Origin of the sequence: Bacillus sp. UNC438CL73TsuS30, from assembly GCF_000482325.1 — a bacterium.
GTDB lineage: Bacteria > Bacillota > Bacilli > Bacillales > Cytobacillaceae > Neobacillus.
This window is the reverse complement of the sequence record NZ_KI535296.1, coordinates 138,854-196,524: the sequence shown is the minus strand read 5'-3', so window position 1 is coordinate 196,524 and position 57,671 is coordinate 138,854. Positions and strand designations below refer to the sequence as shown.

General features: G+C 41.1%; 49 protein-coding genes and 1 riboswitch (1 of these 50 cut by a window edge). Of the genes, 29 read left to right on the top strand and 20 right to left on the bottom strand.

Features of this window, described 5'->3' with window-relative positions:
- Positions 1-53 carry the start of a S8 family serine peptidase gene (locus M028_RS31650; RefSeq protein WP_051591205.1) on the bottom strand. The gene continues 2,353 nt to the left of window position 1, outside the view, so 53 of the gene's 2,406 nt are visible here — the first part of the coding sequence; it begins with the start codon at positions 51-53; its stop codon lies off the left edge, out of view.
- 187 nt (positions 54-240) lie between these two features.
- Here M028_RS31650 and M028_RS0122650 point away from each other — a divergent pair, with 187 nt between their 5' ends.
- Complete coding sequence (locus tag M028_RS0122650) at positions 241-2,265, top strand: right-handed parallel beta-helix repeat-containing protein (RefSeq protein ID WP_026575871.1); 2,025 nt, start codon at positions 241-243, stop codon at positions 2,263-2,265.
- Between the two features lie 429 nt (positions 2,266-2,694).
- Here the strand turns inward: M028_RS0122650 and M028_RS30865 are convergent, their stop codons facing one another.
- Positions 2,695-10,383 carry an Ig-like domain-containing protein gene (locus tag M028_RS30865; protein ID WP_231510880.1) on the bottom strand — a complete coding sequence of 2,563 codons (7,689 nt, stop codon included), beginning with the start codon at positions 10,381-10,383 and terminating at the stop codon, positions 2,695-2,697.
- A gap of 302 nt (positions 10,384-10,685) precedes the next feature.
- Between M028_RS30865 and M028_RS0122635 the strand changes: the two genes are divergently transcribed.
- The gene (locus M028_RS0122635; RefSeq protein WP_026575869.1) at positions 10,686-11,315 is read left to right on the top strand and encodes a hypothetical protein; all 630 of its coding nucleotides are present in this window, start codon (positions 10,686-10,688) and stop codon (positions 11,313-11,315) included.
- A gap of 32 nt (positions 11,316-11,347) precedes the next feature.
- On the opposite strand, the gene M028_RS0122630 is transcribed toward M028_RS0122635, so the two are convergent.
- Positions 11,348-12,229, bottom strand: a complete 882-nt coding sequence (locus tag M028_RS0122630) for a CPBP family glutamic-type intramembrane protease (protein ID WP_026575868.1) — start codon at positions 12,227-12,229, stop codon at positions 11,348-11,350.
- Between the two features lie 516 nt (positions 12,230-12,745).
- Here M028_RS0122630 and M028_RS0122625 point away from each other — a divergent pair.
- Both M028_RS0122625 and M028_RS0122615 read left to right on the top strand, forming a co-directional pair.
- Positions 12,746-13,339, top strand: coding sequence for a DUF5317 domain-containing protein (locus M028_RS0122625; protein ID WP_026575867.1), 594 nt, complete (start codon positions 12,746-12,748; stop codon positions 13,337-13,339).
- 171 nt (positions 13,340-13,510) lie between these two features.
- Entirely contained in the window at positions 13,511-15,352 is a 1,842-nt protein-coding gene (locus M028_RS0122615) for a bifunctional diguanylate cyclase/phosphohydrolase (RefSeq protein ID WP_026575866.1), read from the top strand.
- A 60-nt stretch (positions 15,353-15,412) separates the two neighbouring features.
- On the opposite strand, the gene M028_RS33435 is transcribed toward M028_RS0122615, so the two are convergent.
- Positions 15,413-15,559, bottom strand: a complete 147-nt coding sequence (locus M028_RS33435; protein WP_197031459.1) for a hypothetical protein — start codon at positions 15,557-15,559, stop codon at positions 15,413-15,415.
- A 311-nt stretch (positions 15,560-15,870) separates the two neighbouring features.
- Here M028_RS33435 and M028_RS0122605 point away from each other — a divergent pair, with 311 nt between their 5' ends.
- Both M028_RS0122605 and M028_RS0122600 read left to right on the top strand, forming a co-directional pair.
- Positions 15,871-16,947, top strand: a complete 1,077-nt coding sequence (locus tag M028_RS0122605; RefSeq protein ID WP_026575865.1) for a multicopper oxidase domain-containing protein — start codon at positions 15,871-15,873, stop codon at positions 16,945-16,947.
- A 196-nt stretch (positions 16,948-17,143) separates the two neighbouring features.
- Complete coding sequence (locus M028_RS0122600; RefSeq protein ID WP_026575864.1) at positions 17,144-17,314, top strand: hypothetical protein; 171 nt, start codon at positions 17,144-17,146, stop codon at positions 17,312-17,314.
- An 89-nt stretch (positions 17,315-17,403) separates the two neighbouring features.
- Here M028_RS0122600 and M028_RS33035 read toward each other — a convergent pair whose 3' ends face one another.
- From M028_RS33035 to wecB, 3 genes are all read right to left on the bottom strand, one after another.
- Positions 17,404-17,577, bottom strand: a complete 174-nt coding sequence (locus M028_RS33035; RefSeq protein WP_155925749.1) for a hypothetical protein — start codon at positions 17,575-17,577, stop codon at positions 17,404-17,406.
- A 101-nt stretch (positions 17,578-17,678) separates the two neighbouring features.
- Positions 17,679-17,770, bottom strand: a riboswitch (cyclic di-GMP riboswitch).
- A 57-nt stretch (positions 17,771-17,827) separates the two neighbouring features.
- Positions 17,828-18,217, bottom strand: coding sequence for an SMU1112c/YaeR family gloxylase I-like metalloprotein (gene gloA2, locus M028_RS0122585; protein WP_026575862.1), 390 nt, complete (start codon positions 18,215-18,217; stop codon positions 17,828-17,830).
- A 55-nt stretch (positions 18,218-18,272) separates the two neighbouring features.
- Positions 18,273-19,418 (bottom strand): non-hydrolyzing UDP-N-acetylglucosamine 2-epimerase, encoded by a 1,146-nt coding sequence (wecB, locus tag M028_RS0122580; protein ID WP_026575861.1) that lies wholly within the window; start codon positions 19,416-19,418, stop codon positions 18,273-18,275.
- Between the two features lie 308 nt (positions 19,419-19,726).
- Between wecB and M028_RS30860 the strand changes: the two genes are divergently transcribed.
- Entirely contained in the window at positions 19,727-20,563 is an 837-nt protein-coding gene (locus tag M028_RS30860) for a M15 family metallopeptidase (protein WP_081810866.1), read from the top strand.
- Between the two features lie 59 nt (positions 20,564-20,622).
- Here the strand turns inward: M028_RS30860 and M028_RS0122570 are convergent, their stop codons facing one another.
- Together M028_RS0122570 and M028_RS0122565 are read right to left on the bottom strand one after the other, a co-directional pair.
- Positions 20,623-21,801 carry a toxic anion resistance protein gene (locus M028_RS0122570; RefSeq protein WP_026575860.1) on the bottom strand — a complete coding sequence of 393 codons (1,179 nt, stop codon included), beginning with the start codon at positions 21,799-21,801 and terminating at the stop codon, positions 20,623-20,625.
- Positions 21,798-22,454 (bottom strand): 5-bromo-4-chloroindolyl phosphate hydrolysis family protein, encoded by a 657-nt coding sequence (locus M028_RS0122565; protein WP_026575859.1) that lies wholly within the window; start codon positions 22,452-22,454, stop codon positions 21,798-21,800. Before M028_RS0122565 ends, M028_RS0122570 begins: the two co-directional genes overlap by 4 nt.
- 418 nt (positions 22,455-22,872) lie before the next feature.
- Between M028_RS0122565 and M028_RS0122560 the strand changes: the two genes are divergently transcribed.
- Positions 22,873-23,631, top strand: coding sequence for an IclR family transcriptional regulator (locus M028_RS0122560; RefSeq protein WP_026575858.1), 759 nt, complete (start codon positions 22,873-22,875; stop codon positions 23,629-23,631).
- 49 nt (positions 23,632-23,680) lie between these two features.
- Here M028_RS0122560 and accC read toward each other — a convergent pair whose 3' ends face one another.
- The 4 genes from accC to pxpB are packed head-to-tail and all read right to left on the bottom strand — an operon-like array spanning position 23,681 to position 27,228.
- Positions 23,681-25,039 carry an acetyl-CoA carboxylase biotin carboxylase subunit gene (accC, locus tag M028_RS0122555; protein ID WP_026575857.1) on the bottom strand — a complete coding sequence of 453 codons (1,359 nt, stop codon included), beginning with the start codon at positions 25,037-25,039 and terminating at the stop codon, positions 23,681-23,683.
- Position 25,040: 1 nt separating this feature from the next.
- Positions 25,041-25,490 carry an acetyl-CoA carboxylase biotin carboxyl carrier protein gene (gene accB / locus M028_RS0122550; protein WP_051591204.1) on the bottom strand — a complete coding sequence of 150 codons (450 nt, stop codon included), beginning with the start codon at positions 25,488-25,490 and terminating at the stop codon, positions 25,041-25,043.
- A gap of 14 nt (positions 25,491-25,504) precedes the next feature.
- Entirely contained in the window at positions 25,505-26,497 is a 993-nt protein-coding gene (locus tag M028_RS0122545; RefSeq protein ID WP_026575855.1) for a biotin-dependent carboxyltransferase family protein, read from the bottom strand.
- On the bottom strand, positions 26,494-27,228 hold the full coding sequence (gene pxpB, locus M028_RS0122540; protein WP_035424544.1) for a 5-oxoprolinase subunit PxpB: 735 nt from the start codon (positions 27,226-27,228) through the stop codon (positions 26,494-26,496). The genes M028_RS0122545 and pxpB overlap by 4 nt, the downstream gene beginning before the upstream one ends.
- A gap of 294 nt (positions 27,229-27,522) precedes the next feature.
- On the opposite strand from pxpB, the gene M028_RS0122535 reads away from it, so the two are divergent.
- The 3 genes from M028_RS0122535 to M028_RS0122525 are packed head-to-tail and all read left to right on the top strand — an operon-like array spanning position 27,523 to position 30,359.
- Positions 27,523-28,284 carry a LamB/YcsF family protein gene (locus M028_RS0122535; RefSeq protein WP_026575853.1) on the top strand — a complete coding sequence of 254 codons (762 nt, stop codon included), beginning with the start codon at positions 27,523-27,525 and terminating at the stop codon, positions 28,282-28,284.
- 16 nt (positions 28,285-28,300) lie between these two features.
- Positions 28,301-29,545 carry an NRAMP family divalent metal transporter gene (locus tag M028_RS0122530; protein WP_026575852.1) on the top strand — a complete coding sequence of 415 codons (1,245 nt, stop codon included), beginning with the start codon at positions 28,301-28,303 and terminating at the stop codon, positions 29,543-29,545.
- Between the two features lie 22 nt (positions 29,546-29,567).
- The gene (locus M028_RS0122525; protein WP_026575851.1) at positions 29,568-30,359 is read left to right on the top strand and encodes a putative hydro-lyase; all 792 of its coding nucleotides are present in this window, start codon (positions 29,568-29,570) and stop codon (positions 30,357-30,359) included.
- Between the two features lie 122 nt (positions 30,360-30,481).
- Here M028_RS0122525 and M028_RS0122520 read toward each other — a convergent pair whose 3' ends face one another.
- Together M028_RS0122520 and M028_RS31645 are read right to left on the bottom strand one after the other, a co-directional pair.
- Entirely contained in the window at positions 30,482-31,210 is a 729-nt protein-coding gene (locus tag M028_RS0122520; protein WP_026575850.1) for an SGNH/GDSL hydrolase family protein, read from the bottom strand.
- Positions 31,211-31,407: 197 nt separating this feature from the next.
- A complete protein-coding gene (locus M028_RS31645) occupies positions 31,408-32,589 on the bottom strand; it encodes an SH3 domain-containing protein (RefSeq protein ID WP_051591203.1) in 1,182 nt (393 codons plus the stop codon).
- Positions 32,590-32,860: 271 nt separating this feature from the next.
- Between M028_RS31645 and M028_RS31640 the strand changes: the two genes are divergently transcribed.
- On the top strand, positions 32,861-33,745 hold the full coding sequence (locus M028_RS31640) for an N-acetylmuramoyl-L-alanine amidase family protein (protein ID WP_051591202.1): 885 nt from the start codon (positions 32,861-32,863) through the stop codon (positions 33,743-33,745).
- 190 nt (positions 33,746-33,935) lie between these two features.
- Positions 33,936-35,321 (top strand): S1C family serine protease, encoded by a 1,386-nt coding sequence (locus M028_RS0122505; RefSeq protein ID WP_026575849.1) that lies wholly within the window; start codon positions 33,936-33,938, stop codon positions 35,319-35,321.
- Between the two features lie 55 nt (positions 35,322-35,376).
- Here M028_RS0122505 and M028_RS33990 read toward each other — a convergent pair whose 3' ends face one another.
- The 3 genes from M028_RS33990 to M028_RS30840 are packed head-to-tail and all read right to left on the bottom strand — an operon-like array spanning position 35,377 to position 37,487.
- Complete coding sequence (locus M028_RS33990) at positions 35,377-35,613, bottom strand: hypothetical protein (protein ID WP_331280334.1); 237 nt, start codon at positions 35,611-35,613, stop codon at positions 35,377-35,379.
- Positions 35,595-36,896, bottom strand: coding sequence for a YifB family Mg chelatase-like AAA ATPase (locus M028_RS30845; protein ID WP_331280333.1), 1,302 nt, complete (start codon positions 36,894-36,896; stop codon positions 35,595-35,597). The genes M028_RS33990 and M028_RS30845 overlap by 19 nt, the downstream gene beginning before the upstream one ends.
- 15 nt (positions 36,897-36,911) lie before the next feature.
- On the bottom strand, positions 36,912-37,487 hold the full coding sequence (locus M028_RS30840; protein WP_051591201.1) for a transposase: 576 nt from the start codon (positions 37,485-37,487) through the stop codon (positions 36,912-36,914).
- Positions 37,488-37,739: 252 nt separating this feature from the next.
- Between M028_RS30840 and M028_RS0122490 the strand changes: the two genes are divergently transcribed.
- The 7 genes from M028_RS0122490 (at position 37,740) to M028_RS0122460 (ending at position 44,115) form a co-directional block, all read left to right on the top strand.
- Complete coding sequence (locus M028_RS0122490; protein ID WP_026575848.1) at positions 37,740-38,015, top strand: excalibur calcium-binding domain-containing protein; 276 nt, start codon at positions 37,740-37,742, stop codon at positions 38,013-38,015.
- Positions 38,016-38,226: 211 nt separating this feature from the next.
- Positions 38,227-38,496 carry a hypothetical protein gene (locus M028_RS0122485; protein WP_026575847.1) on the top strand — a complete coding sequence of 90 codons (270 nt, stop codon included), beginning with the start codon at positions 38,227-38,229 and terminating at the stop codon, positions 38,494-38,496.
- A gap of 355 nt (positions 38,497-38,851) precedes the next feature.
- Complete coding sequence (locus M028_RS0122480) at positions 38,852-39,706, top strand: MurR/RpiR family transcriptional regulator (RefSeq protein WP_331280332.1); 855 nt, start codon at positions 38,852-38,854, stop codon at positions 39,704-39,706.
- Between the two features lie 180 nt (positions 39,707-39,886).
- Complete coding sequence (locus M028_RS0122475) at positions 39,887-41,041, top strand: M20 peptidase aminoacylase family protein (protein WP_026575845.1); 1,155 nt, start codon at positions 39,887-39,889, stop codon at positions 41,039-41,041.
- Positions 41,025-41,858 carry a GNAT family N-acetyltransferase gene (locus tag M028_RS0122470; RefSeq protein WP_026575844.1) on the top strand — a complete coding sequence of 278 codons (834 nt, stop codon included), beginning with the start codon at positions 41,025-41,027 and terminating at the stop codon, positions 41,856-41,858. The genes M028_RS0122475 and M028_RS0122470 overlap by 17 nt, the downstream gene beginning before the upstream one ends.
- Positions 41,855-42,958, top strand: coding sequence for an o-succinylbenzoate synthase (gene menC / locus M028_RS0122465; RefSeq protein ID WP_026575843.1), 1,104 nt, complete (start codon positions 41,855-41,857; stop codon positions 42,956-42,958). Before M028_RS0122470 ends, menC begins: the two co-directional genes overlap by 4 nt.
- Before the next feature lie 77 nt (positions 42,959-43,035).
- Complete coding sequence (locus tag M028_RS0122460; protein WP_026575842.1) at positions 43,036-44,115, top strand: YkvI family membrane protein; 1,080 nt, start codon at positions 43,036-43,038, stop codon at positions 44,113-44,115.
- 60 nt (positions 44,116-44,175) lie between these two features.
- Here the strand turns inward: M028_RS0122460 and M028_RS33030 are convergent, their stop codons facing one another.
- Entirely contained in the window at positions 44,176-44,346 is a 171-nt protein-coding gene (locus tag M028_RS33030) for a hypothetical protein (RefSeq protein WP_155925745.1), read from the bottom strand.
- Positions 44,347-44,674: 328 nt separating this feature from the next.
- Between M028_RS33030 and M028_RS0122450 the strand changes: the two genes are divergently transcribed.
- From M028_RS0122450 to M028_RS31630, 5 genes are all read left to right on the top strand, one after another.
- Positions 44,675-45,157 carry a sigma-70 family RNA polymerase sigma factor gene (locus M028_RS0122450; protein ID WP_026575841.1) on the top strand — a complete coding sequence of 161 codons (483 nt, stop codon included), beginning with the start codon at positions 44,675-44,677 and terminating at the stop codon, positions 45,155-45,157.
- 187 nt (positions 45,158-45,344) lie between these two features.
- Entirely contained in the window at positions 45,345-48,398 is a 3,054-nt protein-coding gene (locus M028_RS31635; RefSeq protein ID WP_051591200.1) for a S8 family serine peptidase, read from the top strand.
- A gap of 228 nt (positions 48,399-48,626) precedes the next feature.
- Positions 48,627-49,223: a 3D domain-containing protein gene (locus M028_RS0122440; protein ID WP_026575840.1), complete on the top strand. Its 597-nt coding sequence runs from the start codon at positions 48,627-48,629 to the stop codon at positions 49,221-49,223.
- 264 nt (positions 49,224-49,487) lie between these two features.
- Positions 49,488-51,515, top strand: coding sequence for a molybdopterin-dependent oxidoreductase (locus M028_RS0122430; protein ID WP_026575839.1), 2,028 nt, complete (start codon positions 49,488-49,490; stop codon positions 51,513-51,515).
- A 197-nt stretch (positions 51,516-51,712) separates the two neighbouring features.
- On the top strand, positions 51,713-52,465 hold the full coding sequence (locus M028_RS31630) for an SH3 domain-containing protein (RefSeq protein WP_051591199.1): 753 nt from the start codon (positions 51,713-51,715) through the stop codon (positions 52,463-52,465).
- A gap of 26 nt (positions 52,466-52,491) precedes the next feature.
- Here M028_RS31630 and M028_RS0122420 read toward each other — a convergent pair whose 3' ends face one another.
- On the bottom strand, positions 52,492-53,025 hold the full coding sequence (locus tag M028_RS0122420) for a GbsR/MarR family transcriptional regulator (RefSeq protein ID WP_026575838.1): 534 nt from the start codon (positions 53,023-53,025) through the stop codon (positions 52,492-52,494).
- Positions 53,026-53,272: 247 nt separating this feature from the next.
- On the opposite strand from M028_RS0122420, the gene M028_RS0122415 reads away from it, so the two are divergent.
- From M028_RS0122415 to M028_RS33430, 4 genes are all read left to right on the top strand, one after another.
- Positions 53,273-54,520 (top strand): quaternary amine ABC transporter ATP-binding protein, encoded by a 1,248-nt coding sequence (locus M028_RS0122415; protein WP_026575837.1) that lies wholly within the window; start codon positions 53,273-53,275, stop codon positions 54,518-54,520.
- Between the two features lie 3 nt (positions 54,521-54,523).
- Positions 54,524-55,375 (top strand): ABC transporter permease, encoded by an 852-nt coding sequence (locus M028_RS0122410; protein ID WP_026575836.1) that lies wholly within the window; start codon positions 54,524-54,526, stop codon positions 55,373-55,375.
- Between the two features lies 1 nt (position 55,376).
- The gene (locus tag M028_RS0122405) at positions 55,377-56,261 is read left to right on the top strand and encodes a glycine betaine ABC transporter substrate-binding protein (RefSeq protein WP_026575835.1); all 885 of its coding nucleotides are present in this window, start codon (positions 55,377-55,379) and stop codon (positions 56,259-56,261) included.
- A 142-nt stretch (positions 56,262-56,403) separates the two neighbouring features.
- A partial coding sequence (locus M028_RS33430) for a hypothetical protein (RefSeq protein WP_197031458.1) occupies positions 56,404-57,671 on the top strand: 1,268 nt, incomplete at its 3' end.

The following is a 57,671-nucleotide window of genomic DNA, read 5'->3' as shown; positions in this document are numbered from 1 at the left end:
CCCATCCATGACATGCAAAGCAGCATCAAGGTCACTGACCATAAATATTTCAACTCGGTTCCCTCCACTAGTTTATATTTGAATATTATTCTATCATTTTTAAATGCCACTGAGGGAACGATACAAAAATAAAATATTGCCTGAAGGAAAAAATAGGAGGAGTACTTTTTCCTATATAAAAATTGGGTTATTATTACAGTATAACAATCAAATATTTTACATAACGAAAGGAAGTTTCTTGTGCGTAAACGAGTTTTTCAAATTTTTATTTTGCTGGCTGTTGTGACCTTCATTGTTCCGTGGAACGGTACAGCGGCAGCGGAGGATAATACGATTACCATTAATGCCTCTGATTTTGGTGCGAATGGTAAAGACCAAGCGGATGATACCAACTCTATTCAAAAAGCCTTAAATGAGGCAGTATACTATAATTTTACGACCATTCAGATTCCAGACGGGGTCTATCTTATTTCAAGACCTCTTAAAATCAATTCCAATACTCGGTTGATTTTATCATCGAAGGCAGTCATTAAAAGAAATGCTTCTTTTAGCCCAATGCTGATGAATAATACGAAAGGGGCACCTGGTTATACTGCTAATGAAAACATTACAGTTGAAGGCGGCACATGGGAAGGGAACAAGGACCAATATCCTACACGGTTTGATAATCTACTGTTTGGACACTCAAGCAAAATTATGGTTCAAAATACAAGAGTATTAAATAACTACGAAGGACACAATATCGAATTTGCCGGTGTTAAAGATGGAAAGGTACTCAATAGCTACCTGGCCGGCTATAGCGGAACCAAGAAAAAGGAAGCGATTCAGCTCGATATAACGCATGACAATCAAGTTTTCCCGCCGTTCGGGGACTATGATGATACGGCTTGTGAAAATATCTTAATTCAAGGTAATACCATTGAAAATCATTCAAGAGGAATCGGAAGTCATACATCAGTAAAAGATGTGTTCCCTCGAAATATCGTCATTCAAAATAATATCTTTAAGAATTTAAAAGAAGAAGGAATCAATGCATTCAATTATAAAAACCTTTCCATTCTGAACAATACTTTTGTGGATGTTGGTTTAGGCGTGGAATTTAATACCTCTTCCGTCAATCCGGCAGATCTTTTCAAAGCGAACAAGCCTCTAGCCGTGCCGGTTTCGGATGATAATTTTTCGATCAATATTACCGGAAATAGCATTACGAGAACCCATTCAACAAGTAGTACTAGAGGAAACGGGATTGTCTTTAACGGTACGTCTACTTACCCAATTAAAGCGGTTACCATTAAAAATAATACAATCAGTGACCCTGATACGAATGGGATTTATCTGGCGTATACGAGTAATGCAACCATTTCGGGTAATGTGATAAAAAACGTGAAGCAAAATGGGATCGCAGTACATAATCACTCCGATAATAATTCAGTGTCTGGAAATAACGTATCAGGGAGCCTTGGCCATGGTATTTCTGTTTACAGTTATTCGAATGCGTCAATAACCAATAATGCTCTGGGCAAAAATAAAGGAAATGGAATTTCCATTGCCTCCTATTCGACTAAGAATAGAGTGAGTGGAAATAAAATTTCAGAGAGCAGCAAGTATGGAATGGCGGTAAATGACCATTCTTCTGCCGAACTGACCGGAAATACGATCTCCCGTTCCAGGCAGAATGGTGTTTCGATTAGTAAAGCTTCTAAAGGGAATAAGCTTTCCGCTAATACGATTTCGGCAAGCGGCAAACACGGGATTTCGATTTTTGAAAGTTCTTCTGAGGCTGTCTCAAAAAATAAGATTTACAACAGCAAGGAAAACGGGATTGCAATTAGTTCCCACTCGAACAGCAATAGTGTCACAGGAAATACCATTAAGGATAGTGTGAAAAGTGGGATTTCTATTAGTTCCTATTCTTCTAGTAACAGTATTATCAGCAATAGTATTTCAAACAGCGGAAAATATGGTATAGGAATCAGCGTCGGGTCCGTGAAGAATACGGTGAAACAGAATAAATTAGATAAATCTAAGAAACATGGAATACAAATTTTTAGTCGTTCTTCCGCAACGGTTTCGGGCAATAAGATTTACCATTCTGGTGAAAATGGATTGTCAATTAGTGTTTATTCGACCAAAAGCAGTGTATCGGGAAACACGATCATTGACTGTGGAACATACGGGATTTCGCTGTATAACCACTCTACCTCAAATAAAATCAGCAAAAATACGTTGAAGAAATGCAAAAAAGGGAAAATATATAAGAAGTAGATAATTTGAGTGGGTTTCCCCGTTTTGATTTCGTGATGGATGAAATCTGAGCGGTTTTTTTGTGGGAGTACGTGTGTTTTTGTGGATATCGAGGCATTTGGACAGGGTGTTGAGTGCGTATTTGTGGATATCAACATATTTTGGGATGATATCAACATAGATTTGGATTTTATCAACACACTTTTGGAGGATATCGACACAGATTTAGATTTTATCAACATACTTTTGCCAGATATCAACACAAATTCCGATTATATCGACAATTGTACCGGAAATCCACCTTGAGTGTAGTGGATATCTACATTAGTTGGCGGGTTATCTACAAATTTTCAGAACATATCCACAAATTTAGGTTTTATCAACAAATCTAAAAAATCCCCCGCCAAGTTCCCGAATCAAATCAGGGCTAGGCAGGGGACTCTGTTTAAATTATTTCACTTTAATGGTTGTCGCCTTACTCACATTTTTTGCCGTATCCGTTGCAGTCACAGATAGGACAGTTTTTTTCTTTTGTGCTTTGATCTTCACTTTAAATTTACCGTACTTATCTGCCTTGCCCGTTCCTATAACCTTTTTACCTACTTTAATCGTTATAGATGCATATGCCTCGGTCTTACCTGTTACCACTGTCGAGGTACTTTTTACTGCATCAACAGTTGGTGCTTTTGGCGCTGTTTTATCAATAACGGTGATGGTTTTTGATTTACTTGTATTTCCAGCTGCATCTTTTGCAGATACCGAAACCTTTGTTCCGGCTTTCTGAACTGGAATGGTAATTTTATAGTTTCCTTTTGTATCTGCCTTAGCGGTATACTTTTTGGATCCTATAACAACCGTTACCGTCGAGCCAGCCTCGGCTTTTCCTGTTACTACTTTCGATTGATCCGTTACTGTATTAACCGTTGGGATGGATGGAGGTGTTTTATCTACTACTGTTATAGTCTTAGATACACTATTTCCAGCCACATCTTTAGCAGTAACGGTGATCTTTGTACCTGTTTTTTGCTGCGGGATGCTTACTTTATAAGTTCCTTTTGCATCCGCTTTTGCTGTATATTGCTTCGTTCCGACCGTCACAGTGACGGTTGCTATAGCCTCAGTGGTTCCGGTAACTTCCTTCGCCTGATCTGAAACAGAATTTACCGTTAGAACGTTTGGTGCAGTTTTGTCTACGACAGTGACATTGGTTGCAGGGCTAACATTTCCATTGCCATCTGCTACAGTAATTGTAATTTTCGTTCCTGCTTTTTGCTGTGGAATGGCTACCTTAAAGTTTCCATTCGTATCGGCTTTTCCTGTATATGTTGAGGAACCGATTGTAACTGTTACTTTTGCACTTGCTTCTGTTGTTCCAGTTACTTCTTTTACTAGGTCAGAAACCTGGTTTACTTTTGGTGCAGATGGCGCTGTTACGTCTTTTACTACTACCGTTGCTGCTTCACTTGCGTTGCCTGCTCCATCGGTTACAATAACGGTTATTTTCGTTCCTGCTGCTTGTACCGGAATGGTAATAGTAAAGTTGCCAGCCTTATCGGCTGTTCCTGTGTATTCATTGTCTCCGATTTTTACAGTTACTTTCGCTGCGACTTCTGCCGTTCCCATTACTTCCTTGGATTGGTCGGTTACTTCATTTACCTTCGGTGCAGCTGGTACAGTAACATCCTTAACCGTTACAGTTGTTTCATCACTTGCATTTCCAGCCGCATCGATTGCGATAACCGTTAATTTCGTTCCCGCTATTTGTACAGGAATCGTTACACTGAAGTTGCCATCCTTATCGGCTGTTCCAGTGTATTCTTTATCACCGATTTTTACCGTTATCTTGGATCCAGCTTCTGCCGTTCCTGTAACTTCTTTCGATTGGTTCGTTACGTCTTTCACTACAGGTGCTGCCGGCGGAGTAGCATCCTTAACCGTTACAGCATTTTCTTCACTTGCATTTCCAGCTTCATCGGTTGCAACAACAGTTATTTTCGTACCTACTGCTTGTACTGGAATCGTTACAATGAAGTTTCCATCCTTGTCTGCTGTTCCATTGTATTCTTTGTCACCTATTTTTACTGTTACCTTCGCTCCTACTTCTGCAGTACCCGTAACCTCTTTCGCGTGGTCGGTTACGTCTTTCACTATTGGCACGGCCGGTGGCGTTACATCCTTAACAGTTACCTCTGTTCCTTCGCCCACGTTTCCTGAACTATCTATAGAGATAACCGTCAATTTCGTCCCAGCTTTTTGGGCATTAATAGAAATGATGAAATGGCCATCACTGTCCGCGATTGCATTTCCTAATTCCTGATCACCAGATTTAACAACAACCTTTGCTTTTGATTCTGTATAACCGGTAACGGTTACGGATTGATCAGATACCTCATCTACAACTGGTGCAGCTGGAGGGGTTGAATCCAAATCCTTATTACTAACACTGAAATCGCCATTACCGAGAGCCGCTATTTCGTCAGGACCAAAACTTAGATATTCACCATGTTGATCATCAATTTCTGTCACATAAATACCATTTAAGCTCCAGGCTCCTGGTTTAAACAAAGATGAAATTGGGATCTTCACATCATAGGTCTCTGTTTTTTCATTATAAACAGCATCCTTATGGAACTCTGCCTCGCTCGAGCCAACATATCGAACGCTAACATCCCTAATTTTGGAGGAATCCTTAAATTTTAGACTTAGCGTTACATAGTCTCCTGGGACTGCGTCCTTTTTGTCAATAGAGATACTATTAATATAGGAGTCAAAATAATTTTGATAATCATCATAATCAGGATTAATAATCTCAAAGTTTAAACCAATAAAATCTTCTTCGTTTCCATCAAGGTAAATTCCATTATTATCCTTATCATAGATAGCAACGAAATTAACCTTCCAGGTTCCAGGCTTATACCCCTTGGTAATTGGAATTTTTACTTCATATTTTTTTGTATCTGGATTGTATTCGCCAGTATAAACATCCATTCCTCCATCAAGACCAATGTACACATCACGAATACCTGACTGACTGTCTGCCGCTTCTACAGTAAAGGTAATATCTTCACCAACATTTACTTCTTTTTTATCAACCGATATTCCTTTGAACTCAGGAGAAGTAACATCTGCCAGATCGTTAATGACAGTGAAATCTCCAGCTGAGAGATCAGCATCCTGACCATTGTATATGTCTTTCCAATTCCCTTCACTATCTGAAACGGATACATAGTCAATTACCCATGTTCCCGGTTTCGATGTTTCAGAGATTGGGAATGTCACTTCATATTGATGGGTTTGCTCATTATAAACTGCATTTTCCCAAACTTCCCCAGTATCTCTCCAAAAATCCTTGTCATTTTTATTTTTAAAGGCAACTGAAACATTACTTACAGAAGATTGCTTATCTGTTACATCTAAACTAACCGTGATTTTATCGCCGGGCTTTCCTTCCTTCTGACTAACGGTGACACTGTTAACGGAAGGCGGTGTCAGATCGACTGCATCGTTGATAACGGTGTATTTTGTGTTACTAAAATCATATAGATTTCCATTGAGATAGTCACTGTTTCCTTCTTTATCCGTTACATAGATCGAATCTACTGTCCAGAGACCTGGCTTCGTTTTATTATTTACCGGAATTCTAGCTATATATTTTTTCGTCGCTTCATCATATTCAGCATCACTTTCATAATAGCCGCCATTTGAACCGGTATACGCGATCGAAACCGAACTTACACCGGATTGAGAATCATTAACATCCAACTCAATGACAGCTGTTTCACCTGGTGCAAACTGCTCCTTGTTGATTTTTATACCTGTTACTTCTGGAGCAGTAATATCCTCATTGTCATTGATAACATTAAAGTTTCCTGCACTTAAATCCATATTTGAAGCACCAGGGTATCCATTTACCTTATTGTTGAAAATATAATCAGAGTTGTCTTGGTTATCTATGACATTAATACCGTCGATTTTCCAAGTACCTGATGCAGCGAATTCGCTAATTTTAATTTTCGCCTCATATTTCCCTGTATCCGGATTTATGACTGCTTCCCTACTTCCCCCTGTATTTTTTGGTCCTTGATAATTCACAAACAAGGACTGAATTCCAGATTGAGTATCTTCTGCGTCAATACTTACTGTGACTTCATCGCCTGGTTTGGCTTCTTTTGGATTGACAGAAACTTCTTTAATGCTTGGCGGAGTAACATCCACTTTATCATTGGTTACATTAAAGTTGGCATTATTAAAATTCCAATTATCATCATCATTATAGTAATTTTGTTCATTGCCTTCTTTATCAGTAACGTAGATATTACTTAGGCTCCATGTCCCCGGTCTTGTCGTATCAGTAATTGAATATTTAGCTTCATATTTTTGTGTTTGCTCATTATAAGTAGCATCTCCCCACCAAGAACGCCCGTCAGAATTCCTGTACCATACTGAAACGGTGTCAACCCCTGATTGACCATCACTTGCATCAATGCTAACGGTTACCGTATCTCCTAGTTGGGCTTCCTTTTTATCAACAGATACCGTTTTAACAGTTGGTGGAGATAGATCTGCCTTGTCATTGATAACAGTGAAATCGGCGCTGCTGAAATCCTGGTCTTCACTATTTATTGACTCACCGTTTCCTTCAATATCACTTACATACATGGATGATATACTCCATGTTCCTGGCCTTGAGGATTCATTGATTGGCAGCTTTACTTCATATTTTTTCGTTTCTTGATTATATTCTGCCGATTCCCATTGATAGCGATTTCCAACTTTGAAACCTGCCTGAACATTTTCAATAGCTGATCTTTCATCGCTTACATCAAAACTTACCGTTACCGTATCTCCTAGTTGGGCTTCTTTTTTATCGACAGATACACTGTTAACTGTTGGCGGGGTAACATCTGCCCTGTCATTTGTAACCATAAAGTCAGCATTGCTGAAATCCTGCTCATCACTATAAATCTCGTTTTCATTTCCTGCTTTATCTTTTACAAAAATGGTATAAATACTCCATGCTCCAGGGCGTGATGTTTCAGTAATTGGCAGTTTCACTTCATATTTTTCCGTTTCAGGATTGTAATTTGCCTCTTGATTCCATACGAAACGTGTACCTGCTCTGAAATCCACTAAAATAGAATCAACTCCGGATTTATCATCGCTTGCATCAATACTTACGGTTACCGTTTCCCCCAGCTTTGCTTCCGTTTTATCAACAGATACAGCTTTGATGGTGGGAGGGGCTAAATCTGCATTTTCATTCGTTACATTAAAATCTCCGGAACTGAAATCAAAACCATCCTCGCTTAAATACATTTCATTGTTCCCAAACTTGTCCTCTACCTCAATATAGTTAACCGTCCACTTACCCGGTTTCGTTTGATCCGTGATTGGGAATTTTGCTTCATACTTACCGGATTCCTCATTGTAAACAGCCTGCCGACCTTTATATCCGCCATAAGGATTTTTATATTCAATTGATACATAACTGATATCTGACTTGTCATCTTTAGCATCAACAGAAATTTTCACTACATCCCCAGGCTTAACTTCGTTCTGGTCAACCGTTATTCCTTGCACCGTCGGCGGAGTAATATCCGCATCTTCATTAATAACGGTAAAGCTTGCACTGAATCTTTCAAGTTCATCATTCTCGCCCATCCATGTGTAGTTATATTGTTTATCCATCACATAAATGGATGAAACCTTCCACACACCTGGCCGAGTCCATTCGTCAATCGTCAATGTTGCTTCGTATTTTTTTGTATCGGAATTATAAACGGCTTCTTCATTCATGTAACCGCCGTTTGAACCTTGATACTCCACTCTGATCGTGTCAATGCCTGATTGATCGTCTTTAGCATCAACGCTGACAGTCACTTTATCTCCCGGACGCACCTCTGTCTTATCTACAGAAATCCCCTGTATAGCAGGCGGTGTAACATCCGCATTTTCATTTACAACGGTAAAGTCCCCTCCGCTTAGGTCCTGTTCCTCGCCGTTATAAATTTCCTTACTGTTATACTCACTATCTTCTACAGAAATATAATTGATGCTCCATTTACCTGCATTGTCATAATCACCAATTTTAACCTTTGCATCATACATCCCTGTGTCAGGATTTAAATCAGCAACTCTCTCTACATCATGATTTCCCACATTGTAATCCACTGTAATCCGCTCGATAGTAGATTTGGCATCACTGGCGTTAATACTTACAGTGACCGTGTCACCCGGTTTTGCCTCTTTTTGGTCCACACTTACGCTATTTACCACAGGCGGTTCCATATCGATGAGGTCATTATTTACGGTAAAATCGCCGTCGCTTAGCTCGAATTCACTATACTGATCAATCCAGCTTTCATTTCGATTTTTATCTCTAAGATTAATGGATTCAATTCTCCAAGTCCCTGGACGGGTTCCATCACCTATCGAGAACTGGGCCTCATATTTTTGTGTTTCTGAATTATAGACGGCCTCTTCTTCCATGTGCCCGCCCTTTGGACCTTCATACTGTACATTCACATAATCGATACCTGATTGTTCATCTTCCGCCTCAATACTTACAGTCACCGTATCACCTGGCTGAGCATCTGCTTTATCAACCTTAACACTTTTCAGAACTGGTGCAGTAATATCAACCTGGTCATTTATTACTTTAAAATTACCACCTTTTAAATCTACCCCGCTATCCTGATTGATCCAATTACTGTTTCCCTCACTGTCACTAACAATTATGGATTCAATTTTCCATAAACCAGGTCGGGTATTTTCATCAATTGTAAACTTTGCCTCATATTTCTTTGTATCAGAGTTATATTCTGCATTGTTCGTTAGGTTTCCGCCATTCGACCCATAATAATTAACCTCTAATGAATCGATACCAGATTTATCATCTGATGCATCAATGCTGACAGTTACCGTATCACCTGGCTGTGCATCCTGTTTATCAGCCATGACACTATTAATGGTTGGCGGGGTTCCATCTACATTTTCATTGATAACCTGAAAGGTTCCCTTTGTAAAATCCACATTGGAATCGTTCCACTCGCTAAGGTAAATATCATTATTTGCTTTATCTCTCAAATCAATGCCATAAACACCCCAGTCACCCGGTCTGGATGTTTCATCAATCTGAAACTTAACTTCGTATTTATTCGTATCCGGATTAAGGACTGCCTGTTGACTTCCAGATTGATTCCCCTCAATATAATAAACCCAAATTTCATCAATACCGGATACATCATCACTTGCGTCTATCGTTGCAGTTACTGTATCCCCCGGGCGGGCTTCAGTCTTATCCACGCTAATACTATTTACAATAGGTGCTTTAGTATCCTCTACCTCCACACTCTTCTCAACAACATTAAATTCTCCGGTAGCCAGCTTTTCGCTGCTACTATCTACATATGAATTACCGGAATAGTCCCCAATCACTAAATCACTTATTGACCAGGTACCAGGCTGATCGTTATCACCAACCACAAGAGATGCTTCATATTTTTGCGTCTGCTCATTCAAAACAGCTACTAGATTCTTAGATTCACCCGGACCTTGATAGATAAGTTTTACATTGGATATGCCAGATAGCTTATCTGTTGCATCAATCGTTACTTTAACTGTTTCACCTGGTGCAGCCTCTTTTTTGTCTACGGTCACACCATTAAAAATTGGTGTTTCAATATCTTGTAAACTGCCGTTCTCATTACTTACAGTAAAATTCCCTTTGGTCAGATCTGTTTCATCTGGTAAGACCTCTTCTTTATGTCCATCAGGATAATAGAGATCTATAGCGGTAACTTCCCACAAACCGGAAGCCGCATATTTCCCAATCGGCACCTTTGCCTCGAAGCTGTTATCCGATTCATTATAACGGGCAACAACACCGACACTCTTATCGTTCGGTAAATGGTAGTATACATCCATAGAGGAAATATCCTCCATACCAGCCGATGTTAAGCTAACCAAAACCTCATCATCGGGTGTTACTTCTGCCTTATCCACCTTAATTGTGATAGATTGAGCATCTGCGCCCGCTGCTCTTGCAATAATTCCATTAAAGTTGGAAAAAATAAGCAAGAACACTGTTAAAATACTAAAAAACCTTTTAAATCCTTGTTTTCTCTCTCTACTGCTCACTTTCAAAACTCCACTCCTCCCCCTGACTTTCAACACCTGCTTTTGTGCCTAAGTAATAGGTAAAAATAATCATTTAAACCAAATATTATAATGGCAAAAATAATCATACTATACTATTTAAAAATTTTGAATATCAATCTTTCTATACACGAAATTATTTAATTCGACAAAATTCATAGATCCCTATAAAAAGAAAACTCGTCGATTTTTTCTAAAGAATTGGATATAATCTGGTTTTTTTGCCGCACTTTATAGTACGATAGTAACAGTTTAAATAATTCTACTATTTCTGGAGGTTCAAGATGCTGACCCCGGCGCAACAAAAGATCCGTCAAGAGCTTGAAGAACTGCATATAAACGGGCTTCTTCAAACAGAACAAAAAAACAATCAGCCCAAAGTTATGCAACAGTCCGACCGTGACAAGAAGGGATTTAGGAATACAGGAACGGTTTTATTCATTTTAGTCCTTCTCATTTTTTCTTTAACGCTTTACAACAAGAAATCTATTGAAAATAAAGAAGCCTTCATTAGCTATTTAGCTAAGGCACAGGATCTGAATAAGAAGGGCGATCGAGTATTAGCTAATATTCAATCTGAACCGAATACTTCCAGAACCGAAATGATTCAAGCATTATCTCTGCAAAGTAAACTAAACGAGCAGGCAAAAGAGTTAAAGGTCCCTGCTGGATTTTCAGAACTGAAGAAGGATTTTCTTGCAGTAAACGAAGAACGACTGAACATTTTAACTGAAATGCTTAAAAAAAATCTAACAGGTATGACACCCTCTTTGAACCAATTATATGTAAAGCAGGAGTTGGAAAAGGATCGTTTAATACGTGCTTTTAGGAGGACTTCAATAAAGCATAAAGAGTACGAGGATGGAACCATTCAATATTGGTATAAAAATCATTCCTATATATATGGTGAATAATAATACAGGGGATGCCTTAGGTGGCATCCCCTTTAATCTGTGAGTTCTATGGATTGCGATTGCTGTGTTTTTTCAAATTTCAAAAGAATAATATGAAGAATAAAGGCGGCAAGGGCAAAGGTTTCAACCGCATAATGAAAATAATTCCATGACAAGGTGGTTGTAATATCGTAAACCGAGTGGACGATGACCGTCACCCAGAGGCTTCGTGTCCACAATAGAATTAGTCCTAAAATCAGTCCCATATTGGCAAAGGTTACAATCGCTCCAATCCGGACGGGCCAGGTTTGGACAGTATCCAATGTATGGTCAATACCAAAGAGAATCGATGTGAAAAAGAGGGCAAATAAGATAAATATGTCCCTTGAGCCGTTTTCCCAACGGCGGGGGAAAATCTTTTTACAGACAATCAAAACAAGAATGATATAGCCTAAGCGCCAAACTTCTTCGAGCCCGGCAAGTGTATCATTATATAAATCAGAACCGACGCTATCAATCGTCGAAAAAAACGTAGAAGTGGCTCCGCCAACGGTGGTTTGCGGGTCAGTGTAGACTTGAACATATTGATCGTAATTCTTGTTAAAGGCTGGAAAGGCTAGATTCGAATAAATATTGATAATGGTGCTCCCAATAAAAAAAACTAGGAAGGCTCCGGTAAATTGAAGGGCGCGTTGGCGACTTGTCGGCCGTCCACTGGTCTCGTCAACAAGTCTGTGATTCAATTTCCAGCCAATAAAGAAAGACGAGACCATAATCGCATCATACAAAGTACCTGCCAAATAGGCGTATCTCATAAAATAAAGAACAAATTCAGCACCAAGCGTTATAACAAGGATGGCCGCTAGCATTTTTTTTGAAATCGGCTTCGTTAGATTGGTTGTCATCATCTTTCTTCCCCCTTCCTTTATGTACATCTCTTACCTCCTCAAGAAATGCACCGCGAAAAATCCAACTCCATTTAAGAAAAGAAGAAAAAAGGAACAGGCAATCAGCCATTTCCATTTTCGTGTCATCAGTTTTTCCCCTTTTTTAGATTGTAATACTAATAACTTACCATATGGATAGGCAAATATCTCTATCGTTATTTTCATTTTAATCAATTTTGATTGCTAATGACTAGAATTATATTTGCTTAATTAGGAATAGATTTTCAAATAATAATCGAACTAAGACGTTTATTTTTCTGCCATAGAAATTTTCGCGTTTCGTATTTTTCGCAAAACGACATAAATAGACCTATTTACAAACAATTTTTTACAAAATCCGTCAATTTTATAAGGCTATAGACATATTTTTCACCTTTCCCCCAAAATATACTTGCCTTCAATATTTTCCATCATTTATCATTATTTTAGGAATATTTTAACTCAATTGGGAATTTAAAATATTACTATTGTTCCATAAAATATGATCATAGGAAGGTACTTTTTATGGTATTTGACGGAATTATTCTTTCCTTTATTGTTGGATTTTTACGAAAAGGCAATGTAAGAGCGCTAGCACACCTGAAACTTAAGTGGGGTTGGATGTTTCCACTGTTATTGGCAATTGAATTGATTGTGTTCTTTTTACAAAACCACTATAAATTTCTCGGAAAGGTAAGCGGTTCCATATACATTGCAGTTTATGTAATTGGTTTAATCTTTTTATGGTTGAACCGCAAGAACCCTGGATTTCTATTGATTTTAGCAGGAGTCTTTCTTAATTTTCTCGTTATGGTTTTGAATGGTGGAAGAATGCCGGTCTCGCTAGAAGCAGCTACCGTTCTAGACCCAGGTTATGTAACTGCTCTTAAAGAAGGACTATACGCAAAGCACACGATGTTAACATCATCAACTCATCTTGGTATTTTAGGAGATATCATTCCCATCACGAAGCCTTATCCTCGCACACAAATCATTAGCATCGGCGACATCATTATGAATATTGGAATTTTCTTCTTTATTCAACATCTTATGATTCATCACCCACTTTCAAAAGGAACAAAGTCAGTTTCACTCTCCTTGAAAGGAGGTGAAAAATAATGAAAAACGAACAAAAACACGGCATCAAATTAACAAGTGTATTGTACAATGCCATCATTATTGGCTCTGTAATTATTGCGTTAACATCTGGATTTAGACTAGTTTAATAGTATAATAAAGAGGAGAGGTTAATTTCTAACTTCTCCAAATTTTTTGTTGCGAGTGATCAGAATGCGCTTATTTAAAACACCTACTAATACATATCTATTTTCTGTTTCAGCTATCGGAGTTTTGACTTTTATTAGTTTTTATAACTATACCAAGCATTCTTTATTGGAATGGGTTACCATTTTCGCTCTAGCAATTGCGATTTTACTACTGAATCATTATCCGATTCTTTTGCCTCCAAAGGGTAACTCACTTTCTATGGATTCTTCCATATATTTAGCCAGTCTTTTTTTATTTGGCCTGAATGTCACATTTAATGTATTGATGATCAACTCAGTCATCTTTGCTTTCACACAAAGAAAAATTGTCTGGTGGAAACATCTATTTAATTTTGCGATTTATTCGTTAATGCTCCTGTTTGGCTATTATACTTTTAAGATAACTGGGGGCACAGTTGGCAGTATCCACATTCATAATTTAGTCCCCTATTTCATTTCCTTATGTATGTATTTTGTGATTAATGTACTATTGATTGGGATTTACTTTTTAATAGCAATGGCAGAAAGTTTGGTTAGTGTTTTAAATGCCATCCTCAAGGAGACCCTGGCCACTTATTTAAGTACGTTAATGCTCTCGTTTGTTTTAGCGATTCTAATGCATACAGATAAATTATTTGGTCTATTTCTATTTACGGTCATTGCTTTCTTATTATCACTTGCATTTAAACAACACTTTCTTTTGTTTAAGTCTATTTCAGAAAAAGCTAACAAAGATTTTCTCACCGGCCTTAATAATCACGGGTATTTTAAAGAGCTTTTAGAAAAAGAGTTAGTTGTCGCAAAGGAAAGTGAGCAGCTACTAAGCGTTGCTTTACTGGACATTGATGATTTTAAAAAATACAACGATCTTTACGGGCATATTCAAGGCGACTATTTACTTGAGAAATTTGGCGCCATCATAAAAGAAGAAACGGAAGCGAAAAATTATACTGTTGCCCGTTACGGCGGCGAAGAGTTTTCCATCTTCATGCCAAATACCGACCGCAAGCAGGCCTTTTCATTTATGAATGAGCTGCGAAAAAAGGCGAATGATACTTATTTTAAAGGCGTAGAAGGACTGCCATACGGATGCCTATCTTTTTCAGCCGGAATTGCACAATGTGAAAAAGAAACCTACAATATTTCCGAGCTGCTCAATAAGGCCGATAAGGCGATGTACGCCGCGAAAGATCAAGGAAAAAACCTGGTTCAAGTATTCAATGAGCATTCAGAGTATTCCATCGGTCGCTCCCTTTCTCTTGAAAAAGATCTAGAAGAGGCTGAGCAGCAGTTAAAGATTTTCCTTTCAAAGGATGTTTACACTTATCGGCATAGTAAGCGGGTATACCAATACGCCGTTGATTTTTCAAGGACGTTGTGCTTGAGTGACCATGAGCGGAAGACGCTTATTCTTGGTGCGTTAATTCACGATATTGGTAAAATTGAAATCCCCCGCGATATATTAAATAAAAAAGGAAAGCTTGACTCCCATGAGTGGGAAATGATGAAAAAGCATGTGACGTGGGGCAAGGAGATCATTTCAACAAATAAAAAGCTCGAAGACTTAATTCCACTTGTAGAGCTTCATCATGAACGCTATGACGGCAATGGCTATCCATATAGCCTTGTTGGAAAATCGATTCCAAAGCTGGCCCGCATTCTCTGTGTCATTGATTCGTTTGATGCGATGACGACGGAAAGACCGTACCAAAAAACGAAAACCTTCAATGAAGCAATCGTCGAGTTACGGGATTGTTCCGGAAAACAATTTGACCCGCAATTCGTTGAACCGTTTATTAACATGATCAAGCAGCTTTATGATGTGAAGGAAGAAGAGAAGTCCGAACTGGTTGCGGTGAATGGATAAGAAGACACAGCGATCAAAAGAACTAACATGAAGCCCCCTTTTGCGAGAAGGGGGCTTTTTTTAATCATCGTCTTGATCTTGTTTTTCACTTGGATTTGTTCCATTATTCTCGACAATTTCCTTTAGTTCCCCAGTGTCTCCTTTTGCATTGATTACCTCAAATATTTGATTTAAACCTTCACTTGTTTCATCCTGTTCCTTTTTCAAACTGATCCCTCCAAATTATTATACTTTCCACTATTAGAATGCCCCAAATATCGCTTATTCACGCAAACTATATACCTATGTTTTTCACTATGTTTACCTTGCTCATCATTTCACAATTTGTTCACTAGGCACCTCTTTTTAAGTGACCTTCATCACTCGTGCCACATCCCCCCGAGAATAGAATAAAAGTGTAATCAGATTACATGACCGGCTTAAAAAAGCCAAGGATATTAGGCGCTAGAGACTACTAACTATGACATACAAAACTATTCTTTTTTATAAAAAATGAAGTTTAATGGAGGAGAATTAAAATGAAAAAAGTGGGAAAAGTTGCAGCGGTGATGATGACTTCCATGTTGGTATTAAGTGCTTGTAATACGACGAACTTGAAACTTGAAAAAAACGCCAATAAGACTCCACAAGTAAGTACTTCTGCAAACCATGATACTATGGAAAATATGAGCCATGGTAAATATGTGAATGAAAATACGATCCTGCCTACTCAGAAAAATATGAACGAAAAAGCTACACCAGTTAAAATTAAACGTATTGGTAAGCATGAGGTTAATGTAACCATGACATCAACCGTAACAGATGTGCAAGTTGCACCAGATGTATTATATAAAGCTTGGACATTCAATGGCGAAGCTCCCGGACCGGTTGTTATTGTGAATAAAGGCGATACAATCAACTTTACATTAGAGAATCATGACCCAACTGTAAATCACTCAATGGACTTCCATGCTGTGCATACTTCACCGACTAAGAATTTTGCTGATGTCAAACCGAATGAAAAAGGTACTTTCACTTATAAAGCAAGCAATGTCGGAGTATTTATGTATCACTGTGGTACTGCTCCCGTTATGATGCATATTGCGAATGGTATGGTTGGTACCATCATTGTTAAAGATAATGCAAATCCTTATCCTAATAAAGTAGATAAAGAGTATGTAGTGGTTAATAACGAATGGTTTGATAGCGGCAATGCCGAAGACATGAAGAATGGAAATCCTTCTCACTATACGATGAATGTTCGGGAACTCGCAAATGGTAAAGTTGGCGATACTCCATTCGTTGCGAAAGTTGGCGATAAGGTTCGTTTATACTTTGAAAATGTAGGTATGTCACAACCTGTTAGCTTCCACGTTGTAGGTACAGTATTTGATGATGTATATCTTGATGGTAACACATATAACCACCTTAAAGGAATGCAATCTGTCATGATCCCTGCTAGCGGCGGGGCAGTCGTGGAATTTACTGTAGTAGAAGAAGGAACATACTCAGTATTGTCACACCAATTTGATCAGGCGATGAAAGGTTCAGTTGCTAAATTAATTGTTACGAAAGATGGTAAACTGCCTGCACAACCTGATACAGCTAAACATTAATAGGCAGTCGAAAAGATTTGAAAATTAGTTTTAACCCCTCCCCCAAAATTGATGAAGGATGGCTGGTCCAGTGGGCCGGCTTTCTTTCCGTCTCAGATGTTGTCGAAAAAATTTTGCTCTCATCTGACAATATTCTTCTAATCTCTCATCTAGTATTTGTTATGGTAGAGAAAAGTTAGATTTGGGGGCGGTTAGCGTGCACTTTGAATTTTTGTTGGATGCAATCTTAGGAGAAAGACAAATTTTCCACATTATCGAATGCCCTGTATGTGGATTAGAAGAAATTTATTACGAAAACGCCAAAACCCATCGGCTGATTGGCCGGGCCTGCTCTAATTGTAATTTTGTTCAGAAGTTTGATTTTTAATGATTAACCGACAAATCTCAATGTTAAACAGTCGTTTTTAATAAACCTACTGAAAGCCTAGGATATTTTCCTAGGCTTTTTTGTAAAGATTAAGCTTCATCACATTGGTGTGCTAGTTCAACGGCCTTACTGTTGTGGTAGATGGCTTTAACCTTTAATTTTGATTTTAGCTCCTCGCAGAGACAGTCCTGCTGAAGCAGTTCATTGTGGCGGTACTGAAATAAATGCCAATAATACTTTCCTTTGGTGATAAAATTTTTCACACATATGGCCTCCCTTTTTGTTTTACACAAAATCGCAGGAGTGTTCGTGTTCGTGTTCGGTAACTGGCTGGCATTATTTTTAGCAAGAGAAAAGTAGTATCCTTTGCAGCGTGGGTTGGCTTTTCTTTTATAAAAAACATTAGCCCCTCTAGTTTTGCGTCACCATTTTTCAATGGGTTTGCCGTTTCGTACGATGATGTGTTATCACTAATATATTCCAACATGTAAGCGTTTTAAAGGGGAAAAAGGCCTATCCTCTTTCATAGAGCTCAATTGGAAGTCCATCGGGATCAGCAAAAAAGGTAAACTTCTTATTTGTCAGCGGGTCGACCCGAATTGCCTCCACTTCCACCTTTTGTTCGTTTAAATAGTGGACAGCCTGCTCAATTCCCCCTACTTCAAAGGCAAGATGTCTTAGCCCTGCTGCCTCCGGATAACTCGGGCGGGCTGGCGGGTCTGGAAAGGAAAACAGCTCGATTTGGTAGTCGCCATTCACCTCAAGGTCTAACTTATAGGAGTTCCGTTCTGATCGATACACCTCATTTTTAGGAGTCAACCCTAAGATTCGGACATAAAAATCTTTTGATTTTTGATAATCTGAACAAATAATGGCAACATGGTGGATTTTTAATAAATTCATTAAGACACCTCATGATTTTTATACATAGAAAACCCCTGTCAAAAGACAAGGGTAATTAATTTTCACCCAGGTTAACCGGTCTTCCCTTTTTAACACCAAAATGATAAAGAATTGCTTCGACAATTCGTTCGGAGGCATGGCCGTCTCCGTATGGGTTTGACGCCTTCGCCATTTTATCATGGGCCTGCTGGTCAGTTAATAGTTCGTCGGCAAGCTGAAAAATCGTTTCCTCCTCAGTTCCGGCAAGCTTTAAGGTCCCCGCTTCGACTCCTTCCGGACGCTCGGTTGTATCACGTAAAACGAGAACGGGTACCCCTAATGACGGTGCTTCCTCCTGCACACCTCCTGAGTCGGTTAAAATTAAGTACGCTCTTGAAGCAAAATTATGGAAATCAATCACATCAAGTGGTTCAATTAAGTGAATTCGATTATTCTCACCTAAAATTCGGCCAGCAATTTCACGGACTACCGGATTCATATGAACCGGATAGACAACCTGGATATCTTCGTGTTTTTCAACCAATCTTCTGATGGCGGTGAACATATTTTCCATCGGCTTACCGGTATTTTCACGGCGATGGGCCGTCATTAACACCAAACGGCTGCTTCCTAGTAGTTCTAGAACTGGATGGGAGTAATCTTTTTTCACCGTCGTGCTTAGCGCATCAATAGCCGTATTTCCGGTGACAAAAATAGCTTCTTCTTTTTTATTTTCGATTAGTAGGTTTTGTTTGGACTGAGCTGTCGGTGCAAAATGCAGGTCGGCCAAGACTCCCGTCAGTTGGCGGTTCATTTCCTCCGGATATGGTGAATATTTATTCCTTGTCCGCAGTCCAGCCTCCACATGTCCAATTGGAATTGAATGATAGAAGGCAGCAAGGCTGGCAACAAAAGTGGTCGTTGTATCGCCATGAACAAGGACAATATCCGGCTTCACTTCTTGAAATACTTCATTTAAGCCTTCTAAACTGCGGGTTGTCACATCAATCAGTGACTGCCTCGCTTTCATTATGTTTAAATCATAATCGGGCGTGATCTGAAAAATATGTAAAACCTGGTCCAGCATTTCCCGGTGCTGTGCTGTTACCGTCACGATTGATTGGATTTGTTCATTATTTTTCTCAAGTTCCTTTACAAGGGGAGCCATTTTTATGGCTTCCGGTCTTGTTCCAAAAACGGTCATTACCTTAATTTTCTCCATATGAGCCTCCAAAGTGTATCTACTGGCAAAATCGTCCAACTTCATGATACCAAATTTTATAAAAAGGACAAAGGAAATCAGGTCATGGGTCAGGGTTTATGTCGAGAATTCCACTCTATATTTGAGTCTAATTCCTTAGAAATTTCCATTTAAACTAGCTGATATTTTTGTTATTCTAGAGAATGGCGTCACGGTTACAGATATCTTTTTCACAAGGTTGTAACTTCGTATTTTTATGATCGTCAAAAAACATAGGGGCATTTTTTGTGAGCTCTCTTGTATCATTTTATAAAAAAGGAAGTTTTGAAATGTTTAAATTATTATCAACAGGAGCATGTTGTTTTGTCCTAACGTTTTCTTTAGCAGCCTGCAGCTTTACTGGCCAGAATGCAGAACAAAAGCCAAAGGAAACAAATCAAGCGAAGACGGAGCAAACGACTCCTCCAAAAACCGATACAAATACTGGAACAAAACCGGATCAGCAAAACCAAAATAAAACAGAAAGCCCTAAAAAATCTACGGTAAAAAAACCGAAGGGCGACAGCATCCAGACGGTGTCAAATCCGGAGAGTATTCCGGTCTTAGTAAACAAGCAAAATAAACTCCCGGATAACTATAATCCGAAGGACTTAGTTGCTACAAAAGTTGATTTTGTCGGGGCGCCAGTGGGATCGGATAAGCGAAAAATGCGCAAGGAAGCAGCCGATGCACTGCAAAAGCTGTTTGCAGGGGCGAAGAAGGATGGAGTGATTCTGTTAGGTGTGTCGGCCTATCGTTCACACGTTACCCAAGTTGCTTTATTTAGTACCTATGTGAATCGGGATGGATATGAAAAGGCACGGACTTACAGTGCGCTGCCGGGCACGAGCGAGCATGAAACAGGGCTTTCAATTGATGTGACCGGGGGAGACGGAAAATGCGCTGCCTCTGATTGCTTCGGCGGAACAAAAGAAGCCATTTGGCTGGAGAAGCATGTAGCAGAGTACGGCTTTATCATCCGTTATCCTAAAGGCAAAGAAGCAATAACCGGCTACCAATACGAACCTTGGCATATCCGTTACGTGGGCAAAGAAATTGCCACCAAGATTATGGACAAGGGAATTACGTTAGAAGAATATTATAATGCGACACCGGTAAACAAATAGCGGAGGGAAATTCGACAAAAATCGAGTGGTGCCTGGCACCACCCGATTTTTGTCGAATGTTATTTCCCTCTTATTTCAAGGAGTTTTATTCTTAGGTCATTTTCCATAGCAGCGAGTTCTTGTTCGGCAATGCGGCGTTTGTTGCGGCCTTCTTCTTGGATGCGCATGGTTTCTTCCAACGTTGTGATCAGGCTTTCTTGGGTTTTCTTTAAGGTTTCGATGTCGACGAGGCCACGTTCGTTTTCTTTGGCGGTTTCAATCGTATTGGTTTTCAGCATTTCGGCATTTTTTAGCAATAGCTCATTGGTCGTCTTGGAAACCTGTTTTTGGGCCTCAACTGCGTGGCGCTGTCGGATTAGCGTCAAAGCGATCGCCACTTGATTCTTCCAAAGCGGAATCGCCGTTACAATCGAAGACTGGATTTTTTCCACTAGAGCTTGGTTTGTATTTTGAATCAAGCGAATTTGCGGTGCACTCTGAATCGTGATTTCACGGCTCAGCTTTAAATCGTATAAGCGTTTATCCAAACGATCAGCGAATTGGAGCATATCATTGACCTCCTGGAATTTCATCTGATCATTGGTTGCCTCGGCTGCTATACGCAGCTGTGGAATAGTTTTTTCATGCATTTCCTCTAGCTTGATCTCCCCTGCGGCAATATACACATTTAACGCATGAAAGTATTCTTTGTTGGTTTCATAAAGCTGCTCAAGCAATTTGATATCCGACATCAGCACATTTTTGCTCCGCTCTAGTTTTACGGTAATACGATCAATTTGTGCCCCCGTTTTTTGATATTTGGAAAGCACCTCTTGCATCGAGCTTGAAATTTTTCCGAACATACGGGCAAAAAAGGACGGCTTGCCCTCCTTTAGTTCATCCGGATTCACCTGGTTTAGGTGCTTCATTAGATCATTGATAATTTCGCCGATTTCTCCGACATCCTTTTTTTGAACATGTTCAAGCATAGCATGGGAAAAGGATAGCAGCTTCCCTTGTGCCTGCGTGCCATATAAAATCATCGCCTGGTGGTTGGCCGGGTCAATTTGCTCGGCAATCTGATAAGCCCTTGCCCGATTTTCCTCGGGGATGACATCAATGAGTTTTACCGGCCTGTCATCTGACTGAGTCTTCTGAAGGACAGCTTTTTGCACCGGGGAGGTTTCTAGGTCGCCAAATGGATCGGCGAGAATGTCGTCTAATAAATTTCCCGTTTTATTTACATTGTTTTCGTTCATTTCAACCACCTGTTTTCATCATCGAATTTTGCTTCCTTTTCCTTCTTAATCGTGTGTTTCGCCACATCAATTTCAAAATTTAAATGATCGATATCATCGGAAATCAGCTTATACAAGTCCTCTTCCAAGGTTTTGTTCAATTCATTTACCGTTCTCCTCGTCTCAGCTAACGACCGTTCTAGTTCCGCATTCTTTTTCGGCTGTGTTGAGAGAAATCCGTAGGTTTCAGAGAGCTCTACCACGGAGTCTAGATGGGAAAAATAAAAGGGCTCTGCTTTATAAAAGCGTTTCGGTTCTTTCATTGTGATCTTATATATTTTTTTTGCGATGCGATGGATTTCAATTCTTTGTTTAACCGAAGTAATATCGCGGACTCCAAAAAGCGCCTTATTCAAGCGGCGAATTTTCCGCTTGGCCTCTGATAGATTTTTCATAATATATAAATATTCTTTTCGAGTTAACCGATGCTTTTTTAAAAATCGTGTTTGCATATACAAGCCAAGGAATAAATGTGTGATCACCCCAGCAGCAATCGCAAATGCACTGGAAAGCAGGAAGGGTTGGTTAAACGCAAAATTGCTAATCAGCCAAACAATAACCGTCATCGGTACGGCGACAAACGATCGAATAATCAACGAAATGATTGGGTTCATGTTAAATCGACTCCTGACCTTAATAGTCCTCCTTATTCATACGAGCAACATGGAAGGAATGTTTCATTCTATTGTAAAAATCATGTACTGCTCTTCCATATTTCAACAATACACGAAAAAAATCCTGCTTTCCATTGACCTGGAAATGTAAAAAAGACTAAGACCTAAGACGTATATATTAGCTTATGAGGCACCGAGACGAATATTGTTGATTCCACTTACAATCCCTGCCACAAATTTGTTATTATAATAGAAAAGCAGCTTATACCTATATTTTTGGCTGTGTTAAACTTTGTTGTTGATTTCCGCTCCAGGATGCACGCTTTCCACGGGAGTGTCGCACCTTCCGCTCCAATCAACTTTTGTAAAAATCAACATTGTTCTTTAACAAATCCTTATTTTTAAAAGGAGTAACACTATGAATCATAAAAATAAAACGGTTGTCCGTTCAATGGATATTTTAAATTTATTTAAAGATCATGCGGCCTTAACCTTTCAAGAAATGATTGATTTATCAGGGATTCCGAAAACTTCCGTTTATCGAATGTTAATGTCCTTAGAAGAAATGGAGTTTTTAGAAAAGGGGCCGGATAACAAATATCGCTTAGGGCTGCTCTTTCTTAAGTTTGGTCACCTCGTTTCATCAAGACTAGATATCCGAAAAATTGCCTATCCAATTATGCAGGAGCTGCATGATGATGTAGGGGAGGCGATCAACCTGATTGTCAAGCAAGGCGAAGAGGCAATCTATATAGAAAAAATTGATACAAACCAGAAGGTTCGTTTATATACCGCCATCGGCAGAAGGAGCCCGTTGTATGCGGGTGCTTGTGCTCGTACGATTTTATCTTTTTTACCCGAGCAAGAAATTCAAAGCTATTTGGATTCAGCAGAGTTTAAATCTTTTGCAAAGGGAACGATTACCGATAAGAGCGAGCTGTTGAGGACGATTCGCCAAGCACAGGAAAATGGGTATACGATTAGTTATTCGGAGTTAGAGGATCACACGGCTGCGATTGCGGCACCGATTTTCGACCATAAAGGTGACGTTATTGCCGGCATGAGTATTGCAGGAATTGAAGCCAATTACCAAAATGAAAACATCCGGATTTTCTCCGAAAAAATAAAAGCAGCAACAGAAGAAATTTCTAAACGGCTGGGTTATAGCCAGACATAAAAAACATCCTCTATGTACCTGGTTAAAACAGGAAATAGAGGATGTTTTTTTAATAGTCTTTTATCTCTAATGAGTAAGTCTCAAGAAAATTTGTATTAAATTCTCCACTGGTAAAAACATCATTTTTTAGAAGCACTTGATGGAATGGAATCGTTGTCGCTACCCCTTTTACCGTAAACTCATCTAAAGCACGAAGCATTTTCTTAATCGCTTCGTTTCTTGTCCGCCCATGAACAATTAATTTGGCGACCATCGAATCATAAAACGGTGGGATTTGGTAGCCTGCATAGATGGCTGAATCGACTCGTACCCCAAACCCCCCCGGTAAGCGGTATTCTTCGATTTTACCTGGTGAAGGCATGAAGTTTTTGGCAGGATTTTCAGCATTAATTCTGCATTCAATCGCCCAGCCGTCCATGTCGACATCCTCTTGCTTCATCTTAAGCGACTCGCCGGAAGCAATACGTATTTGTTCTTGAATTAAATCAACCCCTGTGACCATCTCTGTAACGGGATGCTCAACCTGAATCCGCGTATTCATCTCCATAAAATAGAAGCGATCTTCCTTGTAATCATAGATAAATTCAACGGTTCCCGCACCAACGTAATCAACCGCTTTTGATGCTTGAACAGCCGCTTCCCCCATCTTTTCCCGGGTTTTCGCTGAAAGTGCTGGCGACGGGGTTTCTTCCACAAGTTTTTGCATTCTCCGCTGAATCGTACAATCGCGTTCCCCTAAGTGGATGACATTTCCGTATGTATCTGCAAGAATCTGAATTTCAATATGACGAAAATCTTCGATGAATTTTTCTAAATATACTTCCGGATTTCCGAATGCGGTTTTCGCCTCCTGCTGGGTCATTTCAATTCCTTTAGCTAATTCCTCTTCATTGCGTGCAACACGGATTCCTTTTCCACCGCCGCCTGCAGTGGCTTTAATGATGACCGGAAAGCCTATTTTTCTAGCAATCTCTAAACCATCTGCACGATCCTTTATTGTTCCATTTGAACCGGGTACAATCGGGACACCGGCATTCTTCATCGTGTCTCTTGCGATATCCTTGATGCCCATTTTTCGAATCGATTCTGGAGATGGGCCGATAAATTCAATGTCACACTTACGGCAATATTCAGCGAAATCCGCATTTTCGGCAAGAAATCCATATCCGGGATGGATTCCATCTGCCTTTGTTAAGGTAGCTATACCGAGAATATGCTCCATATTAAGGTAACTCTCTTTTGAAGGTGCCCTGCCGATACAGTACGCTTCATCTGCAAGCTTCACATGGAGCGCCTCCCGATCCGCTTCCGAAAAAACAGCAATCGTTTGAATATCCATTTCTTTACATGCACGAATAATCCGGACAGCGATTTCCCCGCGATTGGCAATAAGGATTTTTTTTAGCAAATCAGCCACCAACCTTCACTAAATACAAGGGCTGACCAAATTCGATGATCTGCCCATCTTCCACTAAAATATCAATGATTTCTCCCTCTACATCTGAGACGACTTCATTAAATAGTTTCATAGCTTCCAAAACACAAAGAGTTTGATTTCTTTCAATAACGGTTCCTACCTGTACAAAAGGGTCTGTATCGGGATTGGAACGGGAATAAAATGCGCCAATCATTGGGGACTTGATTTGATGTAAACCTTCCTCTTTTTTGGGAGCAGGCTTTTCTGATTCTAGGTTCACAGTCACGGATTCAGGTGTTTTCGTTTGCTGTTTTGTATAGTCAATATTTGCAGCATCGTGTTTTTGAAAGTATAATTTGATATCCTGATTCTCTATCTTTAATACATCTAAAGAAGAGTGATTGAGTATTTCGATTAGTTCCTTTAGTTCATTCCATTTCATGATTTCGTTTCCTCTCATCTGAGTATTTTAAAGCGGATTCCTACTTTTATTTCATCGATGATTTTTTCCTTTGCTAATAGCTCTTGTTCCGCTTCTTCATGGGAAATTTCTTTAAAATGAATAACGGCATTCGGCTGCAGTTGCCCCATGCTTGGTAAATCAGCGGAAATAATCTGCCCTATTTTGGGATAGCCGCCAGTTGTCTGTCGGTCCGCCATTAGGACAATTGGGTTTCCGTTAGGCGGGACTTGAATCGTTCCAAATGTGACCCCTTCAGACAATAATTCAAATTTCTTTATTAATGAAAGCTTAGGGCCTTCGATGCGATAGCCCATCCGATCGGCTTGGGTTGTGAGCTTAAACGGTTCTTGAAACACACTGGTTTTAGTTTTTTCTTCAAAAAGGTCAAATTCGGTGCCCCGGATCACACGAATCGTCTGCTTCTGCTGTAGGTTGACTAGCTTTGTATAATTGATAGACCAGGACGGGTTGCATTCCAATTTTTTCAATTTTGTTTTGATAGAATGACTCCGATTAGTCATCTCACCGAAATCTAGGATATCCTCTTTTTGTAAAGCCCTACCTTTAAAGCCGCCAATTCCTGCGCGAAGATAGGTGCTTTTGCTGCCCATCACTTCAGGAACAGCAATCCCACCGGCAAAGGAAACATAGGCCCGACATCCATTGATTGCAGATTTGAATTGTAAGACAGACCCTTTTCTGACCAAAACCGGCCGCCAAGTTGCGGCTTTTTCACCGTCTATCACGGCCTGTAAATCGCCACCGGTAATCGCGATAACCCGATCCTCTTCAAATAAAAGGGAAGTGCCGAATAAGGTAATTTCTAGTGCCCCTTCATTTTCTTTATTTCCAACGAGCAGATTCGCTGCCCGGAGTGAATAAGAATCCATCGTTCCGCTGACAATGACACCATATTTTTGTGAACCATGTCTCCCCAAGTCTTGTATGGTTGTTAGGAGTCCCGGGTGAAGTACTTTTACTGTCATTTGCTCCCCTCCTTATAGGCGTTAAATTCCTCAGGAGAAATCGAGAAAAATTTAATTTTATCTCCAGCTTTTAGTAAGGTCGGAGGTGTTAGATCTGGCCTAAATAAATCAAGCGGTGTGCGGCCGATAATTTGCCAGCCACCGGGCGTTTCCAATGGATAAATCCCCGTCTGCTTACCGGCAATTCCGACTGAACCTGGGACAATCGCGGTTCTTGGGCTTTCTCTTCGGGGAGTTGCAATTCTTTCGTCCATTCCTCCCATAAATGGAAACCCTGGAGCGAATCCAATCATATACACCAAACATTCACTTTCAGTATGAATTTGGATGACTTCTTCGGCTGATATATTGTGAAAAGAAGCTACATATTCTAAATCGGGCCCATATTCTCCCCCATAGAGAACGGGAATTTCCACCAATCTCCCCTCAAAAACCTGCTGATCACCCATTCGCTCCAGTAAGTCATTGAGGTTTGTACTCACTTTTTGAAATGGAGTCATTGGTTGGGGAGTCACGACGGAATGGTGCACGACCACCGGATTATAATAGATGGTGACATTCGTAAAAGCGGGTACGGACTCTACAAAGCCCTCAAATGGGTGCTGGTTTACCATGGCTGAGAACGCCTGAACCTTTTGATGAATGGCTGGGCTGATTTCATCCCCAAACTGGACAATCAGGGCCGAATCGCCTAAAGGTTTGACGACGGTTTCATTTATTCTAGAACACATTGTAAAACCTCCGGTAGTTTCTATATTCGGAACTCATGTTTTAAAAAATGGATATACAATCATTATAATATTCGGAATTTAAAAAACAAGCTGTTTATTGTATATTATCCCTTTTTATATTTTTAGAAAATTCCTGATTTCAGTCTACTCAGATTTTTTATTTTATGATAGAATAAATTTAAATTTTAAAACTGTAATTCCTTAATTCGGAACTAAACTCCATTTTTTAAATGAAAACGCTTTATAAAAAGTGGAATGTTGACTGTTCCAGCAAAAAATAAAAGGAGGATAAAAATGTTTAATGTTGATTTAAATTGCGATATTGGAGAAAGTTTTGGCAGATATCGCTTAGCCGAACAGAAGGAAATTTTAAAATATGTGACATCTGCAAATATTGCTTGCGGTTTTCACGCCGGGGACCCGAGTGTAATGAGAGAAACGGTCAAACTTGCGATTGAAAATCAGGTGAAAATTGGCGCTCATCCCGGACTGCCAGATTTAAATGGCTTTGGACGCAGGGAAATGAAAATTACCCCACAAGAAGCCTATGACATGGTGGTCTATCAAATTGGGGCTCTTCAAGGTTTTTTATCTGTATATAACGAGAGTATGCAGCATGTAAAACCTCACGGTGCCTTATACAATATGGCAGCAAAGGATGCATTGCTCGCAGAAGCCATTGCCCAAGCGGTCTATGATGTTTCCCCTGAATTGGTCTTATTCGGACTTGCCGGAAGTGAATTGGTGAAGGCCGGAGAAAAGCTGGATCTTGTGACCGCACATGAAGTTTTCGCTGACCGCACCTATCAGGCAGACGGTACGTTAACCTCCAGGTCGCAGTCGAATGCCTTAATTACTGATCAAGAACAATCGGTCACACAGGTAATAAAAATGGTGACAGAAGGAAAAGTAACGTCACAGCAAAATACAGAAGTTTCATTAAAAGCAGATACGGTTTGCATCCATGGTGATGGCGAACATGCACTTGCTTTTGCAAAATATATTAAAGAGACATTAGAAAGAAACAATATCACTGTATCATCCATCAACACATAAATTGGGAGGTACCTCAATGATTGCAGAAAAAGTAGAAGCAGAAGAAAATGTAGCAGCAGAAAAGGGAAAGAAGAAAAAGAAAGTCAGCAATAGTGTGTTGCTGGGGGCCGCTTTTTTAATGGCTACATCCGCAATTGGCCCCGGTTTTTTAACGCAAACGACGGTTTTTACGCAGCAATTGGCAGCAAGTTTTGCGTTTGTCATCTTACTATCCTTACTTCTTGATGCTTTTGCACAAATCAATATTTGGCGGATTATTGTGGTTTCCGGATTGCGGGGCCAAGAAATCGCCAATAAAGTTTTACCCGGATTAGGAATCTTTCTAGCTGTACTGATTGTACTAGGCGGCCTTGCCTTCAATATCGGTAATGTTGCCGGTGCAGGTCTTGGATTAAATGCGATGCTCGGGTTGGACCCGAAAACCGGCGCTATCATTAGTGCTGCGTTTGCCATTTTTATTTTCCTTGTGAAAGAAGCAGGGAAAGCAATGGATAAGGTTGCCCAAGTTGCTGGTGGTATCATGATCCTATTAATGATTTATGTTGCCTTCATTACCTCTCCTCCTGTAGGTGAAGCAATGATCAATACGGTTGCACCTGAAAAAATCAGCATTTTTGCGATTGTAACCCTGGTGGGCGGAACAGTTGGCGGATATATTACCTTTGCCGGCGGGCATCGTTTGTTAGATGCCGGAATCAAAGGGGTTGAAGCCATACCGGAAGTTACGAAAAGTTCTGTAACCGGCATTATTGTCACAGGATTGATGCGCGTCGCCTTATTCTTAGCCGTACTTGGTGTGGTTTCAAAGGGTCTTCAAATTGATGCAGCAAATCCTCCTGCTTCTGTATTCCAGCTGGCGGCAGGGCAAATCGGTTATCGCATGTTTGGAATTATCATGTGGGCAGCTGCGATCACTTCTGTTGTAGGAGCAGCATATACTTCAGTCTCATTTATTCGTTCTTTCAGCCCGATGATAGAGAAATATCACAATTGGATTATTATCTTATTTATCTTGGTTTCCACCTTAACGTTTACCTTGGTTGGCAAACCGGTTAAAATTTTACTTTTGGTTGGTGCCCTTAATGCACTGATTTTACCAATTGCACTAGGAACCTTGTTAATCGGAGTTTATAAGAAAAATGTGGTTGGAGAATATAAACATCCATTGTGGCTGACGATTACTGGTGGAATCGTCGTTGTGGTCATGGGGTATCTAGGAATCGATACTTTAATAGAACAAATTCCATTGCTTTTTAAATAGATTTCATAAAGGAAGGGTTAAAATGAGTGACTTTGGAAATATGTCTCCTGAAGAAATACGTGAATTGATTCGTCGTCAAACGATTACAGGCCCTACTGCGGGGATGTCAAAAGGGTTCACACAAGCGAATCTAGTAATTTTAAAGAAGGAATATGCATTTGATTTTCTATTATTTTGCCAGCGAAATCCGAAGCCATGTCCGCTCCTGGATGTGACAGAACCAGGATCATTTGTTCCTGGGAAAATTGCTCGGAGTGCTGATATTCGTAAAGATATCCCTCGGTACCGAATTTACCGGGATGGTGTTTTTACGGAAGAGGTAACGGATATATCGGAGTATTGGGAAGACGATATGGTTGGCTTCTTACTAGGATGCAGTTTTACCTTCGAGACACCGCTCTTGGAAAGCGGGATACCGGTTCGTCATATTGAGGAAAATTGTAATGTTCCGATGTACAAGACGAATATTCCATGTGAACGAGCGGGTGTGTTTGAAGGACCAACGGTGGTCAGCATGCGGCCGATGAAACCGGAGGACGCCATTCGCGCAGTTCAAATTACTTCACGGTTTCCAGCTGTACACGGGGCTCCGATTCATATTGGCGATCCAAGTCAGATTGGGATTGCGGATGTTTCTAAGCCTGACTTTGGGGATGCTGTAACCATTAAGGACGGAGAAATTCCGGTATTCTGGGCGTGCGGTGTCACACCACAGGCAGTAGCAATGAAAAGTAAACCATCCATCATGATCACCCACGCACCTGGACATATGTTTATCAGCGATGTTAGGGATGAGAGGTTTAGTGTATTATAATGAAGATACGGTGACAGGCACCGTTCGTGGACAAATTGACGTTTTTGTCCACTGTAGGCGGACAAAAATCGAATATCATACAAACAAAGAGTGGGGCATTGCTGACCCACTCTTTGTTCTATTTAATTTTTGCTCTTGTCAATTGCTTTCCAGAATTCTTTTGCTACGATTTGATAGCCTTCTAGGCTTAAGTGGACATTGGTTGGGTTAGGCAGGTATTCCTCATAATGTTTAGCAATGATATCTTCTGTTGGAACATAGGTATCACCATGAGCAATAGCTTGTGCCTCGATAGTACCATTTAAGTTATCTAGTGTTGGTTTGATGAGGGGTTGAAGATTTGTTATATAAGGGAATGGATTGTAATATCCCATTACGTAAACCTTAGTATTTGGGTTTAGTTGGTCAATCTTAGTTAAGATGGAATTTAAATTAACTGCAATAGTACCAATAGCAGAAGGTAAAAGGTCAAAGCGTTGTGATCCAAATAGCGGTAGTAAGTCGTTTGAGCCAATATCAATAGTAATAAATTCAGCCTCACTAATTTTTGTCTGGACGTCTGCACTGGTTAGAACATCATTTAATAATTGCCCTGAGGTTTTCCCTGGGAAACTTAAATTATCGTACCCCACAGTGTACTGAGATTGTTCAAATCGGGTTACAAGGTAATGCGGATAGCCATAATCACCAATAAATTTCCCATCAGGTGTAATCCCCGCAGCTAATGAATCCCCTAAAGCCACATAATCAATAACTTTTTTTTCTGGGCCTTTTGCCATTGTAGCAATAGGTAAGGAAGTAATTAAGGTACCTGCCAACAATAAACTTGAAAACCTTTTACCAAGTTTCATATCATCCCTCAACCCCCAAACGTTCTTATTAACGCACACTCCAATCATACCAAAGAAACACTCATTCTTCAATTCTATAAAAATAAATAATTTACCCATAAAAAAACAGAGAGTCTTATCAAACTCTCTGTCCACTTCACACGAACAAATTTGGCCATTTGTCCACGGGCGGTGCCTGTCACCTTATTGTTGTCACCCTATTTTTTGTAGTTGATCCATTTGGCGCCTAGGCCGGTGGATATTTGGTACCAGCCGTCACCGCGGTCGACTAATACTTTTACTTTTTGCGGAGCGATTTGTTTTTTGGTGTTTGACCCGGCTGATGGCTTGCTATACAACGATACGCGTTTCTTCACCTGCAGGGATTTCACCGGGTGTGGATTAATATATATCCAGGCTGCTCCAACTGAAGAAGCAATTTGATACCAGCCATTTTTGTTATTCTTCATAACCTTAACGGTTTGCGGAGCAATCGTTCCAAGGCTTTTTGAGGAAATGCTATGTTGAGTATATAAGGTTACATTATATTTTACCTTCAAACTTGAAACGATTGGAGATAATGGGAGGATTTCTATATAACGATTCTCCCCCATAATCCATCCGGTTCCAGTACCATACTTTATTTTGTACCAATCACCTGACTTCGCAATGATTTCCACGGATGAATTCCTTTTTAGTACACCTTTTATTGATGAACTTGTAGTGGGCAGACTCCTGACGTTTAAACCGGAAACACTCGTTACTTTCCCTTTAGCTAGATACGGTTTTTCCATTGAAACGGAGGTAGCTGCCGATTTTGTTGGTGCTTGATTTTTTACAGGAGTGGTTGTAATTAGTTGGTGATGGACACCATCTTTACTTGTATTGATAAACTTCAAACCTGCTTGTTTTGCAACCTTAATAAGGGATGGATTGACAAAATGTACACCATTTAATGGTTTACCATTTTGGTCATAGACGGTAGCATCAAACGCAATTCCTTTTGTATGAGGAGAATTTTGATTAGGTTTTGAAACAAGTCCTGAGAGGCCATGCTTTTTCTTTTCCTCTTGTTTGCAGGTGCTTACACTCCCACTCACAATTTCATATAAATGTTTCTGGTATTGATAAGGTCGATAGACGGAGTTATAGTTGATTTCCCAGCCTTTTTCCTCTAGCAAATTCTCATATTTTTCTTTTGCTGCAAGTAAGTTGGGATGGACATGATCCCAACTGACGGTTTCCCTATTTTCCATTTTAATCGCCAAAGGATCTGTCAATGGAGTAATTCCTTTGCACGTTGCTGCACTTGCCGCCTGTCCCTCTTTGTGTAAGTTGGTAATGGGTAAGGTAATAATAATAGTAGAAAAACAAAGTAATAATCTTTTTGATAGGTTCATGCCTGCCCCCTTAGTACGATTTACCTATAAAAACACGACTTTTCTATTCTACCAAAAATATGGGATTTAAAAATCTATAATTCTAATAAAAGTTGACAGCAATTTCTGGAAGGGTAATCATGTCCATTCCACACGGACAATTTTACCCATTTGTCCACGGGCGGTGCCTGTCACCTTATATTGTCATTTATTTTTCACCCATCTTTTTTCGGTTCGATGGACCTATAGCGGGAGTTTGGCCGCTTACATATAAAATAAGGAGGTGATAAATATGGTAAAGATATTTGTTGACCCCGGTCATGGTGGAAGTGACCCGGGAGCAACCGGAACAGGTTTAGCCGAGAAAGATGTCACTCTGAAAATTGCCACAAGAATTCGCGATATTTTAGAGGATGAATATGAGAATGCCACAGTCAAAATGAGCAGAACCCGCGACCAAACGGTTTCTCTCGAAGAGCGGACTGATATGGCGAATGCTTGGGGTGCAGATTTTTACTTGGCTATTCACATTAATTCTGGTGGCGGAATCGGCTACGAGGATTATATCCATGACCTTCTTTCTAACAATTCACGGACTGCGGAAATTCAGCAGACCATTCATAAAGAAGTCATTAAATTAAACGATCTTATTGATCGTGGTACAAAAAAAGCAAACTACCACGTTCTTCGGGAATCTAACATGGATGCGATGCTTTCGGAAAATGGTTTTATTGACAATGCCCATGATTTAGCAAAAATGAAGGATCCAGATTGGATAAACAACGTAGCACGCGGCCATGTAAATGGACTCGCTAAAGCACTCAACCTCCATAAGTTGACAAAAACAACAAAAACGACAACGAAAACAGCTTCAGATTCTAAAAAGGCTTCAGAACGGCCGGCCACTTCTGCACCATCCAATACAAAAGAGAGCACTGACAGTAAGAAGAAGACACTTTTCCTGCCGGCTTCAGCCGATTCCTGGAGAATTTACCCGCTTAATAAAGATCCAATCAAAAAAAATGCCCTGCCTGATCAATTGCGTCCAAGTAAATATGGCGGATTACAATACGAAATCCTAGGTGAGACCTGGCCAAATGTCTATATCATCCAAACAAAACAACTTGGAAAAGTACAAATATACGCAGGACCAGAAACAGGTGCCGAAATCAAATAGCGCTTAATTCTACCGGTTGGATATGATTAGATCGGGATTGGATCAGTCATGTCCACCTCACACGCACAAAACACCCAAAAAGTCCACGAGCGGTGTCAGGCACCGCTTATTTTTTTGTGTACAAAACTACATTTTTCTGTTCCCTGAATATATTGCTGAGGTGAAAATTTGATTAAGGGGTGTTTCCTTTTTGAAAAAACGGGCCATTTTTACAATTCCAATCAGTGTGCTGCTTATTGCGGTTATGGTTACTTCCTTCTTTCTAATGAGCATTAAGCCGTCCACTGGAAGTTTAAAGACCGGGCAAAAGCTTGCGGAGTACATCCGTCCTGCCGTTGTACGTATTGTGAACTATGCCGTTGTCAGCTGGCAATATAACGGCTATAACGCAGATATCAACGATTTTTTAAAACAATTAAACTATCAATCCGTAATTGGCGGGTCTGGGTCCGGTGCGATTATTAGTTCAAATGGCTATATCGTAACCAATGCCCATGTAGTAGAAATCTCCAAAATGGAAAAAGGTGATGTTGCCACAGAAGCCATGCATCAGCTGGCCGAGCAAATCGCTAAAACCTATAATTACGACTATAATGCTGTCGTAAATTATCTCGCTAAATATAATCTCTACACTGACGTTCAGATGGTCACAAAAGTAATCTTGCCTGGCGGAGATATTCTCAACGGGGAAATTAAAGCCTACGGTGCCCCTGTTAATCAAGGCAAAGACGTAGCTGTGCTCAAAATCGAAGGGAAAAACTTCCCTACTTTAACACTTGGAAACTCCGATAATATCCAAAACCAAGACAATATCTGGGTCAGCGGCTATCCAGCGGCGGCTGATTCTGACCTATTATCGCCAGATTCCTCGTTAATTTCGACAACCAATAGCGGCCAGATCACCACCGCTTCAAAAAATACGAAGCAAGGTAGTCCAGTGATTCAACTAAATGCTGCCGCCACCCACGGAAATAGCGGCGGACCAGTGGTGAACGAAAAAGGAGAAATCATTGGTTTATTAACATTTAGAGGCGACACCGTCAATGGACAGGAGGTTCAAGGCTTTAACTTTGCCGTGCCGGTTAATACCGTGAAGGAATTTGTTAACGATGCTGGTGCCAAAAATTCAAAGAGCGACACCGACACTCTCTATAAAGAAGGACTTCAATTGTATTGGGGCGGTTATTACAAAAATGCCTTAGAAAAATTTGAGGCCGTCCAGCGGATCTACCCGAATCATTCAGAAATCAAGCAATACATCACCAATGCGGAGAAAAGGGTCGACGACAGTAAAATTCTTTGGTCCGATTACCGCACCCTCTTCTATATTGTCGATGGTGTTTCAGGGCTCTTAGTCATTTTACTATTGGTTTTCACGTTTGCCTTTAGACCAAAACAGCAGGCTCTTACGGTAGCAGCAAATCCGTCGCCGGCACCTGTTCCTCCTACCCCAACGCCACAAAGCACGCCGGATAGCATTCTCGCTGACCTAAATAAAGATGGAAAAATTGATGTACAGGAGCTCCTGAAAGCCTTACAAGAGCAGCAAAAGAATCAGAAAAAAGAGGATGAGTAACTAGTTCATCCAATGGAAAAAGGGATGTAGATTAAGCCTCTACATCCCTTTTCCTTTATAAAATAAGACTGCTTTTGCGTCTCCCACTTACACCTGTGTTCAATTTAATGGCTTCCCAAATACTTTGATCGGTAATCTCCCTGACCCCATGCAGGTCAGCAATTGTCCGAGCCAACCGGATGATTTTAATATAAGTTCGATTACTCCAATTTTTTTTGATGGAAACCTGTTGTAGGGACCGTTGCTGTTCATTGGTTAATGGACTCATTTTGACTAAGACCTCATAAGGCACCCTGCTATTACAAATTTCATCCCCATATCGATCGTACTGCTCTCTCTTGCCGAATCTACCCTCTTTCTTACTATTTGCGAAGACTCCTCCGTTTTTCCCTTTAAAGAACGAAAATCCTCTGATTTCATAAAAAGCTGAATATCAAATCGATCACGTAATGGGCCAGAAAGCTTATTTTGGTATGCCCGAATTTGCTTTGATGTGCAAATACAATAATGGCTATTTGACCCGGCATACCCGCACGGACATGGATTCATTGCAGCCAGCAAAATAAAGGAAGCCGGGTAGGAAATTGAAGCATTAGTGCGGCTGATGGACACACTCCCACTTTCCAAGGGTTGCCTGAGCATTTCCAATGTTGTTTTCGAAAACTCAGCAACCTCATCTAAAAATAAGACTCCGCGATGGGCTAGCGATATTTCTCCAGGCTTTGGGAAGCTTCCTCCCCCAATAATTGAAACAGCAGAAGCGGAATGGTGAGGGTTCCGAAATGGAGGCATTTTCGGAGCGTCAATGTTATACCCTCTCAGCTGGTAAAGGCTGATCATTTCAAGTTGGGCATCCTTTGTCAAAGCAGGTAAAATCGTCGGGAAACACTCCGCTAGCAAGCTTTTTCCACAGCCTGGAGGCCCGGTAATCAGCACGTGGTGTTCACCGGCGGCTGCTGTTTCCAGTGCATATTTTGCATAGCGCTGACCGATGATTTGCGCAAAGTCGAGATAGGTTGTCACAGGTTCCGTCTGCTTAGGCTGATGCTGGATGGGGGGCTGCCATCCGCCCTCTAGATGGGCAATGGCTTCTTTTAATGAAGTAACATGGACGAGTTCCATTTTGGGAAACTCTAGATAGGGCAGTTTTTCATCAAAGGGTAGATAGAGCCTTCTTAGGCCAAGGTTTTTGGCGGCCAACACGGCTGCTAGCATCCCCTCGAAAGGCTGGATTAGCCCGTCCAGGGACAGCGCACCGATAAAGCCGGTTTCTTCCGGGATTGTAACGGTAAGTTCCTTAAGACTTAACAACACACTGACTGCCATTGGAAGGTCAAACGTCGGGCCGCTTTTTTTCTGCTCTGCTGGGGATAGATTGATGATGATGTTTTGGCCAGAGAGGGTGTAGCCGAGGGAACGAAGGGATGCGAGAATACGGAGTTTGGATTCTTTCACAGCTGCATCGGGCAGGCCGACAATTTTGATTGAGTCATTGCCGACAAATGTCCCGACCTCGACATTTACACGATAGCCCTCAAGCCCTTTTAGGCCGATGCTGGTTACTTTAGCAGACATAGTTTTGTCTTCCTTTCAATAGATTTCTTCAATAAATTGTTTTGCTGCTTCATCAATAAATGGCTTTTCGAGAAATTCACGGTAATGTTCGATTGGCGGGTTTGGGAAGTAGGAAAAAATCTGCTTCGTTTCGATAAGCGGGTTGGTTTCACCGAGAAGATAAGCGCGGCTGCTGCTCCAAGGATAATCCTCAGGGCGTGCTACAATTCCCCCCTTGACAGGGTTTAGGTGAATATATTTGCTGAGGTCGAGCTCATAGGCGGCAGAATCAATCAGCTCGCCATTATAGCGTTTTTCAAAAAGATGTCCGCTAAACTGGTATTTTTTGTTGAAGTACCGGGCGTATTTGGTATTGAGCTGGCTCATAATGATGCTCGGAGATGTGTCGATGGTTTCAAGCTGAAGATGTATGTGATTGGTCATCAGACAGTAAGCCTGGATGATAAAAGGATATTCTTGTTTAATTTCTGCTAGTAGTTTTAGATATTTATAACGATCGCTGTCATCTAAAAATAGTGGTAGTTTTCGAATTCCACGGCTGATGATGTGGTATTTAAAGCCGGGGAGCCAGGCGCGAGGCTTACGGGCCATAAGGGGTCACTCCTTTTTAATGGTTGGGTTTGGTAGAGAAGGTTCCGAGGAACTGGGGGATTGTTGAGTTTAAGAAGACAAGTTTCCTCTCCTAATAATAATTCAATTTCTAGTTTTAAAGTCCTGCTCGATTTATAAAAAAATTGTCGATTCCTAGATTAATTCTAAGAGTTTCTTATTCTATTGAAAAATATTAATTAGTAAATTATTATTATTTTTAAGGTAAATATAGGGAAAAGGGGTAATTTGAAAATGAAACGTTTTTTTGCGTTTTTACTCGCTTTTGGGCTTGTTTTAGGTTTTTCATATAGTTCAAGCTCACCAAATGTAGCAGAAGCGAAAACAAAGATTGTTACGTTTAAAAACTGTAAGGCTATGAATAAGGTGTATAAGGGGGGCGTAGCCCGTTCTTCGAAAGTGAGAAACAAGGGAGGAAGGACCCACTTCAAACCATTTGTTTCAAAGGCACTTTATGATGCGAATACATCGCGTGACCGCGATAAAGATTTGATTGCTTGCGAGCGATAAAAATACTTATGCAAAAAGGCTGGAACTTCTCCCAGTCTTTTTTTTGATTTGTCCACCCCACGCGTACAAAATTGGCAATTTGTCCACGGCCGGTGCCTGTCACTTTGATTGTCACTTTGTTTGAAATTGTAACGAAACAGAAATGTATAAAAATCCCATATAGATAATATTCATTTTATATACGTGGTATTTATCCTTTTTTCTAGGGGGAATGACTCTGAAAACCTTGAGGGTAATTTTAAAGGTGATTAGCGGCCTCTTTTTCTTGGATGGCATATATCTATTCGTTACAGGTCAGAGGTTTCCAGGAATTGTAGCGATTATTGTTGCCTTTTTATTTTTCCCCGGCGGAGGCAGTGGAAACCAAAATGCTAAAAGTAATGACCCTAATGAAAACGGAATCTCTTATGAAAGAGAATACTCTTCTGAAGGACATTATTCAGATGGGGACCGGGGCTCCGAAGCAGATGTTGAGGATTAATATTCATGCAAAAAAAAGATGAAACTTATTTTAGATACGATTAATTATAAAATATCCCCCTTCCCCATTACTCTTTATCCTTTTTCCACTTTCAAATCAGCTCCTCATTAAACTTATAATCCAAAATGATTTCCTTCAACAATTTCACCTTATCATAAAAGGTTAAGTCCACCCCACACGGACAAAATAGACAAAATGTCCACGAAGGGTGCCTGTCACTCCATCCGTTACCTTGAGAAATTGCCAAAATGGGTGTTGCGGAATTTTCTGAATTATGTTATTTTTTATTTCATTAGGTGAAGTTTAGACTTCACTTTTATCTAATTTGAATTTTATACTTCACCATTATGGAAGGGTGATTGTCATAGTATTTCTAGAAAGTCTTAAATCCCAGTTCCCTACCCTCTCCAAGAGCCAGCAAAAAATCGCTAAATATTTAATGGATCAGCCGCAGCAATTTGCGATAAAGTCAGCGGGAGAAATTGGGAAAGCTGTGGGGGTAAGCGAAACCACCGTTATTCGTTTCTGCTATTCCTTGCAATTTAATGGTTTTTCCGAGATGCAGAAAACCGTCAGGGAAAGTTTGTTATTACCAAAAAGCAGTTTGGATCAGTACTATTCTAATAAGCTAGAATTGGTTAATCAGCCACATTTCTTTACAAATGTAATGGATCAGGATTGCCATAACATCAAGCGGACTGCCGAACAAATCGAAGAGAGTCATTTCCAAGAAGTGGTCAATCACCTCATTCAAGCAAAGCAAATATTTATTACTGGTTTACACTCTTCCTATGCAGCCGCACATTGGCTTTCCTTTACCCTGGGATTAATGAGAGAAAGAGTTTTCTTATATAAACCTGATACCGATCATCTATTAATGACATTGGATCGGATGAATGACCAATCTGTCTTTTTAGCCATCTCCTTCCACCGCTATTTAAAAGAAACGGTTAAAATGGCAGAGCTTGCAAAGAAGCAAGGAGCAACAGTAATAGGAATCACCGATTCATCAGTCGCTCCGATTAGCCAGTATGCGGATGTGATCTTAACGATATCCCAGCCAGAAAAATCAACACTTGATGCCATGCCGTCTCTCTTTTCTTTATTAAATGCCCTAATTGCCAATGTATCGGTACAGAATAAAGAACAATTCGAAAAAAGAAAACAACAATACGAAACACTTAATGTCGACTATCTTTTTTGTGACTAATCATTTTAAATGTCCACCCCACGTGGACAAAACGGACGAAAAGTCCACGAACGGTGCCTGTCACCGTTGAAAGAAACATTTTTTTAGGAGGCGAGTTGTATGAGAGCTGAGCTTGATGAGTTACGGCCAATGCTACTTGAGGTTTTTGATCATTTGCATCGGAATCCTGAGGCGAGTTGTATGAGAGCTGAGCTTGATGAGTTACGGCCAATGCTACTTGAGGTTTTTGATCATTTGCATCGGAATCCTGAGGCGAGTTGGGAAGAAGTAGAGACTACCGCTTACATAAACAATCTATTACAGCAGCACGGGTTCGAGCCGCAGACATTTGAGGATTGTACCGGGCTTGTGGTTGAGGTTGGTGATGGTCCGCGTAAAGTCGGGCTGCGGACCGATATCGATGCCCTTTGGCAGGAGGTCGATGGCACCTTCCAAGCCAATCACTCCTGCGGTCACGATGCCCATATGACAATGATTATCGGCACCATGCTACTCTTAAAAAAACTAAACTATCAACCTAGTGGAAAGCTCAAAGTTCTGTTCCAGCCTGCAGAGGAAAAAGGCACCGGAGCCCTTAAGATGGTGGAAAAGGGACTTGTCGATGACCTCGACTTTTTATATGGCGTCCACCTTCGACCCATCCAGGAAATCCCGGATGGTACAGCAACACCAGCCATTTTCCATGGTGCAGGGAAATTTATCACCGGAGAAATTATTGGTGAGGATGCTCACGGGGCAAGACCCCATCTAGGAAAAAATGCAATTGAAATCGGCGCAGCGCTGATCAATGAAATGGCGAAAATCCACGTCGACCCAATGGTCCCTTCCTCCGTGAAGATGACAAAGTTCCATGCCGGTGGTGAAAGTAGCAATATCATCCCTGGATATGCAAGCTTCCATCTCGATCTTAGAGCACAAACCAATGAGGTCATGAAGGCTCTGACAGCTAAGGTGGAAAAAATTGCGGAAGCCATTTCAATTCTTTACGACGTGAAGATTGCTCTAGAAACTAAGGCCAATATTTCTGCAGCCAAAGTGGATCCACAGGCCCAACAGCTTATGGAAAAAGCAATCATTGAGACGCTTGGTAAAGCGACCGCTCCTTATCCAACAAGCGGCGGCGAGGATTTCCACTTTTATACGGTCAAGCAGCCAAACATTAAAGCAACCATGCTCGGTCTTGGGTGCGGCCTATCTCCAGGTCTGCATCACCCAAAAATGACCTTTAATCACGAGTCCCTGTTCACGGGAATAGAAATCTTGACTAAAACCATTATGAATACCTTTGAACACTTGAAAAAGGAGGCACCCCAAACACATGAACAGCACTGTTGAAATCAGACAACTGACAACCATTGAAGAACTTGAACAGGTCCAACAACTCGAAAAAGCAGTCTGGAAGGACCAGGTGATCCCCGTTCACCAAACCCTGACCGCTGTCAAAAACGGGGGAATTATCGTCGGAGCCTTCCATCAACATCAACTGGTAGGTTTTAGCTACGGCTTCCCAGGCTTTGTAAACGGCAAGCCCTTTCTTTGCTCACATATGCTCGGGATTGACGAAAACTTCCGTGGTCAAGGCATTGGTGAATTTTTAAAAAAGGCGCAAAAGAACGTTGCAATCGAAATGGGCTATGATTTGCTCACTTGGACATATGACCCGCTTGAAAGTGTCAATGCCTTTTTGAATTTAACAAAGCTAAAGGCCATTTGCAGTACATATGTGAAAAATTGCTATGGGGATATGAAGGATGGGCTCAATCAAGGCCTGCCTTCCGACCGGTTCCAGGTGGAATGGTGGATTACAAACCCTTATATTATGGAAGAACATCAGGATGAGCCGTCGAAGATTGAACGGTTACCGTATCTGCAAACGGGAAATGGCTTTCCACAGCTTGCCGATTTGAATCCGAGCAATTATTTCAGCCATGAAGCCTTGCTTGTTCCCGTTCCAAAGCAGTTCCAGCAAATGAAAAAAGATGAACCGGAGCTTGCGCTTGATTGGCGTCTGAAGACAAGAGAAATGTTTAATACCCTTTTTGACAACGGTTTTGCTGCCATAAAGGTTGTAAAAACAGATGACGAGCCTGTCCATTACTATTTACTAAAAAAACGGGATTTACTTCCGGTAGAAAGAAGGCCTTTTAAATGATCATTAAGCAAGTAATTCTCCGTCACTTAAAAATGAAGATGAATTTTCCATTTACAACCAGCTTCGGAACATTCTTGGACAAGGAATTTATTTTAGTAGAGGTGAAAGATGAGAATGGCGCCACTGGCTGGGGAGAATCCGTGGCCTTCCCGTCCCCACTATATAGTGAAGAAACATTAAAAACGAACTGGCATATTCTTGAAGATTTCTTAATCCCGATGATTAAGGATAAGAAACTCTCCCACCCTGATGAAGTGTCAGCTATTTTTGAGCCAATCCGAAAAAATAACATGGCAAAGTCAGCCATTGAGGGCGCGATTTGGGACCTGTATGCGAAACGGGAAAACCTTCCGCTCGCAACAGCACTCGGAGGCGAGAAAAAGGAAATTGAAGTCGGTATCAGCATCGGGATTCAAAAATCAGTAGACGATTTGTTGGGAATTATTGACGGTTCAGTTTCAGAAGGCTACCGACGTATCAAAGTAAAAATCAAACCGGGCTGGGATGTTGATGTTATCCGTGAAATCCGCCGCCATTTTCCAACCATCCAATTGATGGCTGATGCAAATTCTGCCTATCGTCTTCAAGATTTGGAGTTGTTAAAGCAGCTGGACGAGTTCGGCTTAACCATGATTGAACAGCCCCTCGCTTCTGATGACATTGTCGACCATGCGCTTGTGCAAAAGCATCTGACTACACCGATATGTCTGGATGAAAGTATCCATTCCTATGAGGATGCACGCAAAGCCATCAGTCTCGGAAGCTGTAAAATTATTAATATTAAAATTGGCCGAGTTGGCGGACTTACAGAGTCGAAACGAATTCATGACCTATGCATGGAACAAGGTCTGCCGGTATGGTGTGGCGGGATGCTCGAGGCCGGGGTTGGCAGAGCGCATAATATCGCCTTGACTACGCTCGCAAACTTTACGATGCCTGGAGATACAGCAGCATCTTCTCGTTATTGGGAGCGGGATATTATTGATCCGGAAGTTACAGTCCATAACGGGCTTATTACTGTGCCAAGTAAGGCAGGAATTGGATATGATCCGAACATTGACGCTATTGAGTCATTTACAATAAGAAAGCAAATTTATTAAATTAAGGGGAGTTGGCCTCCTCTCTCTTTACGGGTTAAATTTTCCGAATTTTTCTAAAACTACAAAGGAGAATGGATATGAAAAAAAGTTTTCAGATTGCCGGTGCTTATGTCGGAATCATCGTTGGCGCCGGATTTGCTTCAGGGCAGGAAATTCTACAATTTTTCACCAGTTTTGGCTGGATGGGAATCGCTGGAGGCATCATTGCAACCTTTTTCTTCGCCTTTTTGGGTATGCAGCTGACTCAGCTGGGCTCGCGTCTTAAAACAGATTCCCATAAAGACGTCATCTATCATATTTGTGGACGTTATTTAGGGGTTCTTGTCGATATTATTATTACCTTCTTCTTATTTGGTGTTGCCGTTGTAATGATGGCCGGAAGCGGCTCGATTTTTGAACAGCAATTCGGACTGCCTGCAATGGTCGGGAACATTGTTATGGCAGCTCTGACGATTTTAACCGTTTGCTTGAATGTACAAAAATTGTTGAACATCATTAGTATGATTACACCGTTTTTAATGGTATTGGTCTTAATTATCACGGGGTATTCCCTTTTTACAATGGACCAAAGTTTTGCAGACCTTAATACGATTGCAAAAGCACAGCCGCAGGCAGCATCGAATTGGTTAATGGGCGGACTTCTTTATGTTTCCTATAATATTGCTGCAGGAGCAGCGATGCTTGCGGTCATGGGAGGAACGGAAAAGGATTCGAAAGTGGCTGGACGTGGCGGTATTCTAGGAGGACTTGGCCTGGGATTATTGATTTTATTGATCAATATCGGAATGTTTGTGAAAATGGACCAGTTGAAAGGCGTGGACATGCCTACATTGATGCTTGCCAACCATATGCATCCGGTTCTAGGTGCATTGATGTCGATTGCCTTACTTGGGATGATTTATAACACAGCTGTTGGAATGCTGTACGCGTTTTCCGTACGCTTGATCAAACCTTCTTCTAAAAAATTCAAACCAGCAGTCATTGGCTTCGGCGTTCTTTCCTTTGCAGCCAGCTTTGTCGGATTCATCAAATTAGTCAGTACGGTATACCCGCTAATGGGCTATCTAGGCTTTACATTAATTGCGGCCATTATCCTCGCCTGGTTCCGTTCACGGAAAAATAGAGGGATTGATAACAATACCAGAATTGCAGGGTAATAGGATTACTCCATAACACCATGTATAACTAATAAGGGATTGTCCATTGTCGGTCAATCCCTATTTACTCAAATACCCATATAAAAGCAAACCATTCATGAGAACAACGTAAAGAATAATTTGTACAACGATCAAAAAAGCGATATCCTTCATTTTCTCCGCAAACTTTATATAAAGTAAACTGCCAACAATCAGCTCTAACAATGGCGCCCATATAATCATCCAACCCATTTCGCTTCCCTCATTTTCCTATTCTAGCATAATATTAAACAACATTAATATCGTATGAGCCAATAAAGCAATTGTCAATAGCCCTTATGCGGCCACTGTTATTCGACAAAATTCGGGTGGTGACAGGCACCTGTCGAAAAATCTATAAAAATCACCTGAAATAACCAAAATCCCCCACCAAAAGTGAATTTTGATCTCCAAAATCAAGTTTTTAGCTGTTACTTACATTCAAATTTTATTTTGGTCGGTTCGATGGAAATGTTTATTCCCGATATGGTAGAGGTACCCGGGAATAAAAGGTGAAGCGCGCTTTCTGAAAGGATTTCCCTTGGAAAGCTTTGAAGAGTTGGTTGTCCAGTATAGTCCGATGATCCATAAAATCATTCACACATTGCATATCTATAAAAATTGGGATGAATTCTATCAACATGGTCTGATTGCCCTTTGGGAGGCAAGCAATCGCTTTGACCCCGAAAAAGGAAACTTCACCACCTACGCCTATAACTATATTAGAGGGTTCCTTCTATTAGAATTAACTAAAGCACACAAGTATGAAGAAAATTGTGTCTGTCCCAAAGAAGAATTCTGGGAAACTGCCGAAGGGATTGTCATTGATTATCCTTTAGAGACAGAAACCATCCTATCCGTTTGCACCACCTTAACACCCAACCAAAGGAAATGGGTACTGTACACTGCCCTATATGATCTTTCAATTAAAGAGATTGCCATTAAAGAAAAGGTCTCCATGTCAGCTGTAAAAAGCTGGCGTGCGGGAGCACGCGAAAAGTTGAGGGAGAGGATAGCTGAATAAACAATAAGGAAGGGAACGAGTCCAGACGGGGCCGTTCCCTTTCTTATTAAAAAATTTGGCAGATAGCGAGACTTATACAATTCCCCCTATGAATATTGTAATATATAGTAGTTAGACAAAAAGTACTGTTTTCAATAAAATTCTAGTTATTTCGGAGGTGCCTAGCACCGAAAGGGGTATTGGTCGAGTGTACAAAAAGATTGCAGTCTCTCTTCTTTCTGGTTTACTAGTTTTTTCTTCTTCGGCTTCGACTCTAGTATTTGCGGCGGGGAATGAGCAGAAAGATGAGAACTATGCATTAACACAAAAACACGACAACAAGGTGCTGGAAAAATCCATTTCACACTCAGACCTTGTTGGCAAAAAGAAACTGGCAATGCAATCAGCACGGGCAGCTTTTTCAAAAAAGAATCAAGAAAAGTATGTGCCTGGTGAACTGATTGTTAAGTATAAAAATAATACGGTGTCCACGAAGGTTCGGACAAAGCATTCGCTCAAATCGCTGAAAAGGCTAAAGGCGATTGATGCGGAGGTTGTGAAGGTACAAACTGGCACGTCAATGGATAGCCAAATGGAAAAATTGGAGGCAGATCCATCTGTTGAATATGTTCAGCCCAACTATTTATATAAACCTTCTGCTCTCCCAAATGATCCGTCGTTTAATCAATTATGGGGCCTCCACAATACTGGACAAAAGATTTCCGGCAACATTGGGTCCCCTGATATGGATATTGATTATCCGGAAGCGATGCAGGAGTTTAGTAAGCTCTCAAATCCTAGTCAGACTGTGGTCGCGGTGATTGATACGGGGGTGGATATCAACCATCCTGATTTGCAGGCGGATATTTGGACGAATCCTGGTGAAATTGCCGATAATGGCAAGGATGATGACGGAAATGGCTATGTAGATGATGTGCATGGCTGGGATTTCCTTCACCATGATAATTCCGTTTTTGATGCGGCTGATGGCGATGAGCATGGGACCCATGTGGCGGGAACGATTGCGGCATCAAGTAATAACGGTCTTGGGGTAACAGGGATTGCCCCCAATGTAAAAATTATGCCGTTAAAGTTCATTGGCCCTGATGGCGGTTCGACTGCAGATGCGATTTCAGCGATTGATTACGCGGCGAAGATGGGCGTAAAAATTTCCAATAACAGCTGGGGCGGTTCTGATTATGACCAAGCCCTGAAGGATGCGATAGAACGCTCAAACATGTTATTTGTCACGGCGGCGGGTAATGACGGGGAAAATATTGACTCTAATCCTGATTACCCGGCAAGCTTTACCAGCCCAAATATTATTTCGGTTGCAGCGATTGATAACACAGGTAAACTAGCAGACTTTTCGAACTACGGGACTCGGAGTGTGGATATTGCTGCGCCCGGTGTGAGTATTCTAAGTACGGTTCCGAAAAAATTAGAGGCTGGCGTTTCTGCTCAGATTAATAATTCTGCTAATCAATATAAGGCGATTGTGAATGGCTTTGGTTTTGAAAATTTCAATAGCACAGACCGTCCAGTGGCTTTTAAAAAGGCAATTGATTATTTAGGAGTTACGCCGGATTCAAAAATTTTATTGGTTCAGGATGATGAGTCTGACGATGGGTACCAGAGCTTCCTGAAAACTTATGAGGATCTATTACAACAATCCGGGATAACCAATTATAAAGAAGTGACAGTGTCAACAGATGAGTCCGGCCCTGACGCGGCAACCCTCAGCAGCTATGATTCGGTTATTTGGTTTTCAGGGTACGCGATGGGAAATCACTATCCTACTTTAACCAATAATGATCTCTCTTCCCTCGATCAATTTTTGAAAAAAGGCAATAAGTCACTGCTTTTAAGCGGTGAAGATTTATTGTATCAAAATGAGGATTCCAGCTTTGTAACGAATACCCTCTCCCTTCAAATTACGGGGGAAGGTGCGGCAAGAACCTCTATTGGGGTACCTGGGACGATTTACGATGGTGGAAAGTACCCGCTTGGATATGCTCCTTACACTGATTATTTTACGAGTAATAATCCGAACTTGGCGAAAATCAACCTGATTTTCCCTGCTGAAACGAATTACAGTGATGCATATGAGTTTTTTGACGGAACATCGATGGCCACGCCTCATGTGACCGGTGTTGCCGCACTATTGGCAGGAAAATATCCAAGCTTTGATGCAGTGCAATTGAAAAAGATTCTTCTCGCATCCGGCGACAACTTGAGTTCATTAAATACAAAAATTTTAGGCGGTAAAAAGCTGAATGCCTATAAGGCTCTAACCTACTTCAGACCAAAAGTTGGTCAGGTAACTGAAAGATCTAACTCGGTCACGGGAACAACTGAACCGGGGGCAACGGTTACAATTAAAATTGGCGACCGGCAATATACGGCAGTCGCAGATAGGGATGGGCATTTTACTGTAGCGATTCCTGTGCAAAAAGCAGGTACGGTTTTATCTATTTCGGCTGGAGATGATAGTGATGTTGTAAGCGTGAAGGTCGCTGATGTCACCGTCCCTGCGATTACGATTACGAACACAGTGTCAAACCTTACTAAGGAAGTAATCGGAAAAACGGAGGCCGGAGCGACGATTACGGTTGTAATTGCTTCCACAAGCTATAAGGCTGTAGCCAATTCTAGCGGAAGCTTTAAGGTGGTCATCCCGGTACAAAAAGCTGGAACGAAGCTAACTGTAACCGCTAAGGATGCTGTCGGACATGTAAGTTCGGTAAAAACCATCACGGTAGCCGATAAAATCCCTCCTGCCTCGCTAAAGGTTAAATCCGTTTCAAACCTGTCGAAGACGGTTAGCGGCACAACGGAAAAAGGCGCATCCATTACCGTTGTGGCAGGCTCGAAAAGATACTATGGCAAGGCCGATTCTTACGGAAACTTTAAGGTCGGTATTTCCACACAAAAAGCCGGTGTTAGGCTGTCAGTGACCGCTAAGGATGCTGCTGGAAATGCACGCTCGGTGCCAGTGACTATAACAGATAAAAAACCTCCTTCTGCCCCAAAGGTGAAAACCGTTGTAAAAAGCACAACGAAATATCTTAGCGGTACAGCAGAAGCGGGTTCCATGATTGTCGTCAAAGTTGGCCATAAAGTGGTTGGAACAACCAAGACCGACTCCCATGGTAAATTTAAAGTAAAAATAAAAGCACAAAAGAAGAAAACGGTTCTTGCTGTTACAGCAACAGATAAGGCCAAAAATGTAAGCACAGCTACGAAAATAAAGGTAAAATAAAATTTGCGAAAAAATCACATAGGTGCCTGACACCTATGTGATTTTTTCACATTCCACCCCTAAACCCCCAATATTCTCCACTTAATCCCAGAATAAGGTAAACATTTCACATTTTCGTCATAAAAAGCCGTTTTTTAAGAAAAATGTCATTAAACTAGTAAACGATTGAAATATAACTGTAACACTACCATGGTATATTTTTAGTATCAAAGAAAAGGAGTTTGAATTATGAAAAAATTCCTCACGACAATAAGTCTTGCAGCATTTCTATTACTAGCACATAATAGTGGAGCATCCGCAGCATCTAATACATATACTGTTAAAAAAGGCGATTCCCTTTATAAGATTTCCAGAACGACCCATGTTTCGATTACCAATCTAAAAAATTGGAACCATCTTAAATCAGATGTCATTCATCCAAACCAAAAATTAAAGATTATCAAGCCTGCTACTAGTAATGTTACAAAAGCAAAAACTAGTAAAACAGTTAAAAAGTCTTCTAGCAAAGTAACCGTTAAGAAGTCACAAAAAGTAGTAAAGACCATTACAGTAAGCGCTTCTGCTTATACGGTTAATTGCGCAGGCTGCTCAGGTAAAACCTACACAGGTCTTAATCTAAAGAAAAATCCGAATCTAAAAGTGATTTCAGTTGACCCTAGAGTGATTCCACTAGGCTCAAAGGTATATGTTGAAGGTTACGGCTATGCGATTGCCGCCGACAAAGGCAGCGCCATCAAAGGAAAAGAAATCGATGTTTTCATGCCTACTTATAAAAAAGCCATTCAATGGGGCAGAAAAACAGTTAAAGTGAAAATCTTAAAATAGAATATAAATGAAAGTCCCAAATGCTGAGGTTAGATCGTGCACTTGGGACTTTTTTGTTGCGGTTTTTTTGTCGGCTAGGCCCCTATCAGTTTCCCCTATTCCCACCTTGCTAGACATCCCAAACTGACTTATGATGAAAACAACAACCAAAAAATGTATTCACTCCATCATGTCCACCCTACACGGACAAAACGGGCGAAAAGTCCACGAACGGTGCCTGTCACCTTGTGAAACGGTGTGAAAACTAAAAAAGGAGGTACAGTCATGAACCAAAACGGTATTTTCAAGGCCGTTTGCCCGCTTGATTGTCCGGATCAATGTGGTCTTCTTTTACAAAAGGAAAACGGGAAAATTATTAAGGTGGAGGGAGATCCTAATCATCCGGTAACTCAAGGCCATATTTGTAATAAGGTCAGGAATATGACTTACCGGATCAATGATGAGAAACGTTTGAAATACCCGCTAAGACGAACGGGGCGAAAAGGAGAAGGTCAGTTTGAACAGATCACTTGGAATGAAGCAATCCAAACGATAACCGACCATTGGAAAAACCTGATCCAAACCGATGGACCGGAAAGCATCCTCCCCTACAGTTTTTATGGGAATATGGGAAATCTCAGCGCGGAAGGCATGGACCGCCGCTTCTTCAATCGCCTGGGCGCATCCCAACTCGAACGATCCATCTGCTCCTCTGCGGGTTCAGCCGGCTATAAATATACGATGGGCGGCAGCTTCGGCATTGATCCTGAAGATACCATCCATTCGAAACTTTTTATTTTTTGGGGCATCAATGCCGTCAGCACCAATATGCATCAGGTGGCGATTGCCCAAAAGGCCCGCAAACAAAACGGGGCGAAAATTGTTGTCATTGACGTTAACAAAAACCAGACTGGTAGATTAGCAGATTGGTTTATTCCGATTTTACCAGGAACCGACAGCGCCCTCGCCCTTGGTATTATGCATATTTTATTTGCCGAAAATCTAGTCAACGAAGACTTTTTACAAAAATACACCGTGGGATACGAAGAACTTCGCGAACATGTCCGCCAATATGACCCGGACACTGTTTCAAGAATCACAGGTGTTTCTTCCGAGGATATCTATAAACTGGCGCGAATGTACGGAAAAACCTCACCTTCTTTTACTCGAATCGGAAACGGTCCGCAACACCATGACAATGGCGGGATGTTCGTCCGAACGGTTGCATGTTTACCAGCACTCACCGGCCAATGGCTTGTAAAAGGCGGCGGAGCTATTAAGGGAAATGGCGGCTACTTGTCACATAATGTGCTTCGATTACAGCGCCCAGATTTATTAAAAAATAAAAACACCCGCGTTATTAATATGAATCTTCTTGGTGAAGCATTGCTGACATTGGACCCACCTGTGAAATCCCTTTATGTGTACGGTTCAAATCCGGCTGTTGTGGCGCCTAATGGCAATAAAGTTCGCGAAGGCCTTGCCCGGGAAGACTTATTTACGGTCGTCCATGATTTATTTTTAACCGATACGGCGAAATACGCTGATATCATTTTGCCAGCGACATCATCCTTTGAAAATACGGATTTTTACACCTCCTACTGGCATCACTATATCCAGCTTCAGCAGCCCGTCATCGGGCCATACTACGAGGCAAAATCGAATATTGAAGTTTTCCGGCTGCTGGCCGAAGCGATGGGTTTTGATGAACCTGTGTTTAAACAATCGGAAGCGCAAATGATTGCCGAAGCATTGGATCATTCGAGAAATCCTTATTTGGAAGGCATTGATTTTGCGAGGCTGGCCGAACATCATTATCTGAAAGCAAAGGTGAAACCACTTTTCCCTGGAAAGCTTGCAACCCCAAGCGGAAAAATTGAGCTTTACTCAGAAAAGATGAAGGAAGATGGGCATCCCCCATTGCCAACCTTTATACCTTTACAAGAGGACGGGGATTTCGACTATTCCTTTGTTCCGGCACCTAATCATAATTTCTTAAACTCTACTTTTTCAAACAATCAGAAGCACACCACACTTGAAAAAGAACCGCGTCTGCATATGAATGTTCGCGATGCAGTTAAGGAAGGAATTGTGGACGGTGCCCAGGTCCGCATCTGGAACCACCGAGGCGAATGCGTCCTAAAAGTAAGCATCGGCGAAAACGTCCTCCCAGGAGTCCTCGTCACCCAAGGCCTCTGGGCCGACCAACAAGGCACCAGGCAACTCGTAAACACCCTAACACCCGACCGAATCGCCGACATGGGCGGCGGCGCCACCTTCTTTTCCGGTAGGGTAAATGTTGAAAAAATCTAATCGACAAAATTCGGGCGGTGCCTGTCACCACCCGAATTTTGTCGAACCATACCTCCCCAATCCAAAACTCATCAATCTTCTACAATTTTCCGGGAAATACTATGAATAAATTGTCTGAATATTTGTTATTATATTAGGTTACTCTCTGTTACGAGGTTCGTTACAATTATAGTAATAAAGGAAATGGAGGGGTGGCTTTGAAATCTTTGTTGAAATTAACGATTCTACTTTCTCTACTAGTTGGCATCTTTCTTCCATTTAATATCCCTGCACAGGCGGTTACTAAGTCCAAGTCGACCGCGACCGTAATGGCAAGTATATTAAATGTAAGAGAAAAACCTAGCCTCAACGCTAAAAAAATAGGAACCTTGAAAAAAGGCACCAAGGTCACTGTCTATTCTAAAATGAACCACGGAAAATGGTCCGAAATCCGTTACAAATCAAAAAAAGCCTATGTTTATACGAAGTATCTAAAATTCACAGCTGCAAAACGTGCAAGCTATCTAATAGACAAAACCAAGATTTATACCTATACAAGAAAAGATGGAACCTACCAATTGATCCCCACTGGGAAAAAGTATAACCAAATCTGGGACAAATGGTACTATTCTTCCAAGGAGTCTGGAAAACAACTGTTCATTGTTAGCGAAAACAGTAAAGGCCTTTACACGGGATATATTGACTCCGAATACTATATCGATATCAAATACCCGGCAAAAGTAGGGCAGTCTTGGGACGTCGGTTACGAAGGTGAAGGCAAGGCAAGGATTACCTCCATTACGAAAACCGTCAAAACCCCGGCTGGTACCTTTAAAAATTGCATCATCGTAAAAGAGGATTCCGGCTATATCACCTATTTCGCCAAAAACATCGGGCTTGTGAAAGCGACCAATAACGGGAAAACAGTTACGATTTTAAAAAGTTTAAAGAAAAAATCACCGGCCAACTAGGCAGGTGATTTTTTCACGTAAAAGCACTATCTCTTCTTCGGTATAAAATTAAAGATCTCCTCGGACTCAAAACTATCCACTAACCGGTTCAGCCAGTCATAGTATTCAAGCGCATCAGTAAGTTTATCAATATCCAACCGGGCCTTCTCTTTCGTTAGCTCCTCAACACTTTCATCCTCTATAAGCAACCGAAGCTCCCGAAGTGATTTTTCCATCGCTGAAGCATTGATTGAGATCCCGGACCTCCACTTAATCGTAAAAAAATCAATAAAGGTTTGATACCAATCCGATTCGGCTTGATAAAGATCCTTCCTGACCCCTTTTTTCCATACCTTCCCGACCATTTTTAACTCTAAAAGACTTCGGACAGATGTGCTCATACTCGTTTTGCTCATCCCGAGCTCTTCCTTCATATCATCTAATGTCAATGGTCCCTCCTGAAAATACAAAGCACCATATAAACGTCCAACAGATTCCGTTACACCATATAAATTCATATTTTGAGAAATCGCCTCTATTACCCGCTCACGGGCATGCTCAAGCTTTTGTTCTCCATCCATGATCCAATTCACACTCACTTTACAATCGTGTCCTTTATAAGATTATCATGAAAAATTGAAAAGTAAAGGAGCTAGTTAGGGAGCATTAAGGAGCATTTCAGAGGAATTGTAAGAATAATACGAATACACTTTGTAAAGTTTTTTCTGTACGTTCTTTATGAACGGATTTGACCAAATACCAACATTGCCCAGTAAATCCAAGATAATCTACAATAAGATAGTCAGTTGGAAAAAATCGAGGTGAACTATGAGTAACAACTATAAAATTCAAGTTCGTAATGTCACAAAAGTTTTTGGAAAATCAAAAACGGCTCTTCAGCTATTGAGAAAGGGAGAGACTAAACAAAGCATTTTAAAGAAAACTGGTGCAACCGTAGGTGTTAGCCAGGCCAACTTCGAAGTCGAAGCCGGCGAAATTTTTGTCATCATGGGTCTATCCGGAAGCGGCAAATCCACATTGGTGCGATTAATCAATCGCTTGATTGAGCCTACCTCCGGTGAAGTCCTGATTGATGGGAAAGACATTGTAAAAATGAACAAAGAACAGCTTCGAAACGTACGCCGAAAAAAAATCAGTATGGTCTTCCAAAAATTTGCACTCCTCCCCCACCGCACGGTTTTAGAAAATACCGAATACGGGCTGGAGGTTCAGGGGGTTGCAAAAGAAATCCGCAAAGAAAAGGCGCTGGAGGCTTTAAAGCTTGTCGGGCTCGAAGGATACGAAAACCAGTACCCGAAACAGCTGAGCGGCGGAATGCAGCAACGGGTTGGATTGGCACGTGCCCTTGCCAATGATGCCGATATTCTCTTGATGGATGAAGCCTTTAGTGCACTCGATCCCTTAATTCGCAAAGATATGCAGGATGAGCTGCTCGAACTTCAGTCTAAGATGAAAAAAACAATTGTGTTTATTACCCACGATCTGGACGAAGCGCTCCGAATCGGTGACCGTATTGCCTTGATGAAGGATGGTTCAATTGTTCAAATTGGAACACCGGAGGAAATCCTCATCAACCCATCAAACGACTATGTTGAGAGATTCGTAGAGGATGTCGACCTATCCAAAGTATTGACAGCCGGTCATGTCATGAAACGTGCTGAGTCTATTTCGATTGAAAAAGGTCCGAGAGTTGCCCTACAGATGATGAGGGAACTAGGAATTTCGAGTATTTATGTCGTCGATAAAAAGAAAACTCTGCTCGGAGCGATCACTGCCTCTGTTGCAAAAAATGCGCTTGAACATGGCCTCTTAGTCCGGGAAATTTTACAAACGGATATTTCCACTGTTGCGCCCGATACTTTATTAACCGATTTATTTGAAAAAGTCTCGACTGCATCCATTCCGGTAGCAGTTGTCGACGAAAACAAGCGCTTAAGTGGGATTCTTGTCAGAGGGGCCGTCATTGCTGCGCTGGCGGGCAACAATGACACAATTAATCAATTAGAAACCGCAAAATCCGAAGTCGCAGCCGTTCAAGAAAGTAGGGGTGAATAAACGATGGAAAATTGGTTGCCAAAACTCCCGATTGCCGATTGGGTGGATGCTTTTGTCAATTGGCTGACGACAGCTTTTGAAGTGGCTTTTGACGGAGTTTCCGAAGTCCTTGAATCATTTGTCGATGGCTTAGTCGCAGGATTCGGCTATATCCCTTCCTATATATTTATGATTCTATTAACACTGCTTGCTTGGAAAATCGCTAATAAGGGAATTGCACTTTTTACATTAGTTGGTTTATTTTTAATCGCCAATCTTGGCTATTGGGATCCAATGCTCCAAACCTTGGCGCTTGTACTCACAGCCGTCATCATTTCGATTGTTTTAGGCATACCGATGGGTATTTGGGCTTCACAAAACCAAGCAATCAAACAAACGGTGACACCTGTTTTGGACTTTATGCAAACAATGCCTGCCTTCGTCTACCTGATTCCAGCCATTTTCTTCTTTAATATTGGTGTTGTTCCAGGGGTTGTCGCATCGGTTATATTTGCGATGCCGCCGACCATTCGCTTAACGATTCTCGGCATCCAGCAGGTTCCGGCCGATATTATTGAAGCCACCGAGGCGTTTGGCTCGACAACCGGACAACGTTTGCTAAAAGTACAATTGCCGCTGGCCATGCCTACGATCATGGCCGGGATTAACCAAAGTATTATGCTCGCGCTATCCATGGTTGTCATTGCTTCCATGGTTGGAGCTCCAGGTCTTGGTGCCGATGTGTACCGGGCCGTAACACAGATTCAAATTGGTAAAGGGTTTGAAGCTGGTCTTTCAATTGTCGTCATCGCCATCATTCTTGACCGGATTACGCAAAATATAGGAAAAAACAAAAAACAAGGGGGAACTGCCTAAAATGAAAAAATGGATATTGATGTTACTCGCCGCTTTATTGACCATGGGACTTGCCGCATGTGGATCAGATAAAACAAGTTCGGATGCCAAGGGAAAAACAGTCGGGGATAGTGTTGATTATAAAATCATCGGGATTGACCCTGGTGCCGGTTTGATGAAGGCATCTGCCAAAGCAATCAAGGATTATGGGTTAGATGATTGGACGCTGGTTGAAGGTTCAAGCGCTGCAATGACTGCCGCTTTGAAAAAAGCCTATGACAAAAAGGAGCCGATTATTGTTACTGGCTGGACTCCGCATTGGATGTTTGCCAAATTTGATTTGAAATACTTAGAGGATCCTAAAGGTTCGTTTGGGAAAGATGAAACGATCCATACGATTGCCCGTAATGGCCTTGAAAGAGATTTACCAGAAGCCTTTAAGGTTATCGATCAATTCCACTGGACTCCCGATGATATGAATGTCGTGATGAACGGTATTGAAGATGGAGACCAACCAGAAGATGCTGCCGCTAAATGGGTAAAGGATAATGCGGATAAGGTAGCCGAATGGACGAAGGGTGCGAAGAAAGGATCCGGTGATAAAATTACGCTCGGCTATGTTGCATGGGATAGCGAAATTGCCAGCACCAATGTCCTTGGGAAAGTCTTAACCGACATGGGCTATAAAGTTACGTTAAGACAAGTAGAAGCAGGACCAATGTGGACCGGCATAGCCGATGGCAGCCTCGATGCCTCCGTTGCAGCCTGGCTCCCATCCACCCATGCTGACTACTACAAAAAATACAAAAACAAATTCCAAGACCTCGGCGAAAACCTAGCCGGCACAAAACTCGGCCTAGTAGTTCCAGCCTATATGGATGTTAATTCAATTGAGGACTTGAAATAATATTCGACAAAAAACGGGTGGTGCCTGTCACCACCCGTTTTTTGTCGATATTTAATAATAGGGTAAAATATCACAAATCCCATACCATCTTCGTTTAATTGCATATTATAAACTTGAATTTTATTGTAATGGAGCGTGGAAAATGGGCCCTAAAGATAAAGATAAGTTTCGCAAGATATTACGTCTTTTGGAAAAAATTTGGGAAGAAATCGACAATCCAAAGCATGGTCTTAAGGAAATTAAGTGTGAAATCAGATGTATAGAAAAATTGCTTAAGAATCCATCGTTTGGATTGAAAGAAATCAAATCGGAAATAAGATTGATTGAAAGTTTGCTTCAGAATCCCTCTTTTGGTTTGGAAGAGATTAAGTCAGAAATAAGGCTGATTGAAAGTACTCTTCAAAATTTTTCAACTGGTTTGATTGTCAGCATTTTAAACAATCCTTCCTTTGGGTTGCAAGAAATCAAATCCGAAGTTGCGGCCATTGAAAGTGCCATCTTCAATCCTTCCTTCGGGTTACAAGAAATCAAGTCCGAGGTTGCCAACATTGAAAGTATTCTTCAGAATTTTTCAACCGGTTTGATTGTCAGTATTTTAAACAATCCTTCCTTTGGGTTGCAAGAGATCAAATCCGAGGTCGCTGCGATTGAAAGTGCCATCTTCAATCCTTCTTTCGGGTTACAGGAAATCAAGTCCGAAGTGGCCAATATTGAAAGTATTCTGCAGAATTTTTCAACCGGTTTGATTGTCAGCATTTTAAACAATCCTTCCTTCGGGTTGCAAGAGATCAAATCCGAGGTCGCCGCGATTGAAAGTGCCATTTTCAATCCTTCCTTCGGTCTAGAGGAAATCAAATCTGAAGTGGCCAACATCGAGAGTATTGTTTCCAATCTCTCACTCGGCGTGATTGTGAGTATCTTAAACAATCCGTCATTCGGATTAGAGGAAATTAAATCTGAAGTCGCTGCCATTGAAAGTGCCATTTTCAACCCATCTTTTGGCTTGGAAGAAATCAAATCTGAAGTCGCTGCTATCGAAAGTGCTATCTTTAATCCTTCCTTTGGGTTAGAGGAAATCAAGTCTGAAGTCGCTGCCATCGAAAGTGCCATCTTCAATCCTTCCTTCGGTCTAGAGGAAATTAAATCTGAAGTCGCCGCCATTGAAAGTGCTATCTTCAATCCTTCCTTCGGTCTAGAGGAAATTAAATCTGAAGTCGCCGCCATTGAAAGTGCCATCTTCAACCCATCGTTCGGCTTGGAAGAAATTAAATCTGAAGTCGCTGCCATCGAAAGTGCTATCTTTAATCCTTCCTTTGGTTTAGAGGAAATCAAATCTGAAGTCGCTGCCATCGAAAGTGCTATCTTTAATCCTTCCTTTGGTTTAGAGGAAATCAAATCTGAAGTCGCTGC

Bases quoted from the DNA above. Each gene is read 5' to 3' on its own strand.
- M028_RS0122635 (WP_026575869.1), top strand. From the start codon at position 10,686: ATGCTGACCCCGGCGCAACAAAAGATCCGTCAAGAGCTTGAAGAACTG.
- M028_RS0122630 (WP_026575868.1), bottom strand. From the start codon at position 12,229: ATGTACATAAAGGAAGGGGGAAGAAAGATGATGACAACCAATCTAACG.
- M028_RS0122625 (WP_026575867.1), top strand. From the start codon at position 12,746: ATGGTATTTGACGGAATTATTCTTTCCTTTATTGTTGGATTTTTACGA.
- M028_RS0122615 (WP_026575866.1), top strand. From the start codon at position 13,511: ATGCGCTTATTTAAAACACCTACTAATACATATCTATTTTCTGTTTCA.
- M028_RS0122605 (WP_026575865.1), top strand. From the start codon at position 15,871: ATGAAAAAAGTGGGAAAAGTTGCAGCGGTGATGATGACTTCCATGTTG.
- gloA2 (WP_026575862.1), bottom strand. From the start codon at position 18,217: ATGAATTTATTAAAAATCCACCATGTTGCCATTATTTGTTCAGATTAT.
- wecB (WP_026575861.1), bottom strand. From the start codon at position 19,418: ATGGAGAAAATTAAGGTAATGACCGTTTTTGGAACAAGACCGGAAGCC.
- M028_RS30860 (WP_081810866.1), top strand. From the start codon at position 19,727: ATGTTTAAATTATTATCAACAGGAGCATGTTGTTTTGTCCTAACGTTT.
- M028_RS0122570 (WP_026575860.1), bottom strand. From the start codon at position 21,801: ATGAACGAAAACAATGTAAATAAAACGGGAAATTTATTAGACGACATT.
- M028_RS0122565 (WP_026575859.1), bottom strand. From the start codon at position 22,454: ATGAACCCAATCATTTCGTTGATTATTCGATCGTTTGTCGCCGTACCG.
- M028_RS0122560 (WP_026575858.1), top strand. From the start codon at position 22,873: ATGAATCATAAAAATAAAACGGTTGTCCGTTCAATGGATATTTTAAAT.
- accB (WP_051591204.1), bottom strand. From the start codon at position 25,490: ATGAAATGGAATGAACTAAAGGAACTAATCGAAATACTCAATCACTCT.
- M028_RS0122545 (WP_026575855.1), bottom strand. From the start codon at position 26,497: ATGACAGTAAAAGTACTTCACCCGGGACTCCTAACAACCATACAAGAC.
- pxpB (WP_035424544.1), bottom strand. From the start codon at position 27,228: ATGTGTTCTAGAATAAATGAAACCGTCGTCAAACCTTTAGGCGATTCG.
- M028_RS0122535 (WP_026575853.1), top strand. From the start codon at position 27,523: ATGTTTAATGTTGATTTAAATTGCGATATTGGAGAAAGTTTTGGCAGA.
- M028_RS0122530 (WP_026575852.1), top strand. From the start codon at position 28,301: ATGATTGCAGAAAAAGTAGAAGCAGAAGAAAATGTAGCAGCAGAAAAG.
- M028_RS0122525 (WP_026575851.1), top strand. From the start codon at position 29,568: ATGAGTGACTTTGGAAATATGTCTCCTGAAGAAATACGTGAATTGATT.
- M028_RS0122520 (WP_026575850.1), bottom strand. From the start codon at position 31,210: ATGAAACTTGGTAAAAGGTTTTCAAGTTTATTGTTGGCAGGTACCTTA.
- M028_RS31645 (WP_051591203.1), bottom strand. From the start codon at position 32,589: ATGAACCTATCAAAAAGATTATTACTTTGTTTTTCTACTATTATTATT.
- M028_RS31640 (WP_051591202.1), top strand. From the start codon at position 32,861: ATGGTAAAGATATTTGTTGACCCCGGTCATGGTGGAAGTGACCCGGGA.
- M028_RS30845 (WP_331280333.1), bottom strand. From the start codon at position 36,896: ATGTCTGCTAAAGTAACCAGCATCGGCCTAAAAGGGCTTGAGGGCTAT.
- M028_RS30840 (WP_051591201.1), bottom strand. From the start codon at position 37,487: ATGGCCCGTAAGCCTCGCGCCTGGCTCCCCGGCTTTAAATACCACATC.
- M028_RS0122490 (WP_026575848.1), top strand. From the start codon at position 37,740: ATGAAACGTTTTTTTGCGTTTTTACTCGCTTTTGGGCTTGTTTTAGGT.
- M028_RS0122485 (WP_026575847.1), top strand. From the start codon at position 38,227: ATGACTCTGAAAACCTTGAGGGTAATTTTAAAGGTGATTAGCGGCCTC.
- M028_RS0122475 (WP_026575845.1), top strand. From the start codon at position 39,887: ATGAGAGCTGAGCTTGATGAGTTACGGCCAATGCTACTTGAGGTTTTT.
- M028_RS0122470 (WP_026575844.1), top strand. From the start codon at position 41,025: ATGAACAGCACTGTTGAAATCAGACAACTGACAACCATTGAAGAACTT.
- menC (WP_026575843.1), top strand. From the start codon at position 41,855: ATGATCATTAAGCAAGTAATTCTCCGTCACTTAAAAATGAAGATGAAT.
- M028_RS0122460 (WP_026575842.1), top strand. From the start codon at position 43,036: ATGAAAAAAAGTTTTCAGATTGCCGGTGCTTATGTCGGAATCATCGTT.
- M028_RS33030 (WP_155925745.1), bottom strand. From the start codon at position 44,346: ATGGGTTGGATGATTATATGGGCGCCATTGTTAGAGCTGATTGTTGGC.
- M028_RS0122440 (WP_026575840.1), top strand. From the start codon at position 48,627: ATGAAAAAATTCCTCACGACAATAAGTCTTGCAGCATTTCTATTACTA.
- M028_RS0122430 (WP_026575839.1), top strand. From the start codon at position 49,488: ATGAACCAAAACGGTATTTTCAAGGCCGTTTGCCCGCTTGATTGTCCG.
- M028_RS0122420 (WP_026575838.1), bottom strand. From the start codon at position 53,025: ATGGATGGAGAACAAAAGCTTGAGCATGCCCGTGAGCGGGTAATAGAG.
- M028_RS0122415 (WP_026575837.1), top strand. From the start codon at position 53,273: ATGAGTAACAACTATAAAATTCAAGTTCGTAATGTCACAAAAGTTTTT.
- M028_RS0122410 (WP_026575836.1), top strand. From the start codon at position 54,524: ATGGAAAATTGGTTGCCAAAACTCCCGATTGCCGATTGGGTGGATGCT.
- M028_RS0122405 (WP_026575835.1), top strand. From the start codon at position 55,377: ATGAAAAAATGGATATTGATGTTACTCGCCGCTTTATTGACCATGGGA.